The following is a 56,942-nucleotide window of genomic DNA, read 5'->3' on the forward strand; positions in this document are numbered from 1 at the left end:
GTGCAGGTCCACCGCGCTCAGGCCACGCGCGCGGGCCGCGTCCTCGATGGCCCGGACCAGGGCCACGCCTATGCCGAGGCCGCGGGCCTCCTCGGAGACCGCGAGCCGACCCAGGGAGCCGAGGGACAGGTCGCCGCCGGTCTTCTCCAGGGCCGCCTCGCCGTGCAGCAGCCGGCCGGTGCCGAGCGGTACGCCGTCCTCGCGGATCGCCAGCACGTGCAGGGCCACGGGGTCGTACGCGTCGTACTCGATGTCCTCGGGGACGCCCTGTTCGACGACGAAGACCTGCTTGCGCACGGCGAAGCACGCCTCCAGGTCCGCGGGGTCCTCGGCGACCCGTACGTCGTACGCGCGCGTGCTCATCCGTACGTCTCCTCGCGGACCTGGTCCAGCGCCTTGCTCAGGTCTTCCGGGTAGTCGCTCTCGAACTCGGCCCAGTCGCCGGTGCCGGGGTGCTCGAAGCCGAGCCGGACCGCGTGCAGCCACTGCCGGCTCAGGTGCAGCCGCTTGGCGAGCGTGGGGTCGGCGCCGTAGGTGAGGTCGCCGACGCAGGGGTGGCGGTGGGCCGCCATGTGGACGCGGATCTGGTGGGTGCGGCCGGTCTCCAGCTTCACGTCCAGCAGGGAGGCCGCGCGGAACGCCTCGATGAGGTCGTAGTGGGTCACGGAGGGCTTGCCGTCGGCCGTGACCGCCCACTTGTAGTCGTGCTGGGGGTGGCGGCCGATGGGGGCGTCGATGGTGCCGCTGGTCGGGTCCGGGTGGCCCTGCACGAGCGTGTGGTAGCGCTTGTCGACCGTGCGCTCCTTGAACTGGCGCTTGAGCGAGGTGTACGCGCGCTCCGACTTGGCCACCGCCATCAGGCCGGAGGTGCCGACGTCGAGGCGGTGCACGATGCCCTGGCGCTCGGCGGCGCCGGAGGTGGAGATCCGGTAGCCGGCCGCCGCCAGACCGCCGATGACGGTCGGGCCGGTCCAGCCGGGGCTGGGGTGCGCGGCCACGCCGACCGGCTTGACGACGACGACCACGTCATCGTCGTCGTACACGATCTCCATGCCCTCGACGGGCTCCGCGACGATCTGCACGGGCGCGGGCGCCCCCGGCATCTCGACCTCCAGCCAGGACCCGCCGCTGACCCGCTCCGACTTGCCGACCACCGCGCCGTCGACCTGGACCTTGCCCGCCGCGGCCAGCTCGGCCGCCTTGGTGCGGGAGAAGCCGAACATGCGGGAGATGGCGGCGTCGACGCGCTCGCCCTCCAGGCCGTCGGGCACGGGCAGGGTTCGGATCTCGGGAAGGGTACTCACCCGTCGAGTATGCCGGACCGCGCCGACAGCGCCGTACGCGAGCCCGTCCGGCCCGCGCTCCGGCCCCGGCACCCGGCCCGGGCCGTCCCGGCGCCGGTCAGTCCTTGTGGACGGTGCCGTCCGGGTCCAGGCCGCGGAAGGAGAGCAGGACGATCAGGATGCCGCCGCAGACGATCGCCGAGTCGGCCAGGTTGAACACCGCGAACCCCTTGGGCGCGATGAAGTCGACGACCTGGCCCTCGAAGACGCCCGGCGAGCGGAAGATCCGGTCGGTGAGATTGCCGAGCGCACCGCCCAGCAGCAGGCCCAGGGCGACCGCCCAGGGGAAGCTGTAGAGCTTGCGGGCCAGCCGGAAGATCACGACGATCACGGCCGCCGCGATCACCGTGAAGATGATCGTGAAGGCGCCGCCGAACCCGAAGGCGGCGCCCGGGTTGCGGATCGCGTGGAACTCCAGCCAGTCGCCGATGACCTCGATCGGCGCGTGGTGCTCCAGCTTCGCGACCACGATCATCTTGCTGACCAGGTCGAGGGCGTACGCGAAGGCGGCCACCGCGAACAGCAGGGCGATCCGGCGTCCGCGCCCGGGCCGCCGTTCGTCCACGGCTCCCTGCTGCTCCGCGCCGGACACGCCGGGTGCCGCCGTCTCCTCACCGCCGTCGTCCGGAGTTTCCGGCGTACCGATGATGCGCTCCGCCTCTGCCACGTGAGTCCCTCAACCTAGGTGCCTGCCTCGGGACGAGACTACGGCACGCCCCACGCGACCCCGATGCTCAGTAGCGGCGTTCCTGCTTCTGCTTGCACTCGACGCACAGGGTCGCCCTCGGGAAGGCCTGCATCCGGGCCTTTCCGATGGGGTTCCCGCAGTTCTCGCAGAGTCCGTAGGTGCCCGCGTCGAGCTTCTCCAGGGCCCGCTCGGTCTGCTCGAGCATCTCGCGCGCGTTGGCGGCCAGCGACAGCTCGTGCTCGCGGGTGATGTTCTTGGTGCCGGTGTCGGCCTCGTCGTCACCGGCGCCGTCCCCGGAGTCCCGCATCAGACCGGCCAGGGCGCTGTCGGAGGCGTCCAGCTCGGCACGCAGCCGCAGTGCCTCGGTCATCAGCTCGGTGCGCGCCTCCTCGACCTCCTCAGGCGCCCACGGGTCCTCGCCGGGACGCACCGCGAGCTCGCCCGGAGCCGCCGTGGCGACCCGCGCCTTGGGGACGGCGGTGTCCGCCGCCGCAGCGGCCCTGCCAGGGGTCTTCTTCGCAACCACCGTCGTGGCTCCCGTCTGCTTCGCGGCCCGCGCCGCGCCCGCCTTCTTGGCCGTGCTCTTCTTGGCCGTGCCCTTCACCGCCGCGGTCCTCGTCGCCGCGGACCCGGAGGCGCTCTTCTCCGGCTTCCCCGTGACGCCCTTGGCAGCCCCGGCCGCTCTCTTTCCCGCCGGCTTCGTCCCGGCGGCCTTCCTCGCGTCCGCTCTCTTTTCGTCCAGCTTCTTGCCGTCCGCCTTCTCCACCGGCGTCCCCGGCCCGCCCGCCTTCCCGGCAAAGCCCTTCTCACCAGCCATTTCGTCCGTCCCGGCGGACGCTCCCGCGCGCGTGCCCCGTTTCCTGGCGCCCCCCTCGGTGTCGCCGTCGGAGGCAGCCGCGCCCCTGGATCGGCCGGACGCCGACTGCTGTACGGCGGTCTTCTTCGCCACCATGGCCGCGGCCCCTTCACATATTGTGATCTTGCACGCGAATCGTGCTGGGACGATAAATCGACCTGAGTCCCTCGGCAACGGGGCACGCCGCCCGATCCGCCCGCCCCGCACCCCCCACGCAGCCGGTATGCATGCGTTGTGCCCAGCTCCCCGCGCGGTAATCCGCCGAGCCGGACATCCCTGGATGCGAACACGCGTACCGCGCCATTCGGGTCATCTCGACAGCCGGACGGCCGGGCGGCGCCGGTGCCCGGAAAACGGGTCGGCCGCTGTCCGTGCGGCGCCGTACACTGGTCGGAGCGAGAAGCGTGGATGGGGACGAGTAGCGGCGTACGCAGCCCAGAGCGACCCGGGGACGGTGGGAGCCCGGGGGCGAGCGCGACGTGAAGATCACCCCGGAGCCGCCGGAAGAAAGCCGCAGCCGAAGGGCGGGGGCGAGTAGAACCGGTTTCGCGACCCCAATGAGGGGGCTCCGCGGCACGTACGGCGGCCGGGGAGCCAAGGAGGGTGGTACCGCGGGAGCGCGCCGCACACGGCGTCCGCAAGACAAGGCTCTCGTCCCTCCGACGGAAGGCAGCAAGTCCGTTGGAGGAAGCTCGCAGATGACAGCGCCGACGTACCGCCAGGTGCCCGCACAGGTCGACCTGCCCGCCCTCGAGCACGCCGTGCTCGACTTCTGGCGCGAGCAGAAGATCTTCGCCAAGACCCTGGAGCAGTCCGAGGGCCGCCCCGAGTGGGTGTTCTACGAGGGGCCGCCCACCGCCAACGGCATGCCCGGCGCCCACCACATCGAGGCGCGCGTCTTCAAGGACGTCTTCCCGCGCTTCCGCACCATGCGCGGCTACCACGTGGCCCGCAAGGCCGGCTGGGACTGCCACGGCCTGCCCGTGGAGCTGGCGGTCGAGAAGGAGCTGGGCTTCAGCGGCAAGCCCGACATCGAGGCGTACGGCGTCGCCGAGTTCAACGCGAAGTGCCGGGAGTCCGTCCTCCGGCACACCGACGCGTTCTCCGAACTGACGACCCGCATGGGCTACTGGGTCGACCTCGACGACGCGTACGTGACCATGGACCCCGAGTACATCGAGTCGGTCTGGTGGTCGCTCAAGGAGATCTTCGGCAAGGGCCTGCTGGTCCAGGACCACCGCGTCGCCCCCTGGTGCCCGCGGTGCGGCACCGGCCTGTCCGACCACGAGCTGGCGCAGGGCTACGAGACGGTCGTCGACCCCTCCGTGTACGTCCGTTTCCCGCTCACCTCCGGTCCGCTCGCCGGCCAGGCCGCGCTCCTGGTGTGGACGACCACCCCGTGGACCCTGGTGTCCAACACGGCGGTCGCCGCGCACCCGGAGGTCACCTACGTCGTCGCCACCAACGGCGAGGAGCGGCTCGTCGTCGCCGGGCAGCTGGTCGCCAAGGCGCTCGGCGAGGGCTGGGAGACCACGGGTGAGACCTTCACCGGCGCCGAGATGGAGCGCTGGACCTATCAACGTCCGTTCGAGCTCGTGGAGTTCCCGGAACCGGCGCACTACGTCGTGAACGCGGAGTACGTCACGACCGAGGACGGTACGGGTCTGGTCCACCAGTCCCCCGCCTTCGGTGAGGAGGACCTCAAGGTCTGCCGCGCCTACGGCCTGCCGGTGGTGAACCCGGTCCGCCCGGACGGCACCTTCGAGGAGGACGTCCCGCTGGTCGGCGGCGTCTTCTTCAAGAAGGCCGACGAACGCCTCACCGAGGACCTGGCGCAGCGCGGCCTCCTCTTCAAGCACCTGCCGTACGAGCACAGCTACCCGCACTGCTGGCGCTGTCACACCGCGCTGCTCTACTACGCGCAGCCGTCCTGGTACATCCGCACCACGGAGATCAAGGACCGGCTCCTCCAGGAGAACGAGAAGACGAACTGGTTCCCGGAGACCGTCAAGCACGGCCGCTACGGGGACTGGCTGAACAACAACATCGACTGGGCGCTGTCCCGCAACCGCTACTGGGGCACCCCGCTGCCGATCTGGCGCTGCGAGGACGACCACCTCACCGTGGTCGGTTCCCGCGCGGAGCTCACCGAGCTGACCGGCACCGACCAGTCGGGCCTGGACCCGCACCGCCCGTTCATCGACGAGGTCACCTTCGCCTGCCCGCAGTGCGCGAAGACGGCCACGCGCGTGCCGGAGGTCATCGACGCCTGGTACGACTCGGGCTCGATGCCGTTCGCGCAGTGGGGCTACCCGTACAAGAACAAGGAGCTGTTCGAGAGCCGCTACCCCGCCCAGTTCATCTCCGAGGCGATCGACCAGACGCGAGGGTGGTTCTACACCCTCATGGCGGTCGGCACGCTGGTCTTCGACAAGTCGTCGTACGAGAACGTGGTGTGCCTCGGCCACATCCTCGCCGAGGACGGCCGCAAGATGTCCAAGCACCTGGGCAACATCCTGCAGCCGATCCCGCTCATGGACCGGCACGGCGCGGACGCGGTGCGCTGGTTCATGGCCGCCGGCGGATCCCCGTGGGCGGCCCGCCGGGTCGGCCACGGCACCATCCAGGAGGTCGTGCGCAAGACCCTCCTGACGTACTGGAACACGGTCGCCTTCCAGGCGCTGTACGCCCGCACGTCGAACTGGGCGCCGAGCGCGGCGGACCCGGCTCCGGCCGACCGCCCGCTGCTCGACCGCTGGCTGCTGTCCGAGCTGCACGCGCTCACCGACCAGGTGACCCAGGCGCTGGAGGCGTACGACACCCAGCGCGCCGGCAAGCTGCTGTCCGCGTTCGTCGACGACCTGTCCAACTGGTACGTCCGCCGCTCGCGCCGCCGCTTCTGGCAGGGCGACAAGGCCGCGCTGCGCACGCTGCACGAGGTGGTGGAGACCGTCACCAGGCTGATGGCCCCGCTGACCCCGTTCATCACCGAGCGGGTCTGGCAGGACCTGGTGGTGCCGGTCACCCCAGGCGCACCGGAGTCGGTACACCTGACCTCCTGGCCGGAGGCGGACCTGTCCGCGATCGACCCGGAGCTGTCCCGGCAGATGCTTCTGGTACGACGGCTCGTGGAGCTCGGCCGGGCCACGCGCGCGGAGTCGGGCGTCAAGACCCGTCAGCCGCTGTCCCGGGCGCTGGTCGCCGCGGTCGGCTTCGACGCGCTCGCCCCGGAGCTGCACACGCAGATCACCGACGAACTGAACGTCTCCTCGCTGGCGTCGCTGTCCGAGGTGGGCGGCTCCCTGGTGGACACCACCGCCAAGGCCAATTTCCGGGCGCTGGGCAAGCGGTTCGGCAAGCGGGTGCAGGACGTGGCGAAGGCGGTCGCCGCGGCGGACGCGGCCGCGCTGTCGCTGGCGCTGCGCGAGGGCACGGCGTCGGTGGAGGTCGGCGGCGAGACCGTGACGCTGGCACCGGACGAGGTGATCATCACGGAGACGCCTCGTGAGGGCTGGTCGGTGGCGTCGGACTCCGGTGCGACCGTCGCGCTCGACCTGGAGATCACGGAGGAGCTGCGCCAGGCGGGGCTCGCCCGGGACGCTATCCGGCTGATCCAGGAGGCGCGCAAGAACAGCGGGCTCGACGTGGCCGACCGGATCGCGCTGCGGTGGGTGTCGACCGACCCGGCGGTGATCGCGGCGCTGGCGGAGCATGCCGAGCTGATCGCGGACGAGGTGCTGGCGACGGACTTCGCGCAGGGCGAAGGTGAGGACGGCTACGGGGCGCCCTTCACCGACGAGGGGTTGTCGCTGACGTTCCGCCTGCGGAAGGCGTAGGCGCCGGTCTCGGCCAGGAGGGGCCCGTTCTTCCCACCAGGGGGAGGACGGGCCCCTCCTCATGGCCACGGCCCGCCACACCACCGTGCGCGGTTCCCCGCGCCCCTCGACGCCGGCCCCGTGCCGGGACGTGCAACGCGCATAAACAGGGCGGGCCCCGGATCGAGATCCGGGGCCCGCCCTGTCATGCTCTGCCGACGACTGCGACGCGCTACGCGCCCGCCGTCAGTTGTCGTCCTCGTCGATGAGGAAGCCGCGCATCGGGGACGGCGCCTGGCCCATCGGAGAGGGGCCCTGCGGGCGTACCGGTGCCATCGGCTGGGTCATCGCCGGCGTCATCTGCTGCTGGCCGCCGTAGGACGGCGGAGCGGCAGACGGGCCGCCCATGGGCTGGCCGCCGTAGGACGGGGCGCTCGCGCCGGCCGGGGCCATGGAGGGCGCCGGGGACGGCGGCAGGGAAGCCGTGGCGGGGGTACGCGGCGGCGCCAGCGAGTCGTCGGCCTGGGTCTCCAGCTGACGCAGCTGCGACTCCAGGTACGACTTCAGACGCGTGCGGTACTCACGCTCGAAGCCTCGCAGGTCCTCGACCTTGCGCTCCAGCGTGGCGCGCGCGGACTCCAGGGAGCCCATGGCGACGCGGTGCTTCTCCTGCGCGTCCCGCTCCAGCGCGTCCGCCTTGGCACGGGCGTCACGCTCCAGACCCTCGGCGCGGCTGCGGGCCTCGCCGACGATCTTGTTGGCCTCGGAGCGGGCCTCGGCGATCGCCTGGTCGGCGGTCTGCTGGGCCAGCGAGAGGACGCGGGCGGCGCTGTCGCCACCAGGGCCCTGACCGGGGCCGCCCATCGGACCGCCCATGGGGCCGCCCATCGGGCCGCCCATCTGCTGCTGCATGGGGGGCTGGCCGCCCATCGGGCCCTGGCCCATGCCCTGGCCCATCGGACCCTGGCCCATCGGACCACCCTGGCCCATCGGACCACCCTGGCCCATGGGGCCCTGACCCATCGGACCCTGACCCATCGGGCCGCCCTGGCCCATGGGGCCCTGACCCATCGGACCCTGACCCATCGGACCAGGACCCTGCGGACCGCCCTGGCCACTGGGACCGGCCGGCAGCTGCGGGGCGCCGCTCGGCAGCTGCGGGGGACCGCCCATGGGGCCACCCATCTGCTGCTGCGGCGGGCCCGATATGCCGGCGGGCACCGGAGCGCCGGGACCTCGCATGCCCTGCTGGGGCATGCCACCCTGCTGCGGCATGCCGCCCTGCTGGGGCATACCGCCCTGGGGCATGCCGCCCTGCTGGTCCTGCGGCTCCGGAGGCTTGCGCATGTTCTGCTGGTTCTGGGCAGCCGCGCGCGTGGCCGCGGCCAGTTTGGCGCGCAGGTCCTCGTTCTCGCGGAGCAGGCGCGTCAGTTCGGCTTCGACCTCATCGAGGAAGGCATCGACCTCGTCCTCGTCATAGCCTTCTCGGAGGCGGACGGTCGTGAACTGCTTGTTCCGCACGTCCTCGGGGGTCAACGGCATCTCTTCACCTCAACGTAGTCGTCGGCATCGGCAAGACGGTAGGTCACATCGCTCATCACAGCCGACCAACGATCGCGATCAGGATGTAGACGATGATCATCAGTACGAAGAAGGACAGGTCGAGCGCCACGCCCCCGAGACGCAGCGGCGGGATGAACCGCCGCAGAAGCTTGAGCGGTGGATCGGTGACAGTGTAAGTGGCCTCAAGTACGACCACCATCGCCTTGCCTGGTTGCCATGAGCGGGCGAACTGGAACACGTAGTCCATGACCAACCGGAAGATCAGCACGATGAGGAAGCACATCAGCGCGATGTAGATCACATCAAGGAACACGCTCATGATCCGTGCTTCCCTCTCCCCTGTTCCATCTTCCTACCGGTGTGGTGTCTCAGCTCTGGTTGAAGAACCCGCCCTCTGCGATGCGGGCCTTGTCCTCCGCCGTGACATCGACGTTAGCAGGCGACAACAGGAACACCTTCTGCGTCACCCGCTCGATGCTGCCGTGAAGACCAAACACCAAACCGGCCGCAAAGTCGACAAGTCGCTTCGCGTCTGTGTCATCCATCTCAGTCAGATTCATGATCACCGGGGTGCCCTCACGGAAGTGTTCCCCGATGGTACGGGCCTCGTTGTAGGTCCGGGGGTGGAGTGTGGTGATCCGGTACGGCTCTCGTTCCGACACGACCTTGGGCATGATCACCGGTGCGTTCTTCTCCAGGCTCGCGCGTTCTTGTGTGATGGACGCCACGGGGGCGATACGCGCCGGGCGACCCGATTCCACGGGCAGCGACGCGGAATGCGACACCGGCTCACGCGGCGCCGGCGGTTGCACCACTCGCACCGAATCGTCCCTTTGGGACTGGTGTGCTCCGTGGGACTGGTGTGACGGCTCATGCCGTCGATGGTCCCGTTCGGGCTCCGGGTCCAGTTCGGGCTCGAAGTCGTCGTCAGGGTCGAATCCGCGGCCGTCGTACCCATCGTCCTCCACGAGGCCGAGGTAGACCGCCATCTTGCGCATCGCGCCGGCCATGCTCTGAGTCCTCCGCTCTGTGGTGGATCGGTGACGACTGCCAAGTCCCGCGATCCACGTGGCCGTTGTGCCCATATTGGGCCACATTGACCATATTTTCTGCTGTGGTCCGACTTCTTGGCGACGTTACCCGAGCCCGGGGCGGACGCCGAGTACCGCAGTGCCGACGCGCACATGTGTCGCCCCGGCGGCCACGGCTTCCTCCAGGTCCGCACTCATCCCTGCGGAGACCATGTTCGCAGCCGGATGGGCTCGGCGCAGGTCGGTCGACAAATCCATCAACCGCTCGAACGCCGCCCGTTGACGCCCCGCGTACTCCCCGGAGAGCGGAGCGACGGTCATCAGGCCGCCGAGCCGCAGACCCGGCGATCCGGCGACCTGGTCGGCCAACTCTTCGATTCCGCCCGGTGCCACGCCGCCGCGCTCCCCCCTTCCGCTCGCGCCCGCGTCCAGCGCGACCTGAAGGAGGCACCCCACCTCGCGCCCGGCCCGCACCGCCTCCCTCGACAGCGCCTCGACGAGCCTGGAACGGTCGACGGACTGCACGAGATCCGCGTAACCCACCACGGACCGCACTTTATTGGTCTGCAATTGACCGACAAAGTGCCAGGCGAGGGGCAGATCCGCGCATTCGGCGGCCTTGGGGGCGGCGTCCTGGTCCCGGTTCTCGGCGACATGGCGCACGCCGAGCCCCGACAGGATCCGCACATCGCTCGCCGGGTAGGTCTTGGTGACCACGATCAGGGTCACCTCGGCCCGCTTGCGCCCGGCCGCCGCACAGGCGGCGCCGATGCGCTCCTCCACTTTCGCCAGGTTCGCGGCGAGTTCGGTCCTACGGTCCGTCATGCCCCATCAGTCCAGCCATACATAGCCCGCGAGCCGCCCGGTGGTACGGTCCCGACGGTACGAGAAGTGATCATCCGACTCCCGCGTGCACACCGGCGACTGCGCCCGGTCGAGCACCCCGGCGCGCGCGAGCTGCGCGTGCACGCCGGCGCTCACGTCGACCGCGGGGGTGCCCCAGCTGGTCTCGGCGTGCGCCGCCGGCTCGACGGCGGCCACTTCGGCCCGCATCGCCTCCGGCACCTCGTAGCACCGTCCGCAGACGGCGGGTCCGGTGCGGGCGACGATCCGGGCCGGTTCGGCGCCGAGCGAGACCATGGCGCCGATCGCGGCCGGCACGATCCCCTTCACCATGCCCGGCCGTCCGGCGTGGGCGGCGGCGACCACTTTGGCCACCGGGTCGGCCAGCAGGACCGGCACGCAGTCTGCGGTCAGCACGGCGAGGGCGAGCCCCCGCGTCGCGGTCACCAGTCCGTCCACCTCGGGGGTGGGCCCGGTGGTCCACGGCCCTTCGACCTCGGCCACGTCGTTGCCGTGCACCTGGTTCATCCAGACCACCCGGCCGGGGTCCAGGCCCAGCGACCTGGCGGCCAGCTCACGGTTGGTCCGTACCACGGCGGGGTCGTCACCGACCGCCCCGCCCAGGTTGAGCTGCTCGTACGGAACGGCGCTCACCCCGCCCCACCTGTCGGTGAAGCCGAAGTGCGCGCCGTTCACGGTTTCGCGCTGTCCTATCACGTCAGAAGGATCACTTGAGGAAGTCCGGTACGTCCAGTTCCTCGGCCGCGCTGTCCGTGTAGGAACGCGACGGCGGGACCGGCGGGGCGACCGGGATGTCGGCCACCGGCTCGGGCGCCGGCTCCGGCTCCTCCTTCGGGGTCACGCTGCCGAGCGAGCCGAAGGACGGGCGGGACTCGGGCTGCCGGACCGGAGCGGGCTCCTCGCGGCGGGCCGAGGCCGAGGCCGAGGACGAGCCCAGCACGTTGTCCCGGCGGGCCGGGGGCTGGCCCCCGTCGAAGCCGGCCGCGATGACCGTCACCCGGACCTCGTCGCCGAGGGCGTCGTCGATGACCGCGCCGAAGATGATGTTGGCCTCGGGGTGGGCGGCCTCGCTGACCAGCTGGGCGGCCTCGTTGATCTCGAACAGGCCGAGGTCGGAACCGCCGGAGATGGAGAGCAGCACGCCCCGGGCGCCGTCGATGGAGGCCTCCAGGAGCGGCGAGGAGATCGCCATCTCGGCGGCGGCCACCGCACGGTCGTCGCCGCGGGCCGAACCGATGCCCATGAGCGCCGAGCCGGCCTCGGACATGACGGACTTGACGTCGGCGAAGTCGAGGTTGATCAGGCCGGGCGTGGTGATGAGGTCGGTGATGCCCTGGACGCCGGAGAGCAGGACCTGGTCGGCCGACTTGAACGCGTCGAGGACCGAGACCTGGCGGTCCGAGATGGAGAGCAGCCGGTCGTTCGGGATGACGATGAGGGTGTCGACCTCCTCGCGGAGTTCCGCGATGCCGTCCTCGGCCTGGTTGGCGCGGCGCCGGCCCTCGAAGGTGAAGGGGCGGGTGACCACGCCGATGGTGAGCGCGCCCAGCGAGCGGGCGATGTTGGCCACGACGGGGGCGCCGCCGGTGCCGGTGCCGCCGCCTTCGCCGGCCGTCACGAAGACCATGTCGGCCCCCTTGAGGACCTCCTCGATCTCCTCGCGGTGGTCCTCGGCGGCCTTGCGGCCGACGGCCGGGTTGGCGCCGGCGCCGAGTCCACGGGTGAGTTCACGGCCGACGTCGAGCTTGACGTCGGCGTCGCTCATCAACAGCGCCTGAGCGTCGGTGTTGATGGCGATGAACTCGACGCCCTTGAGACCGACCTCGATCATCCGGTTGATGGCATTGACACCACCGCCGCCGACACCGATGACCTTGATGACTGCGAGGTAGTTCTGCGGTGCTGCCACGTCGAAGGCCTCTCGCCTCGAATTACGTTGCCGTCGCCATGCGATGCCCGCGCGGGACGGCAGATGCCGATTGGGACGGTCCGTAGCGCCGACCCGAACCCTAACGTTGAAGTTTAGGGTTACCAGTGTGTCCGTTCCTTGAAGTCTTCTGAACAGGACACTAAGTCGACAAGTGGCGCCCGTTCAACGAACACGCCGAACCTCCCGTTTTTCTTTTCACCCTATGTGATCAGCCGTAGCAGTGCCCAACCAGGGTGCTGGCCTGCGCTGATGTGCGTCAACTCGCCGCTGACGCAGGGGCGGTGGGAACACTTACGTCGAAGTACCGCGCGCCGGAGGCGGCTTTCATGAGGGCGGTGAGCGTGCGCGCCTTGGCGGCGCCGTTCTCGGCGCTGCCCCACTCGACCGTGCGGCCGCCGCTCAACTCCAGCGTGATGTCGTCGTAGGAACGGACCTTGAGGGTCCGGGTGTCCCGGCGGACGGCGGCCGGAATGTCACCCGCGACCTCCACCGCTTCCCGCACCAGCCGGCCGGTGCCGAAGCGGCGCAGGCTCGCGGTGGCCGAACCGGACCGGGACAGACTCAATTCCAGCGCCGGAGCACCTTTCGGTGCCTGCGAAACCGTCGCGAACCGTACGCCTTTCTTGTCCACTTCGGTGAACTTTCCGCCCTTTTCGATGAGCAGGACGGGCGTACGCTCGGTCACTTTCAGCCCGATTCCACGGGGCCAGGAACGGACGACGTCGATCTCGTCAATGCGGGGCAGTTTCCGGCGCAGTCGGGCCTCGACGGCGTCCGTGTCGACCGAGACGAGCGGCGCCCCGACCGGAACGCCGGCCGCCTCCCGCACCTCCTCGGGCGTGAGAACGGCCGTCCCGGAGACGGAGACGTGCCGCACGCGCAGCCACGGGGAGCCGTACAGCAGCCAGACGGAGCCGGAGCCCAGGAGCACAACCCCCAGGGCCAGAATGACGATCATACGAAAGCGGCGGTTTCCCCACCGCCGGGCGGGCCGCGGGCCGGACGACTCCTGCTGGCGTTGACCGCGCTCGGCGGTGGTCGGTCCGGCCACGCTGCTCACTTGCCTTTCGTCGTACCGCCTAACGGCCGGCGGCGATCGCCTCGTACACCATCCCGACGAGCAGGTCGTCGGCGTCCCGGCGGCCGAACTCGCTTGCCGCGCGGGACATTTCGTACAGCCGGTGCGGATCGGCGAGCACGGGCAGGACGTTCTGCTGCACCCACTCCGGGGTGAGTTCCGCGTCGTCGACCAGCAGGCCGCCGCCGGCCTTGACCACCGGCTGGGCGTTCAGCCGCTGTTCGCCGTTGCCGATGGGCAGCGGGACGTAGGCGGCCGGGAGTCCGACGGCGGAGAGTTCGGCGACGGTCATCGCACCCGCGCGGCAGAGCATCATGTCGGCCGCCGCGTACGCGAGGTCCATCCGGTCCAGGTAACTTACCGGGACATACGGCGGCATCCCCGGCATCTGGTGTACCTGCGGCAGTTCGTTCTTCGGGCCGACCGCGTGCAGGATCTGGATGCCCGCCTGCTGGAGCCAGGGCGCCACCTGCTGGGTGACCTCATTGAGGCGGCGGGCACCCTGGGAGCCGCCGGAGACCAGCAGGGTGGGCAGGTTGGGGTCGAGGCCGAAGCGGTGACGGCCCTCCGGGCGGGCGGCCGCGCGGTCCAGCACGGAGATCGAGCGGCGCAGCGGGATGCCGATGTAGCGGGCGTCGCGCAGCTTGCTGTCCGGGGTGGAGACCGCGACCCGGGCGGCGTACCGGGAGCCGATCTTGTTGGCGAGGCCGGGACGGGCGTTGGCCTCGTGGATCACGATCGGCACACCGAGCCGCTTGGCGGCGAGGTAGGCGGGCAGGGCGACATAGCCGCCGAAGCCGACGACGCAGTCCGCCTTGGTGCGCTCCAGGATCTGCTCGGCCGCCTTGATGGTGCCGCGCAGCCGGCCCGGCACGGTGATCAGTTCAGGGGTGGGCTTGCGGGGCAGCGGCACCGCCGGGATCAGGGCGAGCTCGTAGCCGCGCTCGGGCACCAGCCTGGTCTCCAGACCGCGCTCCGTGCCCAGGGCCGTGATCCCCACGGTGGGGTCCTGCCTGCGCAGGGCGTCCGCGAGGGCGAGCGCGGGCTCGATGTGGCCGGCGGTCCCCCCACCAGCGAGTACGACATGCACCGAAATTCACCGCTCTCCGGACGGGCGCGCCACCGAGGCGCGCCGTCGCATCGTGTTCCATCTCCGAGGCCCCGCAGGACTCCCGGCCCCCCGCTTTCTACCAAAGCGAGGCTGCCGCCGCGCAAGCGCCGCCCGCGCAGCGGGCTCGTCGCGCGCGAAGGCGATCAGCAGCCCGATGGCGAACATGGTCGGCAGCAGGGCGGAGCCTCCGTAGGAGAACAGCGGAAGGGGGACGCCGGCGATCGGCAGCAGACCGAGCACCGCACCGATGTTGATCACCGCCTGTGCGGTGATCCAGGTGGTCACACCTCCCGCGGCATACCTCACGAAGGGGTCCTCCGTGCGTCCGGCCACGCGGATACCCGCATAGCCTAGAGCCGCGAAGAGGGCCAGTACCGACAGCGTCCCCGCCAGGCCCAGTTCCTCACCGGTGACGGCGAAGATGAAGTCGGTGTGGGCTTCGGGTAGTTGGCCCCATTTCTCCACGCTGGCACCGAGCCCGGATCCGAAGAGGCCGCCGGAGGCCAGGGCGTAGATGCCATGAACCGCCTGCCAGCAGTCGGCGACGCCGGTCTTGGGCTCGGTGGCACCGATGCAGGCGAGCCGGGCCATCCGGTTGGGGCTGGTCTTGATGAGGATCACACCGAGCACGCCGGCGATCGACAGCACCCCGGCGAACAACCGGGTCGGCGCCCCCGCCAGCCACAGCAGGCCGAACAGGATCGCGGTCAGGATGATCGCCGTACCCATGTCGCCGCCGAGCATGATCAGACCGAGCAGCAGGAAGCTGACCGGGACCAGCGGCACCAGCATGTGCTTCCACTGGGTCAGCAGCCGCTTCTCCTGTTTGCGCGCCATCAGGTCGGCGCCCCACAGCACCAGGGCGAGCTTGCCGAACTCACTGGGCTGGATCTGGAAGGAGCCGCCCAGGGAGATCCAGTTCTGGTTGCCGTTGACCGACATCCCTATCCCGGGGACCTGCACCAGAGCCATCAGGAAGACGGCGCCGGCGAGGATCGGGTAGGCGAGCGCACGGTGCAGTTTCACCGGCATGCGGGACGCCAGGAACAGCAGCACGCCCCCGATGCAGGCGGCCAGGAACTGTTTGCGGAAGAAGAACGAACCCGGCAGCGACATCTGCAGCGCGGTGATCTGGGAGGCCGAGTAGACCATCACCAGACCCAGCACGATGATCAGCAGGCTGCCGCCGAGGATCAGGTAGTACGCCGTCAGCGGCCGGTCCCAGGCCCGGTGCAGACGCGTGTGGAGCCGCCGCAGCGGATTGTCGCGCGCCGTGCGGGGAGCGGCGGGCCTGCGGACCGCTCGCTGTACGGGCGGGCGGCCGGTGCGGCTACCGGGCATCAACGCCTCCGCTGAACGTCGACCGTCCCACGCGTCCCTCCCAAGGTCGCCCGGCTGGCGGCCGGGTCAGGCGCCGAGTTCGCGAACAGCCTGAGCGAACGCGTCACCGCGCTTGTTGTAGTTGGCGAACATGTCCATGGAGGCACAGGCGGGAGCGAGGAGCACGGTGTCGCCCTCGACCGCCAGTCGCCGCGCCTCCTGGACCGCCGCGAGCATCGCCCCAGTGTCGGTCCGGTCGAGGTCGACGACGGGTACTTCCGGCGCGTGTCGCGCGAGGGCCTCCCGGATGAGGGCGCGATCGGCGCCGATCAGCACCACCCCGCGGAGCCGCTTCGCAGACCTGGCGACCAGTTCGTCGAAGGTCGCGCCCTTCGCCAGACCGCCCGCAATCCATACGATCGACTCATATGACGCCAACGAGGCTTCCGCCGCGTGCGTGTTGGTCGCCTTGGAGTCGTCGATGTAGGCGACCCCGTCCACGTCGGCCACGTACGCGATGCGGTGGGCGTCCGGGGTGAAGTTGCGCAGCCCGTCCCGTACGGCCGTGGCGGGCACCCCGAAGGCGCGCGCGAGGGCCGCCGCGGCAAGGGCGTTGGCGATGTTGTGCGGGACCGGCGGGTTGACGTCGGAGACCTCGGCGAGCTCCTGGGCGTTCTTCTGCCGGTTCTCGACGAAGGCGCGGTCCACCAGGATGCCGTCCACGACGCCGAGTTGGGACGGCCCGGGGGTGCCGAGGGTGAAGCCCACGGCCCGGCAGCCCTCCTCGACGTCGGCCCCCCGTACCAGTTCCTCGGTGAGCTTGTCGGCGACGTTGTAGACGCACGCGACCCGGTTGCCCTCGTAGATACGGCCCTTGTCGGCGGCGTACGCCTCCATGGAGCCGTGCCAGTCGAGGTGGTCGGGGGCGAGGTTGAGCACGGCCGCCGAGTGGGCGCGCAGCGAAGGCGCCCAGTGCAGCTGGTAGCTGGACAGCTCGACCGCCAGGACGTCGTACTCCTCGTCGCCGAGGACCGCGTCGAGCAGCGAGACGCCGATGTTGCCGACAGCGGCCGTGCGCAGGCCGGCGGCCTTCAGGACGGACGCCAGCATCTGCACGGTGGAGGTCTTGCCGTTGGTCCCGGTGACGGCCAGCCAGGGGGCGGCCCCGGGGCCCCGGAGCCGCCAGGCGAGTTCGACGTCGCCCCAGATCTCGATGCCGGCCGCGCGGGCCGCCGTGAACAGCGGCTTGTCCGGCTTCCAGCCGGGCGCGGTGACGATCAGCTCGGTGCCCTCGGGCAGGGTGGCGCCGTCACCGAGCCGTACCGTGACGCCCAGGGCCTCCAGTTCGGCGGCCTGTTCACGCGCGCGTGCGTCGTCGCCGTCGTTGACGACCGTGACGATCGCCCCGCGCGCGTGCAGCACCCGGGCCGCCGGGACACCTGAGACGCCGAGCCCGGCGACGGTGACGTGCTTGCCCTGCCAGTCGGTCACTTGTCCGCTGCCCATCCTGCATAGAAGAGCCCGAGTCCGACAATCACACAGATGCCCTGGATGATCCAGAAGCGGACCACCACGAGGACTTCGGACCAGCCCTTGAGTTCGAAGTGGTGCTGGAGGGGCGCCATCCGGAAGACGCGCCTGCCGGTGAGCCGGAAGGAGCCGACCTGGATGACGACCGACATGGTGATGAGGACGAACAGACCGCCCATGATGGCCACGAGCAGCTCGGTCCGGGAGAGGATCGCCAGACCCGTGAGGACACCGCCGAGCGCGAGCGAACCGGTGTCGCCCATGAAGATCTTGGCCGGCGAGGTGTTCCACCACAGGAAGCCGAGGCAGGAACCCATCAGCGCGGAGGCGATGACCGCGAGGTCGAGCGGATCGCGGACCTCGTAGCAGGCCGCCGGGTTGGTGAGCGTCTGCGCGTTGGCGCAGGACTCCTGGAACTGCCAGACGCCGATAAAGGTGTAGGCGCCGAAGACGAGCACGGAGGCGCCGGTGGCCAGACCGTCCAGACCGTCGGTCAGGTTCACGCCGTTCGACATCGCCAGGATCATGAACAGCGCCCAGACCACGAACAGCACCGGGCCGATGGACCAGCCGAAGTCCGTGATGAACGACAGCTTGGTGGAGGCCGGAGTGTTGCCGCGGGCGTCGGCGAACTGCAGTGACAGTACCGCGAATCCGATGCCGACGATCAGCTGGCCGGCCATCTTCGCCTTGGCCCGAAGGCCCAGCGAACGCCGCTTGACGATCTTGATGTAGTCGTCCAGGAAGCCGACCAGGCCCATCCCGCACATCAGGCCGAGCACCAGCAGACCCGAGTAGGTCGGGGTGTAGCCGGTGATCACCTTGGACAGGAAGTAGGCGGCGACCGTCGACAGGATGAAGGCGATACCGCCCATCGTCGGCGTACCGCGCTTGCTGGCGTGCTCGCGCGGGCCGTCGTCACGGATGTACTGGCCGTAGCCCTTGCGCGCGAGGAGCTTGATCAGCAGCGGAGTGCCGATCAGCGTCAGGAAGAGACCGATGACACCCGAGAACAGGATCTGCTTCATCATCGGGCATCAACACCCTCGGTACCGCTCTGGAGGAGCGCCTGGGCAACGCTCTCCAGGCCCACCGACCGTGACGCCTTCACGAGGACGACGTCCCCCGGGCGCAACTCGCTGCGCAACAGGTCGACCGCCGCCTGTGCGTCGGACACGTGCACCGACTCCTCACCCCACGAACCCTCGTTATATGCGCCCAGTTGCAGCCAGGAGGCTTCTACTCCCCCGACCGCGACGAGCTTGCCGACATTGAGCCGGACGGCGAGCCGTCCGACCGCGTCGTGCTCGGCGAGCGCCTCGTCCCCGAGCTCGGCCATCTTGCCGAGCACCGCCCACGTGCGTCCCCCCTTTGCCTGTGAGGCTGTGCCCATGGCCGCGAGCGCGCGCAGCGCGGCTCGCATGGACTCGGGGTTGGCGTTGTAGGCGTCGTTGACGATGGTCACGCCGTCCGGGCGCTCGGTGACCTCCATACGCCAGCGGGAGAGGGAGCCAGCCTCGGAGAGCGCGGTGGCGATCTCTTCCGCGGACATGCCCAGCTCATGGGCGACGGCGGCCGCGGCGAGCGCGTTCGACACGTGGTGCTCACCGTACAGGCGCATGGTCACATCGCTTGCACCGGAGGGTGTGTGAAGGCTGAACGCGGGCTGTCCCGTGTCCGTGAGTCGTACGTTCTCGGCGCGTACGTCCGCTTCGGCCGACTCTCCGAAAAGGACCACCTTCGCCTTGGTACGGGATGCCATGGCCCGCACCAGGGGGTCGTCCGCGTTGAGGATCGCGGTGCCGCCCTCCTCGGCCGGCGGCAGGGCCTCCACCAACTCGCCCTTCGCCTGGGCGATCTGCTCACGGCCGCCGAACTCGCCGATGTGGGCGGTGCCGACGTTCAGGACGAGCCCGATCCTCGGGGGCGTCAGGTCCGCGAGGTAGCGGATGTGGCCGATGCCTCTGGCGCCCATCTCCAGCACCAGGAACTTCGTCTCCTCGGTGGCGGACAGGGCGGTCAGCGGCAGCCCGATCTCGTTGTTGAGCGAGCCCGGCGTGAACACGGTCGGTGCCTTGGTGCGCAGCACCTGGGCGATGAGGTCCTTGGTGCTGGTCTTGCCGGCCGAGCCGGTGAGAGCCACCAGGGTCGCGCCGAGCCGCCGTACGACATGGCGGGCGAGGGCGCCGAGGGCGGTCTGGACGTCGTCCACGACGATCGCGGGCACGCCGACGGGGCGCGACGCCAGTACGGCGACCGCGCCCTGTGCGACGACCTGGGCGGCGAAGTCGTGGCCGTCCACACGCTCGCCCACGAAGGCGGCGAACAGGCTGCCGGGGCCCGCCTCGCGGGAGTCCCGGACGACCTCCCCGGTGACCTGGACGGACGGATCCGGTATGTCGTGCGTCTGCCCGCCGACGACTGCAGCGATCTCGGCGAGGGAGAGGGCGATCACAAGTTCATCCCTGGGTCTTCTGGATAGCTTCGCGAAGCACCTGGCGGTCGTCGAAGGGACGGATCACGCCGGCGATGTCCTGGCCCTGCTCGTGGCCCTTGCCGGCGACCAGCACGGTGTCGCCGGGGTGGGCGCGGGCCACGGCCGCGGCGATCGCGGCGGCCCGTTCCTCGAAGAGGAGCACCTCACCGCGCTCGTGGGCGGGCACGGTGGCGGCCCCCTCCAGCATGGTCGCGAGGATGGCGAGCGGGTCCTCGGAGCGGGGGTTGTCCGACGTCAGTACGGCCGTGTCGGCGAGCCGGGCCGCCGCGGCGCCCATCGGGGCCCGCTTGGTCGTGTCGCGGTCGCCGCCGCAGCCGAGGACGATGTGCAGCCTGCCCTTGGTGACCTTGCGCAGCGCCTTGAGGACCGATTCGACGGCGTCCGTCTTGTGCGCGTAGTCGACGACGGCGAGATAGGCCTGTCCGGCGTCCACCCGCTCCAGGCGGCCCGGGACGCCCGGGACGGCGGCGATGCCGTCGGCGGCGGTCTGCGGGTCGAGGCCCGCGGCGGCCAGGGCGACGATCGCGGCGAGCGTGTTGGCCACGTTGAAGGGGCCCGGCAGCGGCGACTTGGCGGTGACCTCGACGCCGTCGGGTCCAAGGACGGTGAACGTCGAGTCCATCGGGCCGATGTGGACGTCCGCGGCCCGCCAGTCGGCGTCGGGGTGGCCCTCGGCGGAGTAGGTGACGACCGGGACGCCGGCCTCGCGGGCGAGTCTGCGGCCGTACTCGTCGTCGACGTTGACCACGCCCCGTTTGCTGCGCCTCGGGGTGAAGAGCTGCGCCTTGGCCCGGTAGTAGTCCTCCATGTCGGAGTGGAACTCCATGTGTTCCGGGCTGAGGTTGGTGAAGACGGCGATGTCGAAGACACAGCCGTCGACCCGGCCGAGGACCAGGGCGTGGCTGGAGACCTCCATGGCGACCGCCTCGACGCCGCGTTCGCGCATGACGGCGAACAGGGCCTGCAGGTCGGTGGCCTCGGGGGTGGTGCGCTCCGACTTGATGCGCTCGTCGCCGATGCGCATCTCGACGGTACCGATGAGTCCGGTGCTGCGGGTGCTCCTCAGACCGCCCTCGACCAGGTAGGCCGTGGTGGTCTTGCCGGAGGTGCCGGTGATGCCGATCTGGAGCAGGTCGCGGCCGGGGTGCCCGTAGATGGTGGCGGCGAGTTCGCCCATCCGCGCGCGCGGGTCGTCGGCGACCAGGACCGGCAGGCCGGTCGCGGCGGCGCGTTCGGCGCCCGTCGGGTCGGTCAGCACGGCGACCGCGCCGAGACCGGCGGCCTGGGCGACGAAGTCGGCGCCGTGCAGCCGGGCGCCGGGCAGGGCGGCGTACACGTCGCCGGGGCGGACGGCGCGCGAGTCATGGGTGATGCCCGTGACCTCCACTGTGTCCGCGGTGTCCGGGACGGCGGCGCCCAGCTGATCGGCGAGCTCCGCGAGGGGTTTTGCGGAGACCTGAACCGGCCTGGGCGGCCCCGGATATGTCACGGAAGCGCCCTTCTGGGTGGTTTGGGACTGATCAGCGTGTGGCACGGCGGTGAGCGTACCGGGCGCACCCGCTCCGGAGCGAAGTGAGGGCTCTGGGGCCCGGTGGTTCCCGGGATCGGGGGTGATCGTTGTCACGGGCTCGTTCCTGGTGGTCTTTCCGAAAAGCTGAGGCGCTGATTCAGGGCTTGTAGTCGACGGGCAGCTTCGCCGCCTTGGCGCCGGTCGGCGGGATCTGCAGGGTCTTGAGGGCGAACTCCATCACCTGCTTGTAGATCGGGCCGCAGATCTGGCCGCCGAAGTAGCTGCCGGCGGTGGCGTTCTGGATGGCGCAGTAGACGGTGATGCGGGGCTTGTCCGCGGGCGCGAAGCCGGCGAACGAGGAGGTGTAGCCGTGGTATCTGCCGGTGGCCGGATCCACTCGGTTGGCGGTCCCGGTCTTACCCGCGACGTTGTAGCCGGGGATGGCCGCCTTGGCGCCGGTGCCCTGTTCGTCGTCCACGACGGACTCCAGCATCTGGGCGAGCGTGCCGGCCGTCTTCGCACTGACCACGCGGGTCTTCTTGGGCTGCGCGGCCGGCGCGAAGCGGCCGTCGGCGCCCTTGGAGCCGCGCACCAGGGTCGGCTCCACCCGGACTCCGCCGTTGGCGATGGTCGAATAGACGGAGGCCGCCTGCATGGCGTTGATGGAGAAGCCCTGGCCGAAAGGGATCGTGTACTGCTGCGAGGTGGACCACTTGGCCGGGGCGGCCAGGATGCCCCGGGTCTCGCCGGGGAAGCCGAGCCCGGTGTAGCCGCCGATGCCGAACTTCCGCAGATACGAGTAGAGGACCTGGTTGGCCTGCTTCTGGGTCCTGCCGAGCTGGCCGGTGGCGAGGATGGTGCCGATGTTGCTGGACTTGGCGAGCACGCCGTTGAGCGTGAGGTACCAGGTGTCGTGGTCGACGTCGTCCTTGAAGAGGCGGTCGCCGCGGTGCAGCCGGTTGGGCACCACCACGTGGGTGAGCGGGGTGGCCGCGTTCTCCTCCAGGACGGCCGCCATCGACATCACCTTGGCGGTGGAGCCGGGCTCGTAGGCGTCCTGGAGGGCCGCGTTGCCCATGGCGGCGGCGTCGGCCGTCGACAGGTCGTTCGGGTCGAAGCCGGGCGAGTTCGCCATCGCCAGGATCTGCCCGGTCCTGGTGTCCTGGACGACCACGTAGCCGCGGTCCGCCCGGGACTTCTTGACCTGCTCGGTGATGGCGTTCTGCGCCGCCCACTGGATGTCCCGGTCGATGGTCAGCTCCACGTCCGAGCCGGGCACGGCCGGGGTCTCCGTGGAGCCCGCGGTGGGCACCTCACGCCCACCGGACTGGGCATAGCGGATCTTGCCGTCCTTGCCGGTCAGCGCCTTGTCGAGCTGCTGCTCGACACCGCCGCCGCCCTTGCCGTCCGCGTTGACCCAGCCCAGTATCCCGGCGGCCAGGTCGCCGTTCGGGTACACCCGCTGGCTGCTGGGGTCGGCGAAGACACCGGCGAGCACGTTGGCCGAGCCGCCGCCGGTCTCGGCCTTGTTGGTGAGCGCGGTCTTCAGGTCCTTGATCTGCTTCCAGACCTGCGGGGTCTGCCGGGCGGCGAGCCGGACGTAGCGCAGTTCCCGGTTCCCGGGCCGCAGCAGCTTGACGAGGTCGGCCTGGTCCCTGCCGAGGATCGGGGCGAGCAGCGCGGCGGCCTGCTCGGGGCCGTCGTTCACCTTGAGCTGCTTGCTGGTGAACATCGTGGGGTCGGCGGTGATGTCGTAGGCGTCCTCGCTGATCGCCAGCGCCACGCCGTTGCGGTCGGTGATCCCGCCGCGCTCGGCGGCCAGGGTGTGCACGACGTACCGGTTCTGCTCGGCCTTCGCGGCGTACGCGCTGGCGTCGACGGCCTGTACCTGGAGCAGCCGCCCGACGAAGATCAGCAGCACCAGGGTCAGGGCGAAGCCGACCATGCGCAGCCGGGGCCGGGGGCTGCCGAGCCGCAGCGGGCGCTGGGCCGCGGTGCGGGGCGCGCCCGGGCGGCGGACCGGGCGGGCGCCGGGGCCGGGCCCGCGCCGGACCGCGCCCCGGGGCTCCCGGGGGCGGGGCGGCCCGGCGGGGCCGGGCACGCGGCGGCGCGGCGCCTGCCTCTCTCCAGAAGTGTCTGGCACGTCCGTCACCTGCCGGGGGTCGTGGTCGGGGTCGTCACGGGCGTGAGGCCCGGCGCCGGGGTCGTCACCGGCGGGGAGGCCTGTGCGGTCACCGGAGCGGAGGCGGCGGGCGTCGGCCCGGCGGCGGACGGCGTACCGATGGCCTCGGGGGCGGGCGGCTGGCTGGTCGCGCGGAGCGCGGCGGTGCTGGGGACGCCCTTGACGGTGCCGTCGGAACCGAGGAAGGCCGGGTCGCCGCCGGGGACCATGCCGAGTTCGCGGGCCCGGCGCTGGAGGGCGTCGGGGGCGGAGTAGGCGTCGATGTCCCGCTGCAGGGCCTGTTCCTCGTCGGTGAGGCTCTTGGTCTGCTTCTGCAGGTCGTCGAGTTTGAACGAGCCCTCGCTGAGCGCCGAGTTCAGCACCAGCAGGCCGATCAGGCCGCTGCCCAGCAGCAGGACGACCAGCAGGACGAAAGGGGTGCGGGCGGCCTGGTTGGCCCGGCCGACCGGGAAGAGCCGGGCGAGCCGGGCGGCCCGCCCCTTCAGCTCGGGCTTCCTACTCACGTGTCCTCCGGTGGGTCCGGAAACCCAGCGTGCTCACGCCGCTCATTCAATGGACTCCCTGATGCGCTGGGCTCCTCGAAGACGCGCGGGCGCGGCCCGGCGGTTCTCGGCGACCTCTTCCTCGGTGGGAAGTTCGGCACCGCGGGTGAGCAGCTTGAGCCGGGGCTGGTACTGCTCGGGCACGACCGGCAGCCCGGGCGGCGCGGTGGTGGCGGCACCGGCCGCGAACACCTGCTTGACGAGGCGGTCCTCGAGCGAGTGGTACGACAGTACGGCGATCCGGCCGCCGACCGCGAGAGCCTGCACCGCGGCCGGGATCGCCCTTTCCAGCACGGCCAGTTCGCCGTTGACCTCGATGCGCAGCGCCTGGAAGGTGCGCTTGGCGGGGTTGCCGCCGGTGCGCTTGGCGGCCTGCGGCAGGGAGTCACGGATCAGTTCGACGAGCCGGGCACTGTTGCTGAACGGCTCCTTCTCGCGCTCCCGGACGACGGCCGAGACGATCCGCTTGGCCTGCTTCTCCTCGCCGTACGCGAACAGGATGCGCACCAGGTCACCGGCCGGGTAGGTGTTGAGGACCTCGGCGGCGCTGATGCCGGTCGTCTGGTCCATGCGCATGTCGAGGGGCGCGTCCTGGGCGTAGGCGAAGCCGCGGTCGGCCTCGTCGAGTTGCATGGAGGAGACGCCGAGGTCGAACAGGACGCCCTGCACGCGCGCGATGCCGAGGCGCTCGAGTACACCGGGCAGCTCGTCGTAGACGGCGTGCACCAGGGTGGCGCGGTCACCGAAGGGGGCCAGACGCTCCCCCGACAGGCGCAGGGCCTCCTTGTCACGGTCCAGGGCGACCAGACGGACCTCGGGGAAGCGGGTCAGCAGCGCCTCGCTGTGGCCGCCGAGGCCGAGAGTGCAGTCGACGACCACGCTGCCCGGCGCGTCCAGGGCGGGTGCCAGCAGATCCAGGCACCGCTGGAGCATCACCGGGACGTGTCGGCTGCCACCCTCCTGCCGCCCGCCACCGCCGTTGTTCGGAAGCGCTTCGCGCCCTTGCATTCTGGGGGCCTCTCAGGTCCGCGCGGGAGATACGCACCGCCGGGTCCCCGCCCGCTCGGTACGCGCGCCGCGCACGTGGGGAGACGGTCCGGGCGCCGTGCCGGGGTCTCCAGGGGATTTCACCAGCGGGGAGGGCCTCGCCTCCCGCTTCGCGTCACTTTAGTCCACCGTGTCGCCCGGTCAATCAACCGGCCTGTACGGCGCGTACGGCAGGGTGGCGGGCGCCGGGATCGGACCTGAATCACCCGTCCGGCCCTGGTTTGCCCTCCGTGTGGGTTAGCTCACAACAAGCCACGATGACGTTCTTTGTGCCCTCTCACAGCAGGCTCTGAACGGCCGTGACCAGTAACGTCGTGTCTATGACGACTTCCGCAGCAGCTCCCACTGGATCCGAAGGCGCCATAACGGACCGAGGCACCGTGACGGACCGCCTGATCGACGCCAACCGGACCTATGCATCCGCCTTCACCGACCCCGGCATGGACGCGCGGCCCGTGCTGCACGTGGCCGTGGTGTCCTGTATGGACGCCCGTATCGACCTGCACAAGGCACTCGGCCTGCAGCTCGGCGACTGCCACACCATCCGCAACGCCGGCGGTGTGGTCACCGACGACGTGATCCGTTCCCTGACCATCAGCCAGCGCAAGCTCGGCACCCGCAGCGTGGTCCTCATCCACCACACCGGCTGCGGCCTGGAGGCCCTCACCGAGGACTTCCGCTCCGAGCTGGAGATGGAGGTGGGCCAGCGCCCGGCGTGGGCGGTGGAGTCCTTCCGTGACGTCGACCAGGACGTACGGCAGTCCATGCAGCGGGTGCGCACCTCGCCGTTCATGCTGCACACCGACGACGTACGCGGCTTCGTCTTCGACGTCCGCACCGGCCTGCTCCGCGAGGTCGACCCCGCCTGAGCCCAGCGGCTCCGACGGACCGCCCGCCCCGAAAGCCGCCGCCGTACCCTGTCCGGACGCTGTCGAATACACGACCGAAAGGTCGTAGGACCGACATAGTGCGGGCAGTTGTCCACAGGCGAGTGACACGAATCGGTAACGGCAGCAAGAATGCGGTGTGAGACGTCACGCGGAACCATTCACGCGTGGTGTCCGTGTTTCGGGGTGGGCCGGTTCCGCTGACAGAGCGCCGGCCCGGGCAATAAGGGGCCGAGGAGGGCCGGGTGACGACCTATGACGATCGAGCGAGCCTTACTGATCTGACCGCCACTGTGGAGCGGGTCCGCAGTTCGGTGGAGAGCGTGATCGAGGGCAAGCCGGAGGTCGTACGGCTTTCGCTGACCGTCCTGCTGGCCGAGGGACACCTTCTGATCGAGGACGTCCCGGGTGTCGGCAAGACGATGCTGGCGAAGGCCCTGGCGCGGTCCATCGACTGTTCGGTGCGACGCATCCAGTTCACGCCCGACCTGCTGCCGTCGGACATCACCGGCGTGTCCATCTGGGACCAGCAGCGCCGGGACTTCGAGTTCAAACCGGGCGCCATCTTCGCCCAGATCGTGATCGGCGACGAGATCAACCGCGCCTCGCCGAAGACCCAGTCCGCGCTGCTGGAGTCGATGGAGGAGCGGCAGGTCACCATCGACGGGCAGACCTACGAACTGCCCAGCCCGTTCATGGTGGTGGCCACCCAGAACCCGGTCGAGATGGAGGGCACCTATCCGCTGCCTGAGGCCCAGCGCGACCGTTTCATGGCCCGTGTCTCGGTCGGCTACCCGAGCGCGGAGGCCGAGTTGCGGATGCTCGACATCCACGGCGGGGCGAACCCGCTGGAGGACCTCCAGCCGGTGGCGCACGCGCACGACGTCGTGAAACTCGTCGAGACCGTGCGGGGCGTCCACGTCGCCGAGACGGTCCGGCGGTACGCGGTGGACCTGGTCTCCGCCACCCGCACCCACCCCGACCTCAGACTCGGCGCCTCACCGCGCGCGACGCTGCACCTGCTGCGCGCGGCGAAGGCGTCCGCGGCCCTGAGCGGCCGGGAGTACGCGCTGCCCGACGACGTACAGGCACTCGCCGTGGCGGTCCTCGCCCACCGGCTGCTGCCCACCGCGCAGGCCCAGCTCAACCGGCGCACCGCGGAGCAGGTCGTCCAGGAGATCCTGCAGCAGACGCCGGTGCCCTCGGCCCCCCGGCAGCAGAGCGGCTTCGGCGGTCTGGGCCGGGGCGTGCCCGCCTATCCCCAGCAGCCCCCGCGGAGTCTGTGATGAGCGCCCCGGCGGAGGCCGACCGCGAGGAGTCCGGCGGCGTCCGCACGGCCCTGTCCGGGCTGACCACCCGCGGCCGCTCCTTCCTGGCGGCCGGCGTCGCGGCGGTGATCTGCGCGTACATCCTCGGCCAGAGCGATCTGCGCCGGGTCGGGCTGCTGCTCGCCGTGCTGCCGCTGATCTGCGCGGCCGTCCTCTACCGCACCCGCTACCGGGTGGCCGGCAGCCGCCGGCTCTCCCCCTCGCGGGTACCGGCCGGCAGCGAGGCCCGCGTCCACCTGCGGATGGACAACGTCTCGCGGCTGCCCACGGGTCTGCTGATGCTCCAGGACCGGGTGCCCTACGTCCTCGGCCCGCGCCCGCGTTTCGTCCTGGACCGGGTCGAGCCGGGCGGCCGCCGGGAGGTCTCCTACCGGGTCCGCTCGGACCTGCGCGGCCGCTATCCGCTGGGCCCGCTCCAGCTGCGCCTGACCGACCCGTTCGGGATGTGCGAGCTGACCCGTTCCTTCTCCACGTTCGACACCCTGACCGTCATCCCCAAGGTGGAGCCGCTCTCGCCGATCCGGCTCAGCGGCGAGGCGAAGGGGTACGGCGACGGGCGGCAGCGCTCGCTGGCCCTGGCCGGCGAGGACGACGTGATCCCCCGCGGCTACCGGTACGGCGACGACCTGCGCCGGGTGCACTGGCGCTCCACCGCCCGCTACGGCGAGCTGATGGTGCGCCGCGAGGAACAGCCTCAGCGCGCCCGCTGCACGGTGCTGCTGGACACCCGGGGCATCGCCTACGAGGGCGCGGGCCCCGACTCGGCGTTCGAATGGGCGGTCTCCGGCGCCGCCTCGGTCCTGGTCCACATGCTCGAACGCGGCTTCTCGGTCCGGCTGTTGACGGACACCGGCAGCGCGGTACCCGGCGAGGGCGCCGACGGCTTCGCGGGCACCGGGCAGGACTCGGCGGACGCGGCAGGCCAGATGATGGACACCCTGGCCGTGGTCGACCACTCCGACGGCACCGGCCTGTCCCGGGCCTACGACGTCCTGCGCGGCGGGAACGAGGGGCTCCTCGTCGCCTTCCTGGGCGATCTCGACGAGGAACAGGCGGCGGTGGCGGCCAAGATGCGCCGGCGCAGCGGCGGTGCGGTCGCCTTCGTCCTGGACCCGGACACCTGGGTGCGGGAGCCCACCGACGTGCCCGCGCCGGGCAACGCGCACGAGGAGCGGCTGCGGATGCTGCGCGAGGCCGGCTGGACGGCAATCGGCGTGGCGCGCGGTGCGCCACTGGCCGAGCTGTGGCGGCAGGCCGACCGGGAGCGCCTTTCGGTGGCCGCGGCGGCCGGGGAGGACCGGTGATGAGCGGACGGGCCCGGCTGGCCCTCACCGCGGCGGCGGCGACGCTGATGGCCTCCTGTGCCCTGCTGCCCCTGGTCTCCCCGATGACCTGGCTGTTCCAGGCCGCGTTCCTGGTGGCCGTCCAGACCGGCGTGGGCGCGGCCGCGCGGCGGGTCCCGCTGGCCCGGCCGCTGACCGTGGCCGCGCAGGCCCTGGTCACCCTGTTGATGCTGACCCTGGTCTTCGCCCGGGGCCACGCGATCGCCGGGCTGGTCCCCGGCCCGGACACCTTCCGCTACTTCGCAGACCTGCTCCAGCAGGGCTCCGACGACATCAGCCGGTACGCGATACCCGCTCCGCTGTCGGACGGCATCCGGCTGATGGTGATCGGCGGGGTGCTGATCGTCGGGCTGATCGTGGACACCCTCGCGGTGACCTACCGCAGCGCGGCCCCGGCGGGGCTGCCGCTGCTCGCGCTGTACTCGGTGGCGGCGGGCCTGTCCGACGGGCCGACCGACTGGCTCTGGTTCCTGGTGGCGGCGGCCGGCTACCTGCTGTTGCTGCTCGCCGAGGGCCGGAACCGGCTCTCCCAGTGGGGCCGGGTGTTCGGCGGTGTCTCGCGCACCCCGGGCGGCCAGGACAGCGGTGCGGTGGCCCCGGTGCGGAGCGGACGCCGGATCGGCTTCGCGGTGCTGAGCGTCGCCCTCTTCGTGCCGTTCGTGATGCCCTCGATCCAGGGCGGCCTGCTGGACGGCACCGGGAACGGCGTGGGCGTGGGCAACGGGAACGGCGGCACGATCTCCGCGGTCAACCCCCTGGTGTCGCTGCGCGACAGCCTCAACGTGGACGAGGACCGCCAGGTGCTGTCCGTACGGACCGGCACCGCCGACGTCTCCGACCTGTATCTGCGGATCGTCTCCCTGGACGACTTCGACGGCACCACCTGGAAGCCGGCCCAGCGACACATCACCGGCGTTCCGGACACCTTCCCGACCCCGGCCGGCCTGGGCGGCGACGTCAAGCGGGCGACGGTGCGGACCACCATCTCGGCCGCCGACTGGTACGCCCAGGACTGGCTACCGATGCCGTACCCGCCCAGCGCAGTGAAGATCGCCGGCTCCTGGCGCTACGAGCCCGTCGGGATGACCCTGGTCGGCGACCACGGGCAGAACACCCGCGGTGAGACCTACCAGGTCACCAGCCTCGACGTGCAGCCGACGGCGGGTCAGCTGGCCGCGGCGCCGGAGCCCCCGGCGGCCATGAAGAAGGACTACACCAAGGTGCCGTCCTCGCTGCCGTCGGTGGTGGCGCAGACGGCGCGGGAGGTCACCGCGGGCTCGGCGAACCACTACGAGGAGGCGGTCAAGCTCCAGGACTACTTCGCGGTCAACGGCGGCTTCCAGTACGACACCCAGGTGCAGGTCGGCCGGGGCGAGGGCGCGATCGCGAACTTCCTGAAGCAGAAGCGCGGTTTCTGCGTGCACTTCTCCTTCGCGATGGCGGCGATGGCCCGCACGCTGGGTATCCCGGCCCGGGTCGCGGTGGGCTTCGCGCCCGGCACCCCGCAGGCCGACGGCACGGTCTCGGTGGGGCTGAAGGACGCGCACGCCTGGCCGGAACTGTACTTCGAGGGCGTGGGCTGGACCCGGTTCGAGCCGACCCCGACGCGGGGCACCACGCCGTCCTACACCCTTTCGGACACGCCCGGTTCCTCGGTGCCGGACGAGGCGCTGCCCTCCAAGAACGCCTCGGCGGCGCAGTCGGCCTCGGCCTCGGCGAGCGAGAGCTGCTCGGCCCAGCTGCGCAAGCAGGACGTGTGCGCGAGCCCGTCGGCGGCGGGCGCGGTGCAGCGGGGCGACGGCGGGCCGCCGTGGTGGCAGCTGGCGCTGTGGGCGCTCGCCGGACTCGCCGTGCTGGCGGTGCCGCTGTCGCCGATGCTCTACCGGCAGCGGATGCGTGCCCACCGGCTCGGGGGCTACGACCGTACCCCCGACGGTGTGGCGGCGCACACGCTGGCGGTCTGGCAGGAACTGATCGACATGGCCTGGGACTTCGGCGTCCCGCCGGACGACTCGCAGAGCCCCCGCGGCACGGCCGCCCGGATCGTCCGGCTGGGCGGGCTCGACCCGGTCGCGGCCGCCTCGGTGCACCGGGTCGCGGACGCGGTCGAACAGGTGCTGTACGCGCCGCGGCCGCGGCCGACGGCGGGCCTCTCGGACGACGTCCGCCGGGTGACGGTCGCGCTCAACGGCACGGTCGGCGTGCCCACCCGGCTGCGGGCGCTGTTCGTGCCGCGGTCGGCGGTGCGGGTGCTGTGGGCGGCGTCGGCCGGGTGGGCACGGCTGCGGGATCGGGTCGCGACGGCCCGCCCGGCCCCGGGCAAGCCGTCGGAACAGCGAGGCTGACCGGCGGCAGGCCCCCGGACACGGTCGTGGGGGGGGGCCCCGGGGGGGGCCCCCCCCGCACCCGCGCCCCCGCCCCCGACACCCCCCCCACCCCCAGGGAACACACCCGGGTAGTGAAACCGAAAAAAACCCAACCCCGCGCCGCCCCGCCCCCCCCCGCCCCCGCGGTGCCACCGGGGCGCCGCCCCGGCGCCCGCCCCCGCGCCCGGGCGGCCCCCCCCCACCGGGCCGCCCACGACGTGCGGACATGGCTGAGGGGTGATCACCCGGCGGGCGGTCACCCCTCAGTCACGCTCTGCTCTGCTGTTCCGCCTGTTCGGCGAAGTCCTACTGGCCCTGCTCGTCGCGGCGGCGCTGCCAGCGCTCCTCGATGCGGTCCATCATGGACCGCTTCGGGCGGACCTGGCGGCGGGCCTGCTGGCCTCCCGCGGGCTGCTCGCCGGGCTTGGGAGCCTTGCGCCAGCCGGTGACGGCGAGGACCGCGCAGCCCAGCATGACGAGGAAGCCCACCACGCTGACCCAGATCTGCTTTGCGACCATTCCGGCCATGAGGAGCGCGATACCCACGAGGAAGCCGGCGGCCGCCTGGTAGACCCGTCGCCGGGTGTACGACCGCAGGCCGCTTCCCTCAAGCGCTGTCGCGAACTTGGGGTCTTCGGCGTACAGCGCTCGCTCCATCTGCTCAAGCATTCGCTGCTCGTGCTCCGAGAGCGGCACGGCGTCCTCCTCATCGTGCAGTCGCCGGGGCGACCCGGGGGGTCCCTTCAGGATAGGCAGGGAATCGCCCCCGTGAAACCCGCCCCTCTAGGCCAATTGGCCAACCGGAACCCGCCATGGCCGGTCCGGCTCGCTGAGGCTTCCATTCCCCGGCGGCCGACCCGTCATGCCGAGCGGTCTCCCTCGATCATACGGCGCAAACCCCTCGATCGGGGGGCCTGTGGCGTACTCCATCCGCTGCCGAGTCCCTGATCAGCGGGGTCGTCTCAGGAGAATCTCAGGCCCCGGCCGCACCCGGAGTCTCGCCGAGCACATGGAGCTGGGTGGCGACGGCGTGGAATGCCGGAAGCTCGGCCGCCGCGGCCTCCAGCTTGAGCAGCGCGTCGAGCGCGCCGGGCTCCGTGTCCACCAGGACGCCGGGCACCAGGTCGGCGAAGACCCGCACGCCGTGCACGGCGGCGACGGCCAGGCCCGCGCCCTGGACCAGGGCGGTGAGCTGCTCGGCGGTGAAACGGCGCGGCATGGGGTCGCCGCTGCCCCAGCGGCCGTCCGGGTCGTCGAGAGCCTGCCGGGCCTCCTTGAAGTGCCCGGCCAGGGCCCGCGCGAGCACGGCGCCGCCGAGCCCGGCGGCGAGCAGGCTGAGGACGCCCTCGGAGCGCAGCGCGGCCACCGTGTTGCGCACGCCCTCGGCCGGGTCGTCGACGTACTCCAGGACGCCGTGGCAGAGCACCACGTCGTGGCCGCCGCGCCCGACCACGTCGAACAGGCCGAGGACATCGCCCTGGACGCCCTTGACCCGGTCCGCGACGCCGGCCTCGGCGGCGCGGCGCTCCAGCGCGAACAGCGCGTTCGGGCTGGGGTCGACAACGGTGACCCGGTGGCCGAGGCGGGCGAGGGGCACGGCGAAGTTGCCACTGCCGCCGCCGGTGTCGAGGACGTCCAGCGCCTCCCGGCCGGTGGCCTTGACCCGGCGGTCGAGGGCGTCCTGGAGGACCTCCCAGACCACGGCGGTACGGAGAGAAGCGCGGGGTCGTGTGGGGTCCGGCACGGCAGTTGACTCCTCGGCGCGGCACCGCCTGTTGCCCGGCGGCGCGAACTCGGTGCCTTCCCGGCCCGGAGCGCGGGAGGAAGGAAGGCTTCAGGCGCTCTCCACCCTATTGCCTCCGCCGCCTCCCCACGGCCCCCGGCTTCCCGCCCCGGCCCTCCCGCGCCGGACGCCTGCCTTGCTGGTCACCCCGCGTCGGGCAGCCCTCTGTCCGGGGTGCCGTCCGGCCGCTCGCCGTCCTGCCGGCGGGGCTGCGGCAGCACCGGCTGGAGGATCAGCATCCGCTCGACGATGCGGAGGAACATCTCGACGTCCCGTATCAGGTCGTCGGCGTCGCGGCGGCCCGCCGCGCCCTGGATGCCGGCCTCGGCGCGGGCACGGCGGCCGGCGCCGGAGGCGAACAGGGCGCTCCACTCGGTGAGCTCGGGCGCCACCTCGGGCAGCACCTCCCAGGCGCTGCGGATACGGGCCCGGCGCCGGGGCGAGGTCTCGGGTCGGGCGCGGGCGGCGAGCACGGCGGCGGCCGTGCGCAGGGCGGCCAGATGCGCGGTCGCGTAGCGCTCGTTGGGGGTGTCCAGGAGCGCGGCCTCGTCGAGGGCGGCGCGGGCCTGGGTGAGCAGGTCGAGGGCGGCAGGCGGGGCCGTGGCCCGGCGGAGCACGGGGTGCACGTCGCTCGCCGGGCCGGTCAGTGAGGGGGCAGGGCCGGTGGCGCGGCGCCGGTGGGCGGCGGCCGCTGAGGAGTTGGCCATGACGAACCTCCTGTCGTCTGGGTGACGGCTCCCTTACTCGGGGTGCCGTATGTGCCCATCGTGCGGTATGGCACTGACAATCCGTTCTGACCTGCGGTTTTGCTTCGAGCGTAGGTTCGGGTCTATTTTTGCACTGACCAGTCAGTTCAAAAATCGGTGGGCGACACCACTTCGCAAGGCAGGGGGAACCTGTGCACGGCGTACCTGTCACGGCCGAGCGGCTCGGGCTCGAGGGCCCGCGCGGCTGGGCGTTCCAGGGGATCTCCCTGGACGCCGGGCCCGGCGCACTGATCGCGGTGGAGGGACCGTCCGGCTCCGGCCGCACCTGTCTGCTGCTCGCGCTCACCGGACGGATGAGGGCCACCGAGGGCACCGCGACGGTCGGCGAGGCCCGGCTGCCCAGGCATCCGGCGGCCGTCCGCCGGATCAGCGCGGTGGCCAACGTCGCCGGGGTCACCGACCTCGAACCGGCCCTCACCGTCGGCGAGCACCTGCGGGAACGGGCCCTGCTGCAGCGCCGGTTCGGCGACTCGCTGCGTGATCTGGTGCGGCCGCGGGGCGAGCGGACCGCGCGGGCGGAGCAGCTGATCGACGACGCCGTGGCCGCCGCCGGGCTCGACCTGGATTCGCTGCCCAAGGGCGCCCGGACCGTCGTACGGGATCTGGAGCGGATCGAGGCGCTGCGCCTGTCGGTGGCGCTGGCGCTGGTCGGCCGGCCGCGACTGCTGGCCGTGGACGACGCGGACCTGAAGCTGCCTGCGGCCGAACGGACGGCGGTGGGGGCCCTGTTGGCCTCGATCGCCGAGGCCGGCACCACCGTGGTCGCGGTGTGCGGGGAGGGGCTGGAGGGCGCCGTCGTGGTGCGCACCGGGACCGCCCGGGAAGACGAGACCGCAACGCCGGAAGGCTCCGGTACCGGGGAGGAGGCCGGCGATGCGCTCGCCACGACTGGCCGCGCTTGAGCTCAGGCGCTTCGCACGGGGGAGGCTGCCCCGCGCGGCCCTGGTGGCCCTGCTGGTGCTGCCGCTGCTGTACGGCGCGCTCTATCTGTGGTCGTTCTGGGATCCGTACGGGCGGCTGGACCGCATCCCGGTGGCGCTCGTCAACGACGACAGGGGGGCCGACGCCGACGGCAGGAAGATCACCGCGGGCGACGACATCGTCGACGGGCTGAAGGACAGCCGGACGTTCGAGTGGCACCGGGTGAGCGCGGCCGAGGCGCGCCAGGGCGTCGAGAACGGCACCTACTACCTGTCGCTGACCATGCCCGCCGACCTCAGCTCGCGCATCGCCTCCAGCGCCGGCGACTCCCCGCAGACCGGTGCGCTCCAGGTGCGTACGAACGACGCGAACAACTACATCGTCGGCCAGATCTCCCGAACGGTCTTCAACGAGGTGCGCTCGGCCGCGTCCGCCAAGACGTCCCGGTCCTTCCTGGACCGCATCTTCATCTCGTTCGCCGACATCCACGGGCAGACCGTGAAGGCCGCCGAGGGCGCCGACACGCTCACCGGTGGCATCGGGAAGGCCGAGAAGGGGTCCAGGGACCTCGCCGACGGGCTGAAGGACGCCAAGACCGGCAGCGGGGAGCTGGCCAAGGGGATCGGGAAGCTGGACACGGGCGCGGGGACGCTCACGGACGGCTCCCGTCAGGTCGCGGACGGCACCCAGACCCTCGCGGACCAGGTCAACGGGGTCTACGGCAAGGTGGGCCCGTATCTCGAGAAGAACGAGAAGACCATCGGCGACACGGCGCGACTGGTCGCCGACTCGGCGCGGACCGTCCGCGACAACCTGGGCGTCCTGGTGAGGGCCGCCCCCGTGGCCGCGAAGGGCGCGCACACGGCCGCCGACACGCTGGACGAGGTCTACCGGGCGCGCTGCCCGGCCGGGTTGCTCGACGATCCCGTCTGCCCCGACCTGAAGAAGGCCAGGGACGCGGCCGTCGACGTGGCCGCCGTCGCCGACGACCTCGACACCCTGATCGCGGACCAGCACGGCGACCTCAAGACGCTCGACACCCGGCTCGGCACCCTGCAGCGGCAGGCCGAGGTCCTCGCCGACCGGGCCCCGCACCTCTCCGAGGACGTCGCCGACGCCGTCAAGAAGATCAACAAGCTGAACGACGGCGCGGCCCGGGTCGCCGCCGGCGCCGCGCGGCTGCACACCGGTCTCGGCACGGCACTGACCGGCGCGACCGGCCTGGACACGGGCGTGGGCAGGCTGGAGACCGGCGCCCAGGACCTCAACGGCGGGATGTACAAGCTCGCCGACGGCTCCGGCAGGCTCGCCGGCGGGCTGCACGACGGCGCGTCACAGATCCCCGACTACGGCAAGCAGGACCGCGACCGGCGCACCCAGGTGATGGCCGACCCGGTCCAGCTCGCCTCCAAGGACCTGCACAAGGCGCCCAACTACGGCACCGGGTTCGCCCCGTACTTCATCCCGCTGTCCCTGTGGGTCGGCGCGATGGTGGCCTACATGCTGATCCAGCCGCTCAACCGGCGCGCCCTGGCGGCGGGTTCGGCGCCCTGGCGGATCGCGCTGGCGGGCTGGCTGCCGGTGGTCGCGGTCGGGGTGCTGCAGACGGCCGCCCTGATGGCCGTACTGCACTGGGCGATCGGTCTGCAGATGGTCCGCGCGGCCGGGACGGTCGGGTTCCTGTTCCTGGTGACGGCCTGCTTCGCCGCGATCGTGCAGTGGCTGAACGCGCGCTTCGGGGCGGCGGGCCGGATCCTGGTGCTGGCCCTGCTGATGCTCCAGCTGACCTCGGCGGGCGGCACCTATCCCGTGCAGACCAGCCCGGGCTTCTTCAACGCGATCCATCCGTTCCTGCCGATGAGCTACGTCGTGGCGGGCCTGCGGCGGCTGATCACCGGCGGCGGGCTGGGCCCGGTGTGGCAGGCCTGTGCCGTCCTGACGGCGTTCACGGCGGGCGCCCTCGCGCTCACCGCCCTGTCCGCACGGCGCCGCCAGGTGTGGACGCTGGACCGGCTGCACCCTGAGCTGACCCTGTGAGGAGATCCGTGTCCGCGTCTTCGGTGTCCGCCGGGGCCCCCGTTCCTGTGAGAATCGGGACCATGGAAAGCAGCAGCACCACGGGCGGCAGCACGCGCCGTGAAGCCACCCGGCAGAAGCTCTACGAGGCGGCCGTCACCCTCATCGCCGAGCAGGGCTTCTCGGCCACCACCGTGGACGAGATCGCCGAGCGTGCCGGGGTCGCGAAGGGCACGGTCTACTACAACTTCGCGAGCAAGTCGGTCCTCTTCGAGGAACTGCTGCGGCACGGTGTGGGCCTGCTCACCGCCTCCTTGAAGGAGGCCGCCGAGCGGACCGCGCGGGAGGGCGGCAGCCGGGTCGACGCCCTGGACGCCATGGTCCGCGCGGGTCTGGTCTTCATAGACCGCTACCCGGCCTTCACCCAGCTCTACGTGGCCGAGCTGTGGCGCACCAACCGGGCCTGGCAGTCGACGCTGATGGTGGTCCGGCAGCAGGCGGTCGCGGTCGTCGAGGGCGTGCTGCGCGAAGGCGTCGACAACGGCGAGTTCAGCGACGAGATCGACGTCCAGCTGACGGCGGCCGCGCTGGTCGGCATGGTGCTGGTGGCCGCGCTGGACTGGAAGTCCTTCCAGCCGGAGCGCTCCCTGGACGACGTCCACTCGGCCCTGTCCCGGCTGCTGCAGGGACGGGTGAGCGGGAAGGGCTGAGCCCTTCCGGGACCGGCACGCGAAGGCGCCGGCCCGCCGTGGCCGCGTCCCCCGCGGGCCACCGGTGGACCGGCGCCTTGCGTACACCCCCGTGTTTCCCCGGATTCCCGTTGTCTCCCCCGGGTCCCCTCTCCCCCGTGTCTCGCTTCCGCCGACGGATCGGCGGAAGGAGCGGTCGAGGGCGCCGGCGCCGTTCCGCCGCCCCGTGCCGGCGGTACCGGACCTGGCGCCCCTTTCCGTGCCTCCACTCTCTCGTCCACGCAGGTCGCAACCCATCCGCGCGCCTACTCAAATCACTCCCTGGGTACGCGTACTCAGCTCCGCGTGCTCAGCCCCAGGACCCGCGGGCGCCGACTGGTTACGATCGCGTCCGTGTCGGTACTCCCCTTGGTCTTCACCAGCGGCTGGGCCAGCGGAATCAACGCGTACGCGGTGGTGCTGCTGCTCGGCCTCTTCGGCGCTACGGGCCTGAGCGACGACGTCCCCGAGACGCTGCAACGCCCCGAGGTGCTGATCGTCGCGGGCGTGCTGTTCCTGTGCGAGGCGGTCGCCGACAAGATCCCGTACGTCGACTCGGTGTGGGACTCCGTGCACACGGTGGTCCGCCCGGTGGCCGGCGCCTGGGTCGGGGCGCTGCTCGCCGGGCAGAGCGGCTCGCTCAACGACGTGGTGGCCGCGCTGGTCGGCGGCTCGACGGCGCTGGCCAGCCACACCGTCAAGGCCGGGACCCGGATGGCGGTCAACACCTCGCCGGAGCCGTTCAGCAACATCGTGCTGAGCTTCGCCGAGGACCTCGGCGTCGGCGCGATCGTGTCGTTCGCGATGTTCCACCCGCTGGCGGCGGCGGTCGTCGCGGCGGTGCTGCTGGCCACCGGCCTGACCGTGCTGGTGTTCCTGATCTCCCGGATCCGCCGCTTCTGGCGCCGCCGCGCCCAGCGCCGGGAGGAACGCCGGCTCGCGACCCGTACGGGCGGACCACCGGAGTGACGGGCCGCCGGGCCCGGGTGCCGGCGGCGGTCGATAAAGTCGCGGTCATGGGACGGATTGCGGTGATCGGCGCCGGGATGGGCGCCATGGCGGCGGCCGCCCGGCTGGCCGTCGCGGGCCACCGGGTGACGGTGTACGAGCGGACGCGGACGTACGGCGGCGGCGTGCGCCGGTTCGAGCGCGACGGGTTCGCCTTCGACACCGGCCCGGGGCTGCTGCCGCTGCCCGCCGTCTACCGCGACCTGTTCGTCAAGACCGGCAGGGAGCCGCTGGAGGACCGGGTCGAGCTGGTCCAGGTCGACCCATCGGCCCGGCATGTCTTCGCGGACGGCACCGAGGCCGTGCTGCCGAACGCGTCCCGCGCGGGTGTCGTCTCCGCCCTGGACGAGGCCCTCGGGGCGGGCGCCGGACAGCGCTGGGGCGACTTCCTGGTGCGGGCCCGGGAGGCCTGGGACCGCACCCGGCGCCCGCTGCTGGAGGAACCGCTGTGGCCGAACTGGCAGGTACTGGCCGAGCGCGAACCCTACCCGTCCGTGCCGCACAGGAAGCTGCTGCGCGCCCGCCGGGCCGGCACGCTCGCCGAGATCGGCGCCTGGGAGCTGCGCGACGAGCGCCTGGCCGCCCTCCTGAACAGCCATGCCCTCGCGTACGGCCTCGACCCCCGGGACACTCCGGCGAGCGCGGCCGTGCTGCCGTACCTGGAGCACGCCTTCGGCACCTGGTACGTGCGCGGTGGCATCCGGGAGTTGGCGCGGGCGGTGTACGAGCGGTGCGTGCAGCGGCGGGTCGAGTTCGTGTTCGGCGCAGAGGCCACCGGGGTCCTGGAGAAGGACGGCCGGGCGGCCGGGGTGGAGTTCTCCGACGGAGCCACGGCCGACGCCGACTTCGTGGTGGCGGGCGTGCCACCGCAGGCGCTGGGCCGGGTCCCGGCGCGGGCCGACGCGGGCCCCGTGCCCCGGCGGGGGCTGCCGAGCCGGCTCACCGTGCTGCTGGCGCTGCGCGGCGGGCGGCCTGCCGGGACCGCTCACCGGACCGTTGTGCACGCGGCGGACGGTACCGCGGAGCTGGACGGCCTGTTCGGGTCGGCGCCGGCCGTGCCCGGGACGGTGACGGTGCTGCGGCCCGACGACCCGGCCCTGGTCCCGGACGCCGGGCACGAGGCGGTCGCGCTGGTCTCGACGGTGCCCGCCGGGAGCGACGGTCCCGGTCTGGCGGAGCGGATGGTCACGGTCGCCGAGCGTGCCGTGCCCGGCCTGCGCGACCGCCTCCTGTGGCAGGAGGTGCGCACCCCGGCGGACATCGCGGCGGAGACCGGCGCGACGGGCGGGGCGGTCCCGCCGCCCGCGCTGGCGGCCGGCGCCGGTGGGCTGCTCTGGCCGGCCAACACCACCGGCCTGTCAGGTCTGTTCACCGTGGGCGGCTGGTCGCACCCCGGCGGCGGACTTCCGCACGCCGGGATGTCGGGAGCGCTGGTGGCCGGACTGATCGTCGAGGGACCGGAGTTCCGCGGCTCGCAGTGAGGTGCGGCCCGGACAGAACCGGGCCGGACCCTCAGAAACGGTACTGCTCGTCGTACCCGGTGCCGGGCCGGCTCTGCTGCGGGTCCTGCCCGTCGCCCTGGTAGGGGTACTGCTGCTCCTGCGGGAGTTCGCCGCCGTAGGTCTCGTCGGCACGCTGCTGCGGGACCCAGACACCGCCCGCGGGGGTCTCGCCGTAGCCGCCGTTGCCGTACTGGTCCTGGACGTAGCCCTGCTGGTCGTACTGCTGGGTGCCGTACGACTGGTCGTACCCGGTGCCGCCGTAGGTCTGGTTGCCGATGTACGGGTCGGAGTAGTTGGCGTACTGCTGCTGGGCGCCGGTGTCATAGCCGTACTGCTGCTGCCCGTAGCCGGAGTAGTCGTAGGCGTAGTTCTGGTCGGTGCCCTGGGCGGCGTACGTCTGGTCCTGGCCGGCGCTCGCGTAGGCGGGGTCGCCGGCGGTGGCGTAGCCGGGCTCGTTGTATATGCCGTAGGAGCCGGTGTCGTCGGGCACCGGCTGCGGCTCGTACACCGCCGTGGACTCGGCCGCGGTGGGCTCGGCGGGGCGGGCCGAGGAGAACACGTCGTCGCGGTCGTAGTCGTCGCCGCCGTAGGACGGGGTGCCGCCGGTGACGTAGGCGGCCCGCTCGTCGGGGTAGGCGCCGTCGGCCGCGTCCGGGTCGGTGGCCTCCGGGCCCGGGTCCTCGTCCGGCCCACCGCGGCGGCGCTTGGTCAGCAGGCCGCCCTCGTGGTCCGCGCCGGGGCGCTTGACCGCCCAGCCGGCCTCGAAGCCGCGGCGGAACGACAGCGTGACGTAGGTCTGGCCGAGCGCGAAGGCGATCGCGCCCACCCCGATGACGATCACCGACGGAATCAGGACACCGAAGACGACGCCGAGGAAGCCGGCGAAGGCGAGCAGCCGCCAGCGCAGCCGCGCCTTGTACTGCAGCAGCACCTCGCCCAGCAACCACAACGCGACGATGCCGAACGCTACGTAGAGGACCGTCCAGCCCATGTACGCCCCTCTCCCAGTGTCCGCTACGCAGTGTGTCCTACTCCGGTGCGGCCGGTCTAGGCCCGCGGGGGATGGTGCAGGCCAAGGTTCTCGTAGATCTCCAGCGTCGCCGTGGAGCTGTTGAGCGTGATGAAGTGCAGTCCGGGGACGCCCTCGGCCAGCAGCCGCGCACAGAACTCCGTGGCGAACTCGATACCGATGGAGCGTACCGCCGCCGGATCGTCTTTGGCTGCGAGGATCCGCTCTTTCAGGGCGTCCGGGAAGGAAGCGTTGCTGAGTTTGGGCAGTCGTTCCAGCATCTTCACACTGGTGACGGGCAGGATTTCCGGAATCACCGGAGTCTCACAGCCGGCCGCGCCGACCCGGTCGCGAAGGCGAAGGTAGGACTCGGGCCGGAAGAACATCTGGGTGATGGCGTAGTCGGCGCCCGCACGGCACTTGTCGACGAAGTGCCGGACGTCGGTGTCCCAGTCGCCCGAGCGCGGGTGCATCTCCGGGAAGGCGGCGACGCCCACGCAGAAGTCGCCCGACTCCTTGATGAGCCGGACCAGTTCGGCCGCGTAGGTCAGGCCCTGCGGATGCGCCACCCACTCCCCCATGGGGTCGCCGGGCGGGTCGCCGCGCACGGCGAGCATGTTGCGGATCCCGGCGTCCGCGTACTGGCCGATGATGTTGCGCAGTTCGGCCAGGGAGTGGTCGACCGCGGTGAGGTGGGCGACCGGGGTGAGCGTGGTGTCGGCGACGATCTGCTGGGTCTCCTTGACCGTGCCCGCGCGGGTGGAGCCGCCGGCGCCGTAGGTCACGGAGACGAAGTCGGGGGCAACCGCCTCGACCCTCCGGAGCGCGCTCCACAGGTTCCGCTCGCCCTTGGGGGTTTTCGGCGCCGAGAACTCGAACGAGTACGTGGTCTTGCCGGAGGCGAGCATGTCACGCACGGTGCGTGCGCGGTCAGTCCTGGTGGATGCGGTTCCGAGGGCCATACCCGCAGGTTAGTCAGGGGCGGACGGTCACCCAACCGGACTCCGGAGATTTACCCCGGATTGTCGGCCCCGTGTCCGGATACTGGACAAGTTTCCGGACGCCCGTGTCGGACGGCTAGCCGACCGACCGCAGTCGCTTCGCGAATTCGGCGGCCGCGGCGCCCGGGTCGTCGGCCGCGGTGAGCGCGCGGACCACGACCACCCGGCGGGCGCCGGCGTCCAGCACCTGGTCGAGGTTGTCCAGGTCGATGCCGCCGATCGCGAACCAGGGACGGTCGGTGCCCAGCGCGGCGGTGTACCGCACCAGGCCGAGGCCTGGTGCGGGGCGGCCGGGCTTGGTGGGAGTGGGCCAGCAGGGGCCGGTGCAGAAGTAGTCCACGCCGTCCTGGACGGCGGCCGCGGCGGCCTCGGACTCGGCGTGCGTGGAGCGGCCGACCAGGACGTCCGGGCCGAGGATCGCCCGGGCGGCCGGGACCGGCAGGTCCCCCTGGCCGAGGTGGAGCACATCGGCGCCGGCCGCGTGGGCCACGTCCGCGCGGTCGTTGACCGCGAGCAGTTTGCCGTGCCGGGCGCAGGCGTCGGCGAACACGGCGAGGTGCTCCAGCTCCTCGGCGGCCTCCATGCCCTTGTCGCGCAGCTGCACGATGTCGACACCGCCCGCCAGGACCGCGTCCAGGAAACCGGCGAGGTCACCCTGCTCCTTACGGGCGTCCGTGCACAGGTAGAGACGGGCGTCGGCCAGCTGGGCGCGGGCGGTGTCGGTCATTCGGTGTCCCCCGTTGTGTCGGTACCGGCTCGGCTCAGACGGCGAGCGCCTGGGCGCGGCGCTTCACCTCCGTGCCGCGATTCTCGCTGAGCGCCTGCGCGGGGGTGCCGGGCAGGGTCTCGTCGGGCGTGAAGAGCCACTCCAGAATCTCTTCGTCCGTGAAGCCGTCGTCCCGCAGGAGCGTCAGGGTTCCGGACAGGCCCTTGACGACCTTGTCCCCGTCGATGAAGGCGGCGGGGACGTGCAGTGCCCTGTTCTCACCACGGCGGACGGCGATGAGCTGGCCCTCCTTGACCAGCTGCCGCACGCGCGTCACCTCGACGTCCAGCATCTCTGCGATGTCGGGGACGGTGAGCCAGGCGGGGACGAGAGCATCGGTCTTTGCGTCAATCTCGGTCACAGGGTCAAGGGTAGGCGTTTCGGCGGGTGGGGTGCGATCGGTGGCCGTTCGGCCGCGGCCTGTCGCGCCGTCCCCCCCAGCGCCTCTAGAGGGGCTCCGCAGTCGCGTTCTTCAGAGGGCGGGCCGGGTCTGACAACGCCTCGGCGTCCATCCGGCGCCCCGCCTCGATCAGGCGGCGGCCCTGCGCCAGGTCGCGCGGGCGGCCCACCGCCAGCAGAGCGACCAGGCGGTTCTCGCGGAGCCAGCACACGCTCCAGGACGGGCCGGACGGGTCGCCGCGCCAGATCATGCGGTCGGCGACGGCGTGGTGGCCGGCGTACTGCACGAAGCGGCCGAACTGCTCCGACCAGAAGTACGGCACCGGGTCGTAGACCGCGTCCGACTCGCCGAGGATGCCCGCGGCCACCGTGCGCGGGCCCTGGAGGGCGTTGTCCCAGTGGTGGACCAGCAGGCGTTCGCCGTAGCGGCCGGAGGGGAAGGAGGCGCAGTCGCCGACCGCGTAGACGTCCGGGACGCCGGTGCGCAGCCGGTCGTCGGCGAGCACCTCGCCGTGCCGGCCCAGGCCGATGCCGGAGCCGGCCAGCCAGGCGGTGGCGGGGCGGGCTCCGATGCCGACCACGACGGCACCCGCGGGCACCCGCGAGCCGTCGTCGAGCACCACCGCGCCGGGCTCGACCCGCGCCACGCGCGCGTGCGTGCGCAGCTCGGCGCCGCTGTCGGCGTACCAGCCGGTCATCGGCGCGGCCACCTCGGCCGGGAGCGCTCCCGCGAGCGGGCGGTCGGCGGCCTCCACGACGGTCACCGCGCAGCCCGCCTCCCGCGCGGCGGTGGCGAACTCGGCGCCGATCCAGCCCGCGCCGACCACCACGATGTCGTGCTGCCGGGCGAGCACGGGCCGCAGCCGCTCGGCGTCGTCCAGGGTGCGCAGCAGATGGACGCCGGGCACGCCCTCGGTGCCGGGCAGCGTGATCGGCTCGGCGCCGGTGGCGAGCACCAGGACGTCGTACGGCACCGGTCCGGCCTCGGTGTCCAGCTCGCGGTCGGCGGGGCGCACGCCGAGGGCGTCGCGGCCCAGCGCCAGCTCGATGCCGAGCGCCTCGAAGTCGACCTCGAAGGCAGAGCCCTCCGCCTTGCCGAGCAGCACCGCCTTGGAGAGCGGCGGCCGGTCGTAGGGCTGGTGCGGCTCGGCCCCGATCAGGGTGACGCTGCCGGTGAAGCCCTGTTCGCGCAGGGCCACGGCGGTCTGCACCCCGGCCATGCCGGCGCCGACGACGACCACGCGCCGCGTCGGTGACGTGCCTCGTCGCTGCGTCTGCTCGCTCACCTGATCACCATAGACAAGAACGATAGACAACTGACAAAGAGTCAGTCAGGGGGCGTGCTGGGTGACCTGTTCCACACCACCCGGGCAGGCCGTCCTACCGGGGCGGAGCCGCGCGGGCTAGGGTGGCCGGGAAGCACACGCGGGAGCCCGGACGCACCGGGCTGAGAGGGAGGCTGGCGGCCTCCGACCGTACGAACCTGATCCGGGTCATGCCGGCGAAGGGAGGGGCTGGACGCCCATGTCCGCACATACGTCCGACGTCCTCGTCATCGGGGGCGGAATCATCGGCCTGGTCACGGCCTGGCGGTCCGCGCAGCGCGGGCTCGTCACCGCCGTGGCCGACCCCGAGCCCGGCGGCGGGGCCGCGCAGGTCGCGGCGGGGATGCTGGCCGCGGTCACCGAACTGCACTACGGCGAGCAGACCCTGCTGGGGCTGAACCTCACCTCCGCCCGCCGCTACCCCGACTTCGCCGCCGAGCTCACCGAGCTCACCGGCCACGACCTCGGCTACCGGCGCTGCGGCACACTCGCGGTCGCGCTGGACGCCGACGACCGGGCGCACCTGCGCGAGCTGCACGCCCTCCAGCAGCGGTCGGGGCTGGACTCCGAGTGGCTGTCCGGGCGGGAGTGCCGGCGTCTGGAGCCGATGCTCGCGCCGGGTGTGCGCGGCGGGCTGCGGGTCGACGGCGACCACCAGATCGACCCGCGCCGGCTGGCGGCCGCGCTGGTGGCCGCGTGCGAGCGGGCCGGGGTGGTCTTCCACCGCGACTGGGCCGAGCGCCTGGAGGTGGTGCGGGAGCGGGCCACCGGCGCCGTCACGCGCGCGGGCGACCTGCTGGCCGCGGACCGGGTGGTGCTCGCCGCCGGCAGCCTGAGCGGGCGGCTGGCGGGGGTCCCGGAGGACGTGCTGCCGCCGGTGCGGCCCGTGAAGGGGCAGGTGCTGCGGCTGACCGTGCCCGCGGCGTACGCGCCGTTCCTCAGCAGGACCGTACGGGCCGTGGTGCGCGGTGGCCATCTCTACCTGGTGCCCCGGGAGAACGGCGAGCTGGTCGTGGGGGCGACCAGCGAGGAGCTGGGCTGGGACACCACGGTCACCGCGGGGGGCGTGTACGAGCTGCTGCGCGACGCGCACGAGCTGGTGCCCGGCATCACCGAGCTGCCGCTGACCGAGACCCGGGCCGGGCTGCGCCCCGGCTCCCCCGACAACGCGCCGCTGCTCGGGCCGACCCGCCTGGACGGGCTGCTGCTGGCCACCGGTCACCACCGCAACGGGGTGCTGCTCACACCGGTCACGGGGGACGTGATGGCGGAGCTGCTGACCGGCGGTGAGCTGCCCGAAGCCGTCCGTCCCTTCACGCCGAAGCGTTTCGGCCCCGTCCCCGGCGCACTCCTGGAGCAGACCGCATGAACATCTCCGTCAACGGGGAGCGCCGGGAGGTCACCCCGGGCACCGCTCTCGACACGCTCGTGAAGTCCCTGACGGCCGCGCCGTCGGGGGTGGCCGCGGCGGTCAACGAGACCGTCGTACCGCGCGGGGAGTGGCCGGGTACGGCGCTCGCCGAGGGTGACCGGGTGGAAGTCCTGACCGCCGTACAGGGAGGCTGAGCCATGGCCGACGATCCGTTCCTGCTCGGGGGTACCGCCTTCTCGTCCCGGCTGATCATGGGGACCGGGGGTGCGCCCAGCCTGGAGGTGCTGGAGCGGGCGCTGGTCGCGTCCGGTACCGAGCTGACGACGGTCGCGATGCGCCGGGTGGATCCGGGGGTACGGGGGTCCGTGCTGTCGGTCCTGGAGCGGCTCGGGATCCGGGTGCTGCCCAACACTGCCGGCTGCTTCACCGCCGGGGAGGCCGTGCTGACCGCCCGGCTGGCCCGGGAGGCGCTGGGGACCTCGATGGTCAAGCTGGAGGTCATCGCCGACGAGCGGACCTTGCTGCCCGACCCGATCGAGCTCCTCGACGCGGCCGAGACCCTGGTCGACGACGGGTTCACGGTGCTGCCGTACACCAACGACGATCCGGTGCTGGCCCGGAAGCTGGAGGACGTCGGGTGCGCCGCGGTGATGCCGCTGGGGTCGCCGATCGGGTCGGGGCTCGGGATCCGCAACCCGCACAACTTCCGGCTGATCGTCGAGCACGCGCGCGTGCCGGTGATTCTGGACGCGGGAGCCGGTACGGCCTCCGACGTGGCGCTGGCGATGGAGCTGGGCTGCGCGGGAGTGATGCTGGCGTCCGCGGTGACCCGGGCACAGGATCCGGAACGGATGGCGTCCGCCATGCGGGCCGGGGTGGAGGCGGGACGGCTGGCCCGGCTGGCCGGCCGGATCCCGTTCCGTCACTTCGCGCAGGCGTCCTCCCCCGCGGAGGGCCTGGCCGTCCTGGACCCCGAACGCCCCGCCTTCTGAGCCACCGGCCCGTGCCCGGCGCGTCACAGGTGTGTCGTAGTCCGTGGGGAAATCTGTCTCACCTGTGGGGGTTTCGGCTGGGGCTCGTACACTCGCGGGGTGGATACGACGCTTCAGGACCCCCTTGTCGGGCGTGTGCTCGACGGCCGTTATCGCGTCGACGCGCGGATCGCCGTCGGCGGGATGGCCACGGTCTACCGGGCCCTGGACGTGCGGCTGGACCGGGTGCTCGCGCTGAAGGTGATGCATCCGGCGCTCGCCGCCGACGGTTCCTTCGTCGAGAGATTCATCCGGGAGGCCAAGTCGGTCGCCCGGCTGGCCCATCCCAATGTCGTCCAGGTCTTCGACCAGGGGACCGACGGGCCGTACGTGTATCTCGCGATGGAGTACATCGCCGGCTGCACCCTCCGTGACGTGCTGCGCGAGCGCGGCGCGCTGCAGCCGCGGGCCGCGCTGGACATTCTGGAGCCGGTGCTGGCGGCGCTGGGCGCCGCGCACCGCGCCGGTTTCGTGCACCGCGACATGAAGCCCGAGAACGTGCTGATAGGGGACGACGGGCGGGTCAAGGTCGCCGACTTCGGCCTGGTGCGGTCCGTGAACAGCGTCACGAACACCACTGGCGCCGTGCTCGGGACCGTGGCGTACCTGGCGCCCGAGCAGGTCGAGAACGGGGTCGCCGATCCCCGCGTCGACGTCTACGCGTGCGGCGTGGTGCTCTACGAGATGCTCACCGGGGAGAAGCCGCACGACTCGGACTCGCCCGCGGTGATCCTCTACAAGCATCTCCACGAGGACGTGCCGGCGCCGTCCGCCGTCGTGCCGGGGCTGGCCCACGAACTGGACGTGCTGGTCGCCCACGGCACCGCCCGTGATCCCGGGGCCCGGCCGTACGACGCCGTCGCGCTGCTGGCCCTGGTCCGTCAGGCGCGGGCCGCCCTTGGCGACGAGCAGCTGGACGCCGTGCCGCCGCAGGCGCTCACCGAGGGACACGACATAGCCGAGGACCGGACGAGCGTCATCCCACGGTCGCTGACCGTGCCCCGGCCGCTGCCCGTCAACGAACCGGACGGCCAGGTCCTGACGACCAGCCGGTTCGAGACGCCGCCGGTGCCGGAGCGCCGGCACGGTGCCCGCCGCGGGTCCCGGCGCGGCCTGGTGACGCTCCTTGTCGCCGTCCTGGTCCTCTTCGGCGCCGGCACCGGGATCTGGTACATCAACTCCGGGCAGTTCACCAAGGTCCCGCCGCTGCTGTCGAAGACCGAGGCACAGGCCACCACGCGGCTGAAGGAGGCCGGGCTCGACGTCAAGAACGTCGAGCACGCCTACAGCGACACCGTGAAGCGGGGCACGGTGATCAGCACCGACCCGGCGGCCGGCCGGCGCATCCGCGGCAACGACGCGGTGACCCTGACCATCTCGGACGGCCCGGAGACGGTGAAGGTGCCCGAGACACAGGGCCGCACGCAGGCCCGGGCCAAGGCGCTGCTGAAGGCCGAAGGACTCGAACCGGGCATGGTGACGCGGGAGTTCAGCGACGACGTGCCCAGGGGGTCGGTCATCTCCACCGATCCGGGCGCCGGCAGCGAGCGGCACGCGGGGACGGCGATCGCGCTCGTCGTCAGCAAGGGTTCGCCGGTCGACGTCCCCGATGTCACCGGTGACGACCTGGACGAGGCCCGGCAGGAGCTGCAGGAGGCCGGGCTGAAGGTGACCGTGTCGGCCACCGAGGTCACCTCCGAGTACGACCAGGGGCAGGTGGCCCGGCAGACCCCGGCGGGCGACGCGCGGGCCGCCGAGGGCGACACGGTGACGCTGACGCTGTCCAAGGGGCCGGAGATGGTCGAGGTGCCGGACGTGGTCGGGGCCACGGTCGACGACGCGACGAAGCTGCTGAAGCAGTCCGGCTTCCAGGTCAAGGAGGACCGCGGGCTGCTGGGACTGTTCGGCGACACCGTCAAGCGGCAGTCGGTGGACGCCGGGGAACAGGCGCCCAAGGGGTCGACGATCACCATCACCATCCGGTGACCGCGGCCGGCCCGCGGCGTGACACCCTTGACGGGTGAAGACCCACCCGCCCGCCCCCTCCGGCCCGTCCCGCAACCCCGTCGGCGGTCACGTCCCGGTGGCCGGCGGCCTGCACTCCGTGGGGTTGTCCTACGCCCGCGAGCTGAAGGCCGAGGCCGTGCAGGTCTTCGTCGCCAACCCGCGCGGCTGGGCCACCCCGGCGGGCAGCCCGCGGCAGGACGAGGCGTTCCGCGCGGCCTGCGGGCAGGAGTCGGTCCCGGCGTACGTGCACGCCCCGTACCTGATCAACTTCGGCTCGCACACCGAGGCGACGGCGGAGAAGTCGGTGGAGTCGCTGCGGCACTCGCTGCGGCGCGGGCGGGAGATCGGGGCGCTCGGCGTGGTGGTGCACACCGGGAGCGCGACCGGCGGACGGTCCCGGGAGGTGGCGCTGAAGCAGGTACGGGCGTATCTGCTGCCGCTCCTGGACGAGCTGACCCGTGACGACGACCCGTTCCTGCTGCTGGAGTCCACCGCCGGACAGGGCGCCTCGCTCTGCTCGCGGACCTGGGACTTCGGGCCGTACTTCGAGGCGCTCGACGCCCATCCCAAGCTCGGCGTGTGCCTGGACACCTGTCACGTGTTCGCCGCCGGGCACGACCTGACCGGGCCGAGCGGGATGCACCAGACCCTGGACCTGCTGGTGGAGACGGTCGGCGAGGGGCGGCTGAAGCTGATCCACGCCAACGACTCCAAGGACGTCGTCGGGGCGCACAAGGACCGGCACGAGAACATCGGCGCCGGGCACATCGGCGCGGATCCGTTCCGTGCGCTGATGACCCACCCGGCGACCGAAGGCGTACCGCTGATCATCGAGACGCCCGGCGGCAAGGAGGGGCACGCGGCGGACGTCGAGCGCCTCAAGCGGCTGCGCGACGGCTGACCGCCTCCGGTCAGCCGACCGCCAGCGGCGCCCCCGCCAGCAGCAGCCCCGCCCCGAGCAGTGCCATCGACCGGCGCAGCCAGCGGTACTTCGCCGAGAGGATGACACTGACGTCCTGGAACTGGGTGAGCAGCCAGCCCACCCGGTCCGCCCCGGCCTCAGCGGCGGCGCGGCGCAGCGCCTCCCGGTCGGTGACGGCGAGCCCGTCGGCGTAGAAGGTCGGGCCCGGTGCCGAACGGACCGTACGGGTACGGGGCACGATCACCGCGAGCAGCAGCAGGGTGCCCGCCGCCCACAGTGCCGCGCCCGCCGCGACGAACACCGCGGCGGGCCCGGAGACGCCGGCGGGCATCCCGCGCCCGAGGACCAGGGCGGGTACCGCCACGGCTCCGGACAGCAGGACGGACGCCTTCACGTCCGCCCTGCCCAGGTCCTCGCGCACGGTCAGCAGCAGCCGTTCGGCGACGTAGTGCGCGGCCGCGTCGGCGCCGGGACCGCCCGCTGTCATCGGCGCGCCTCGGGGCTGGAGTCGTCCTCCACCCCCGTGCCCTCTCCGGGGATGATGTCCATCGGCGGCACCGGCGGGACGGGCGGGATCGGCGGGGGCGCGTCGGCCGGGAGCAGCGGCGGGGCGGGCGGGACCGGCGGCATCGGCAGCGAGGTCGGGGCCTGGGGCAGGCCGTTGGGGAAGGCGCCGGTGGAGACCGTACGGCTGAAGTCGATGAGTGCCTGGACCTGGTCGTCGATCTGGTGGCGCTGCACCACGCCCTGGTTGATCAGGTTGGTCAGGTAGTCCAGGGCGCCCTGGCGCTGTTCGCGGGCCTGCTGCTGGAGCACGCCGAGGATCTCGTGCGCCCGGCTCGGGTCCGAGGCGAGCATGTGGGCGTACTGGACGGTCTCACCGGCCGTGATCAGCTTCTGCGCGTCGTCCATGTTGGCGGCGATCCGCGCCTTGTTGACGTTGTCGATGGCCTCCTGGACCACGCCGCCCTTCTCCACCGCTACCATCTGGGCCTGGTGGTCGGCGGCCGCCTGGCCGAGGTCGATCCGTACGAACACCTGGGTGGCGAGGCCGAGATCGGCCCCGAAGTCGCTCCACCGGCCGCTGGCCAGCTCGTCCTGGATCGCCTCGTCGACCTGCTGGGCGGAGTCCAGGCTGTGCCGGCGGCTGAGGCCGCGCAGCCGGGCCTCCAACGAGGGACGCAGCATCCGCTCCACGTCGACCACCCGCTTCTCGGCGGCCAGGTAGAAGTCGTGCACCTCCCAGTTGACGTCCGCGCCCGCCCGGAACCGGGAGCGGTCGCCGTAGGTGGGCAGCTCCAGCTGGAAGGAGACCTGGTGCTGGCCGCGGGCGATCCAGCACACCGAGGTGGGCTTGCCCATCAGCGGCTTGTTGTAGTGCTCGGCGCCGCGGACGGTGATGACGCTGTGCCCGCCGTTCTTGTAGTAGAGCACCGAGGCGACCTGGCTGTTGCGGTGCCGGTAGGTGGTCTGCGGGGCGAACTCGCGGACGAAGGGCCCTCTGAGGTCGTGCGGAAGGACGAACTCCTCGTCCTGGGGCGGCCACGGCTGCCCCCACTGGTTGTGGCTCATGGTGTACTCGCTCCCTGGACCGCGCCCCACAGGCGGCGGACCTGCTGGTCGTTCAGTGGTTGGTCGGGGTCTTCGGTCAGTTCCTTGATCAGGCCGAGCAGCCGGTTGCGGTCGTCGTGGGTGTGCACGAGAAGCGGCAGGAACCGCTCCATGCGGTCTGCCCAGGGCTGGTCGGAGGAGTCGCGCAGCCAGTCGGAGACGGTCTCGATCGCCGCCTCGTACGACCGTGGGGTCTGCAGCGCGGTCCACAGGAGTCCGGCGAGTTCGGCGGCGAAGGCGGGCCGGACGTCGGCCAGGGCCAGCATCAGCGGCCAGTCGCCGTAACCCTCCAGGTCCTCGTGCTGGTTCCAGAGGTCGACGACGCGGATGCCAGCGAGGTAGACCGTGCTCTGCAGGCCGAGGTCCTGCTGGGGCCGGCGTTCGTCGGAGAGCCAGACGCGGATCCGGCGCAGGGTCGGGGCCTCGGGGTGGGCGCCGGCGAAGTGGGCGACCTGGACGGCCGCGGCGGCCCGCAGGGTGCCCTCGTCCCACACGCCGATCCCGCCGAGCAGGTCTAGCGACTCGCGGACGGTGTCCGTGGCCCGGCCCCGGCCGAGCACGGCCCCGGCGGTCCAGCGCAGTTGCTCGTCGCCGTACCGGGCCCAGGAGGCGGCCAGCGCGCGGACGGCGGTGCCGACCTCCGGCGAGCGCGCGGCGACGTCGAGCACGGTCGCGGCGAACAGCCGGCGGCCGGCCCGCTCGGACCGGGCCATGGGCTGGACCAGTTCGTGCACGGTGTGCGAGAGGTCCAGGCGGCACAGCTGTCCGGCGGCGACGGCGGCCCGTACCCAGACCTGCGGCCGGGTGTCCTCGCAGAGTCCGGCCAGCCAGCGCAGCACGGGTCCGCGCGCGTTGTGCCGGTGCTGCCAGAGATGGCCGAGGACGGCCGGGGCGAGGGCCTCGCCGCCGAACCGCACGGTGCGGACCGGCACTTCCTCGGTGCCGACCTCCTCGGTGCCGAGTGCGGCCACCGCACGGGCGGAGACCAGCCGGGCGTCGACGCCGTCGCTGAACAGGGGCCGGCCGGGGGTGGCCTCGGGGTCGACGGTGACGGAAAGTTCCCAGGCGAGCACCTCGGCGGCCTCGGCGACGGCGCTCAGGGAGGCTCCCTCCAGTACGGCCACGGCGATCCGGTAGGCCGCGTCCCGCAGCCGCTCGGGGGTCTCGGAGCGGATCCCGCCGGCGAACCATTCGGCGGCCTGGCTCTCGGCGAACCTCCGGCACTCGGCGAGGAGCCCGTCGTGGGTGAGTTCGTCCCTGGTGTGCCGGGCGAGGAGCCGCGCGAAGCGGGCCGCCTCCGCCGGCCGCAACTCGTCGAGTCCGCGCGCCTCCAGGACGTCCGGGTCGAGGGCGGTCGCCCGGGCCCGCTCGTACAACTCGGGTCCCGAAGCCTCCAGTTCGAGGCCGAGATGCCCTTCGAGTACGGCGGTCTGGGCGGCCGGGGCGTGCGCACGGTAGTAACGGCCGCCGTGGGACTGGACGTCACCGGGTTCGGGGGTGGCCAGCAGGACCGCGTACGCCTGCTTCCTGCCGAGCAGTTCGCAGAGCCGGTCGAGGCCGGTCTCGTCCGGCAGTCCGCCGGTGCTGGGTTCCAGGGCGTAGCCGTGGCCGCCGTGGATCTGGTCGTCGTCCAGCCGGTCCAGGTCGGTGCGCGGGTCGAGGCGGGAGACCTGGCCCCGGGTGAGGTCGTCGAGCAGGGACAGGGCGGTGTAGGCGCGGCCGGTGCCGGGCTGGCCGTACAGCACCAGGAGGCGGCCGCCGCGCAGTTGCTCGCGGTAGTCGCCGTAGTCCTCCGGTTCCTGGAAGACCCGGCGCAGTCGGCGCAGTTCGTCCTCCGGGAGCGGACCGGCGAGCAGGCGTTCGGCGGTCTGCGTCTGCCGAGCGTAGAAGTTCATGGTGCCGACGGAACCTGAGCTGATCAGGGTGCCGGATCCGTGCTGGTTCACGGCGGAGCGGTAGATCCGGGAGGCGGCGGCCGCGGCGCCGGGCAGCGCCTCATCGCCGAGCGGATTGGCGCCGGAGCCGCCGATGACGTCGGACTTCTCCGCCTCGGAAGCGCCGCCGGAGTCGGCGCCTGACGGCCTGTCCGGCTCGGCCTTCGGCTGCGGCTGCGGCTGCTGCGGTTTCGGGCCGGCCTGGGGCGGCGGGGGGTTCTGTGCGTTCACCGGTCACCGCCGTCGGAGAAGTTGATGGTGTCGATGGTGCCGCCGACGACGATCCGGCCGGTGCCGTGCTGGTTGATGTTCTGGACGACGCCGCTTCCGGCGTCCTTGGGTGCCGGGGTCCGGGGCGGGTCGCCCCGCGGCGGCCCCTGCCGGCCGTCCGGCCCGTCGGCCGCGTCCGGTCCCCGCTCCTCGGGCGGCTCAGGCGGCTGGGACCGTCCGGGGACCATGAACCAGGCGGTGGTACGGCCCTCCTTGAGCTCCACGTCGTGCCGCCGGTAGTGCTCGGGATCCACCCAGCGCCCGCCGGGCACGATGAAGTCCTCGTGCACCCGGTCGGAGGCCGCCACCACCAGGGGTGCGCCGTCCGCGGCCTTGAGGATCGCCTTCGCCACACCGCAGTCGGCCAGCCGGCAGGCGAGGTCGACGGCGCGTCCGGAGCGGCCGTGCAGGTCGGCCGTGACCCGGCCGATGTGCAGGCCCACGCGCAGCCGCAGCGGTTTCCTGAGGTGCCGGTTGCTCTCCCGCAGGTTCTGGTGGAGGTGCTCCACCCATTCCCCGAGGACCCGGACGGGCGGTACGTCGGGTGCCAGTACGCCGAGGATGCCGTCGCCGCGGTCCTCCTGGTAGAGGCGCGGCGGGCGGATGCCGGCCTGTTCGAAGGCGGTGCCCGTGACGTCGTAGAGTCTGCGCCGCATGTCGGGTTTCTCGGTGTCGGACAGCAGGCCCGAGCCCTGTGCGTCCACATTGACGATGAAGCCGTAGGCGGCTTCGCCCTCCATCGTTTTCTCCTCCCTGCCGTCCCGCCGGGGCACCGGCGCCTCCGGTGCGATGCTCGCGGAGCCGGCCGGTCACCGCTGTAGCCGTTTACACAGCGCGGGACTCGGTGGTTGTCAGGTCTCCGTGCCGTGTGGTTGTCCGGCGGCGAGCAGGCGGAGCGGGTCCAGGTCGGCGACGGCCAGGGTGCCGGGGCCGGTACGGACCAGGCCCTGTTCGCGTAACAGGCGCAGGGCCTTGGCGACGGCCTCACGGGTGGAACCCACGGAGGCGGCCAGTTCGTGCTGGGCCAGGGGAAGCCGGATGGTCACGGCCTCGTTCTCCAGCCGGCCGGTGCGGTCGGCGAGTTCGACGAGGCGCTCGGCGAGCCGCTGCAGCACGGTCATCGAGGCCAGGGCCCGGCGTTCGTGGTCCGCGCTGCGCAGCCGCTCGGTGAGCTGGATGGTCATCAGCGCGTTGGCCCGCGGCCGGGCGGCCAGGAACCGCCGTAACCGCTCGCCGGGTATGACCAGGCCGGTGACCGGGCCCAGGGTGCTCACCGAGGCGCTGCGCGGACGGCCGTCCAGCGCCGCCATGTCGCCGACGACCTCGCCGGCCCGTCTGAGCGCCAGGATCAGCCGGCCGCCGCGTTCGGTGGGTGTCCACACCGTGCACCAGCCGCTGAGCAGGACCACCGCGAACGTGGTCCGGTCGCCTTCCGCGACGACCGTGTCGTACGGCGGGTACTCGTGCCGGGTGCCGAGTCCGGCCAGTGCCTCCCGGTCCCCCGGACCGAGCCCGCCCATGAAGGTATGCCGCTCTCCGAACAGCCCCACCGTCGTCCCCCGACCGCTCGCCCCCCGAACCGGATCACAAGCGGAACCCCAAGGCCCCCTTGGATCCGTGTTTGCCCGGTGTGTCTCCCGCCAGGCAAGGATCTCAGCGTAGCGCTCTGGGCACGGAATGTGCCGTCCGTTACCGGAACGAGCCCGAACCCTTCACGGGAATACCCCAGGGGGGTATATATGTTCAGGCCTCGAGAGGACTCACGAGGGATCCGCACCTGACACCGGGGATCAGCCATGGACCACGACCGCACCCTTCACGACCACACCCTTCACGAGCACGACGAAGCGCATGGCGCGCACGGCACGCACGGTCCCGCCGGCGCCTCCTGGGCGGCGGCCGTCCAGGCGACCCTGCACTGCCTCACCGGCTGCGCCGTCGGCGAGGTGCTGGGCATGGTGATCGGCACGGCCTTCGGCTGGGGGAATCTGCCGACCACCCTGCTGGCGATCGTGCTGGCGTTCTTCTTCGGCTACTCACTCACCATGCGCGGGGTGCTGAGGGCGGGCGTCGACCTGCGCACCGCGCTGCGGGTGGCGCTGGCCGCGGACACCCTGTCGATCGCCGTGATGGAGCTGATCGACAACGGCACGATCCTGGTCTGGCCGGCCGCGATGGACGCCCAGCTGGCCGACGCGCTGTTCTGGGTCTCGCTGACCGTGTCCCTGGTGATCGCGTTCGTCGTGACGACCCCGGTCAACAAGTGGACGATCGGCCGGGGCAGGGGACACGCGGTGGTGCACCGGTACCACCACTGACATCGCCGCCAGGACCTCAGATCTCCGGACCGTCCCCCGGCCCCTCCTGGTAGGAGTAGCGCTGCTCCTTCCAGGGGTCGCCGAGGTTGTGGTAGCCGCGCTCCTCCCAGAAGCCGCGGCGGTCGGCGGTCATGTACTCGATGCCGCGGACCCACTTGGGGCCCTTCCAGGCGTACAGCTGGGGGACGACCAGGCGCACCGGGAAGCCGTGCTCGGCGGTGAGGAGTTCGCCGTCCTTGTGGGTGGCGAAGACCGTGCGGTCACCGGCGAAGTCCGCGAGGCGCAGGTTGGAGCTGAAGCCGTACTCCGCCCACACCATCACATGGGTGACGTCGGGAGCGGGCGGAGCGAGTTCCAGGACGGTCCGCGCCGGGATCCCGCCCCACTCGGCGCCCAGCATGCTGAACTTCGTCACGCAGTGCAGATCGGCGACCACGGTGGCGTACGGCAGCGCCGTGAACTGCTCGTGGTTCCAGGTGTACGGGCCCGCGTCGGCGGTGGCGCCGAAAACCCTGAACTCCCAGCGCTCGGGACGGAACTTGGGCACCGGCCCGTAGTGGGTGACCGGCCAGCCGCGCTGGAGTCGCTGTCCCGGCGGAAGCCCGGCCCCCGCGGCTTCTCTCGACGCGCGTTCCACCGGATGACCCATGCCTTCCATCCTGACAGACCGGGAGCGGTGCATCCGACCAGGTAGAACCCTCACAGATCATCAAATGGGTCAACTGGCGCAGAACCTGGACTTACTCGCTAAGTCATCACTTACTGGACGATCTTCTGTGCCGGTGCAATCATGCGCCGCAAACACCCAGCGCGTCCCCACGCACCCCACGCGGAAGGAGCCTCTGCGATGCAGGGCGACCCCGAGGTCATCGAATTCCTCAACGAGCAGCTCACGGGTGAGCTCACCGCGATCAACCAGTACTTCCTGCACGCGAAGATGCAGGAGAACTTCGGCTGGTACAAGCTCGCGAAGTACACCCGGCACGAGTCGTTCGACGAGATGAAGCACGCCGAGGTGCTCACCGACCGGATCCTGTTCCTGGAGGGGCTGCCCAACTACCAGCGGCTCTTCCACGTGCGGGTGGGACAGACCGTCAAGGAGATGTTCGAGGCGGACAAGCAGGTCGAGGTGGAGGCGATCGACCGCCTCAAGCGCGGGATCAAGGTGATGCGCGAGAAGGGCGACATCACGTCCGCGAACATCTTCGAGTCCATCCTGGAGGACGAGGAGCACCACATCGACTACCTCGACACCCAGCTGGACCTGGTGGAGAAGCTCGGCGAGGCGCTCTACATCGCGCAGGTCATCAACCAGCCCGAGAGCAGCTGAGCCGGAACTAGGCCGCCTCGTCCAGCGGGTCGACCTCGGCGAGCACCGGGCGGCCCTGGTCGGCCAGCTCGCGGCGGGGGCAGGCGCCCCG

General features: G+C 71.9%; 52 protein-coding genes and 1 riboswitch (2 of these 53 cut by a window edge). Of the genes, 17 read left to right on the forward strand and 35 right to left on the reverse strand.

All coding sequences use genetic code 11. From position 1 onward, the window contains the following. From ACFXI4_RS11530 to ACFXI4_RS11545, 4 genes are all read right to left on the reverse strand, one after another. Nucleotides 1–363, reverse strand: partial view of a GNAT family N-acetyltransferase gene (locus ACFXI4_RS11530; RefSeq protein ID WP_362720019.1) — the 5' portion only. Its footprint begins 108 nt before the window's first position; the window shows 363 of its 471 coding nt (coding positions 1–363); it begins with the start codon at nt 361–363; its stop codon lies beyond the left edge, outside the window. Further along, entirely contained in the window at nt 360–1,304 is a 945-nt protein-coding gene (locus ACFXI4_RS11535) for an RluA family pseudouridine synthase (protein ID WP_384989579.1), read from the reverse strand. The genes ACFXI4_RS11530 and ACFXI4_RS11535 overlap by 4 nt, the downstream gene beginning before the upstream one ends. Before the next feature lie 97 nt (nt 1,305–1,401). Continuing rightward, nucleotides 1,402–2,010, reverse strand: coding sequence for a signal peptidase II (gene lspA / locus ACFXI4_RS11540; RefSeq protein WP_384989580.1), 609 nt, complete (start codon nt 2,008–2,010; stop codon nt 1,402–1,404). A gap of 67 nt (nt 2,011–2,077) precedes the next feature. Next, nucleotides 2,078–2,848 carry a TraR/DksA family transcriptional regulator gene (locus ACFXI4_RS11545; RefSeq protein ID WP_384989581.1) on the reverse strand — a complete coding sequence of 257 codons (771 nt, stop codon included), beginning with the start codon at nt 2,846–2,848 and terminating at the stop codon, nt 2,078–2,080. A 737-nt stretch (nt 2,849–3,585) separates the two neighbouring features. Between ACFXI4_RS11545 and ileS the strand changes: the two genes are divergently transcribed. Continuing rightward, on the forward strand, nt 3,586–6,723 hold the full coding sequence (gene ileS / locus ACFXI4_RS11550) for an isoleucine--tRNA ligase (RefSeq protein ID WP_384989582.1): 3,138 nt from the start codon (nt 3,586–3,588) through the stop codon (nt 6,721–6,723). 225 nt (nt 6,724–6,948) lie between these two features. On the opposite strand, the gene ACFXI4_RS11555 is transcribed toward ileS, so the two are convergent. From ACFXI4_RS11555 to rsmH, 16 genes are all read right to left on the reverse strand, one after another. Beyond that, nucleotides 6,949–8,244, reverse strand: coding sequence for a DivIVA domain-containing protein (locus ACFXI4_RS11555; protein ID WP_384989584.1), 1,296 nt, complete (start codon nt 8,242–8,244; stop codon nt 6,949–6,951). 55 nt (nt 8,245–8,299) lie between these two features. Beyond that, complete coding sequence (locus tag ACFXI4_RS11560) at nt 8,300–8,584, reverse strand: YggT family protein (RefSeq protein WP_046729537.1); 285 nt, start codon at nt 8,582–8,584, stop codon at nt 8,300–8,302. A gap of 49 nt (nt 8,585–8,633) precedes the next feature. Beyond that, nucleotides 8,634–9,275, reverse strand: a complete 642-nt coding sequence (locus ACFXI4_RS11565) for a cell division protein SepF (protein ID WP_362728551.1) — start codon at nt 9,273–9,275, stop codon at nt 8,634–8,636. Between the two features lie 126 nt (nt 9,276–9,401). Next, on the reverse strand, nt 9,402–10,121 hold the full coding sequence (locus tag ACFXI4_RS11570) for a YggS family pyridoxal phosphate-dependent enzyme (protein WP_384989586.1): 720 nt from the start codon (nt 10,119–10,121) through the stop codon (nt 9,402–9,404). Nucleotides 10,122–10,127: 6 nt separating this feature from the next. Next, complete coding sequence (pgeF, locus tag ACFXI4_RS11575; RefSeq protein WP_384989588.1) at nt 10,128–10,856, reverse strand: peptidoglycan editing factor PgeF; 729 nt, start codon at nt 10,854–10,856, stop codon at nt 10,128–10,130. Nucleotides 10,857–10,866: 10 nt separating this feature from the next. Continuing rightward, nucleotides 10,867–12,069, reverse strand: coding sequence for a cell division protein FtsZ (gene ftsZ, locus ACFXI4_RS11580; RefSeq protein WP_384989589.1), 1,203 nt, complete (start codon nt 12,067–12,069; stop codon nt 10,867–10,869). Between the two features lie 277 nt (nt 12,070–12,346). Continuing rightward, entirely contained in the window at nt 12,347–13,141 is a 795-nt protein-coding gene (locus tag ACFXI4_RS11585; protein WP_384989794.1) for a cell division protein FtsQ/DivIB, read from the reverse strand. 28 nt (nt 13,142–13,169) lie between these two features. Beyond that, on the reverse strand, nt 13,170–14,258 hold the full coding sequence (murG, locus tag ACFXI4_RS11590) for an undecaprenyldiphospho-muramoylpentapeptide beta-N-acetylglucosaminyltransferase (RefSeq protein WP_384989590.1): 1,089 nt from the start codon (nt 14,256–14,258) through the stop codon (nt 13,170–13,172). Between the two features lie 6 nt (nt 14,259–14,264). After that, entirely contained in the window at nt 14,265–15,620 is a 1,356-nt protein-coding gene (gene ftsW / locus ACFXI4_RS11595; RefSeq protein WP_362721483.1) for a putative lipid II flippase FtsW, read from the reverse strand. Between the two features lie 66 nt (nt 15,621–15,686). Next, entirely contained in the window at nt 15,687–17,105 is a 1,419-nt protein-coding gene (gene murD / locus ACFXI4_RS11600) for a UDP-N-acetylmuramoyl-L-alanine--D-glutamate ligase (protein ID WP_384989592.1), read from the reverse strand. After that, nucleotides 17,087–18,157 (reverse strand): phospho-N-acetylmuramoyl-pentapeptide-transferase, encoded by a 1,071-nt coding sequence (gene mraY / locus ACFXI4_RS11605; RefSeq protein WP_362728432.1) that lies wholly within the window; start codon nt 18,155–18,157, stop codon nt 17,087–17,089. The genes murD and mraY overlap by 19 nt, the downstream gene beginning before the upstream one ends. Beyond that, entirely contained in the window at nt 18,157–19,584 is a 1,428-nt protein-coding gene (gene murF / locus ACFXI4_RS11610) for a UDP-N-acetylmuramoyl-tripeptide--D-alanyl-D-alanine ligase (protein ID WP_362728428.1), read from the reverse strand. Before murF ends, mraY begins: the two co-directional genes overlap by 1 nt. A 4-nt stretch (nt 19,585–19,588) precedes the next feature. Further along, nucleotides 19,589–21,250, reverse strand: a complete 1,662-nt coding sequence (locus ACFXI4_RS11615) for a UDP-N-acetylmuramoyl-L-alanyl-D-glutamate--2,6-diaminopimelate ligase (protein ID WP_384989594.1) — start codon at nt 21,248–21,250, stop codon at nt 19,589–19,591. Between the two features lie 43 nt (nt 21,251–21,293). After that, a complete protein-coding gene (locus ACFXI4_RS11620; protein WP_384989595.1) occupies nt 21,294–23,279 on the reverse strand; it encodes a peptidoglycan D,D-transpeptidase FtsI family protein in 1,986 nt (661 codons plus the stop codon). 5 nt (nt 23,280–23,284) lie between these two features. Further along, nucleotides 23,285–23,821, reverse strand: a complete 537-nt coding sequence (locus tag ACFXI4_RS11625; protein ID WP_384989597.1) for a septum formation initiator family protein — start codon at nt 23,819–23,821, stop codon at nt 23,285–23,287. A gap of 42 nt (nt 23,822–23,863) precedes the next feature. Further along, nucleotides 23,864–24,868, reverse strand: coding sequence for a 16S rRNA (cytosine(1402)-N(4))-methyltransferase RsmH (rsmH, locus tag ACFXI4_RS11630; RefSeq protein ID WP_384989599.1), 1,005 nt, complete (start codon nt 24,866–24,868; stop codon nt 23,864–23,866). Between the two features lie 359 nt (nt 24,869–25,227). Between rsmH and ACFXI4_RS11635 the strand changes: the two genes are divergently transcribed. From ACFXI4_RS11635 to ACFXI4_RS11650, 4 genes are all read left to right on the forward strand, one after another. Then, nucleotides 25,228–25,776 carry a beta-class carbonic anhydrase gene (locus ACFXI4_RS11635; protein ID WP_384989600.1) on the forward strand — a complete coding sequence of 183 codons (549 nt, stop codon included), beginning with the start codon at nt 25,228–25,230 and terminating at the stop codon, nt 25,774–25,776. Between the two features lie 263 nt (nt 25,777–26,039). Continuing rightward, the gene (locus ACFXI4_RS11640) at nt 26,040–27,080 is read left to right on the forward strand and encodes an AAA family ATPase (RefSeq protein WP_384989602.1); all 1,041 of its coding nucleotides are present in this window, start codon (nt 26,040–26,042) and stop codon (nt 27,078–27,080) included. Beyond that, nucleotides 27,080–28,426, forward strand: a complete 1,347-nt coding sequence (locus ACFXI4_RS11645; protein WP_384989604.1) for a DUF58 domain-containing protein — start codon at nt 27,080–27,082, stop codon at nt 28,424–28,426. Before ACFXI4_RS11640 ends, ACFXI4_RS11645 begins: the two co-directional genes overlap by 1 nt. Then, nucleotides 28,426–30,810, forward strand: a complete 2,385-nt coding sequence (locus tag ACFXI4_RS11650; protein WP_384989605.1) for a DUF3488 and DUF4129 domain-containing transglutaminase family protein — start codon at nt 28,426–28,428, stop codon at nt 30,808–30,810. The genes ACFXI4_RS11645 and ACFXI4_RS11650 overlap by 1 nt, the downstream gene beginning before the upstream one ends. Before the next feature lie 327 nt (nt 30,811–31,137). On the opposite strand, the gene ACFXI4_RS11655 is transcribed toward ACFXI4_RS11650, so the two are convergent. The 3 genes from ACFXI4_RS11655 to ACFXI4_RS11665 all read right to left on the reverse strand — a co-directional run bounded on the left by ACFXI4_RS11655 (nt 31,138) and on the right by ACFXI4_RS11665 (nt 33,321). Further along, nucleotides 31,138–31,527, reverse strand: a complete 390-nt coding sequence (locus tag ACFXI4_RS11655; RefSeq protein WP_384989607.1) for a DUF3040 domain-containing protein — start codon at nt 31,525–31,527, stop codon at nt 31,138–31,140. A gap of 277 nt (nt 31,528–31,804) precedes the next feature. Then, complete coding sequence (locus ACFXI4_RS11660; RefSeq protein WP_384989608.1) at nt 31,805–32,575, reverse strand: methyltransferase; 771 nt, start codon at nt 32,573–32,575, stop codon at nt 31,805–31,807. 182 nt (nt 32,576–32,757) lie between these two features. Beyond that, the gene (locus tag ACFXI4_RS11665; RefSeq protein ID WP_384989609.1) at nt 32,758–33,321 is read right to left on the reverse strand and encodes an SAV_6107 family HEPN domain-containing protein; all 564 of its coding nucleotides are present in this window, start codon (nt 33,319–33,321) and stop codon (nt 32,758–32,760) included. Nucleotides 33,322–33,512: 191 nt separating this feature from the next. On the opposite strand from ACFXI4_RS11665, the gene ACFXI4_RS11670 reads away from it, so the two are divergent. From ACFXI4_RS11670 to ACFXI4_RS11690, 5 genes are all read left to right on the forward strand, one after another. Continuing rightward, nucleotides 33,513–34,283: an ATP-binding cassette domain-containing protein gene (locus ACFXI4_RS11670; RefSeq protein WP_384989611.1), complete on the forward strand. Its 771-nt coding sequence runs from the start codon at nt 33,513–33,515 to the stop codon at nt 34,281–34,283. Further along, nucleotides 34,255–36,339, forward strand: a complete 2,085-nt coding sequence (locus ACFXI4_RS11675; RefSeq protein WP_384989613.1) for a YhgE/Pip family protein — start codon at nt 34,255–34,257, stop codon at nt 36,337–36,339. The genes ACFXI4_RS11670 and ACFXI4_RS11675 overlap by 29 nt, the downstream gene beginning before the upstream one ends. 62 nt (nt 36,340–36,401) lie before the next feature. Then, complete coding sequence (locus tag ACFXI4_RS11680) at nt 36,402–37,028, forward strand: TetR/AcrR family transcriptional regulator (protein ID WP_384989614.1); 627 nt, start codon at nt 36,402–36,404, stop codon at nt 37,026–37,028. A 372-nt stretch (nt 37,029–37,400) separates the two neighbouring features. After that, nucleotides 37,401–38,015, forward strand: coding sequence for a DUF4126 domain-containing protein (locus tag ACFXI4_RS11685; protein ID WP_384989616.1), 615 nt, complete (start codon nt 37,401–37,403; stop codon nt 38,013–38,015). A gap of 47 nt (nt 38,016–38,062) precedes the next feature. Then, nucleotides 38,063–39,535: a phytoene desaturase family protein gene (locus ACFXI4_RS11690; RefSeq protein ID WP_384989617.1), complete on the forward strand. Its 1,473-nt coding sequence runs from the start codon at nt 38,063–38,065 to the stop codon at nt 39,533–39,535. Nucleotides 39,536–39,566: 31 nt separating this feature from the next. On the opposite strand, the gene ACFXI4_RS11695 is transcribed toward ACFXI4_RS11690, so the two are convergent. The 5 genes from ACFXI4_RS11695 to ACFXI4_RS11715 form a co-directional block, all read right to left on the reverse strand. Then, entirely contained in the window at nt 39,567–40,547 is a 981-nt protein-coding gene (locus tag ACFXI4_RS11695; RefSeq protein ID WP_384989619.1) for a hypothetical protein, read from the reverse strand. A gap of 56 nt (nt 40,548–40,603) precedes the next feature. Then, complete coding sequence (gene metF, locus ACFXI4_RS11700) at nt 40,604–41,527, reverse strand: methylenetetrahydrofolate reductase [NAD(P)H] (RefSeq protein ID WP_384989621.1); 924 nt, start codon at nt 41,525–41,527, stop codon at nt 40,604–40,606. 115 nt (nt 41,528–41,642) lie between these two features. Continuing rightward, nucleotides 41,643–42,293, reverse strand: a complete 651-nt coding sequence (thiE, locus tag ACFXI4_RS11705) for a thiamine phosphate synthase (RefSeq protein WP_384989623.1) — start codon at nt 42,291–42,293, stop codon at nt 41,643–41,645. 34 nt (nt 42,294–42,327) lie between these two features. Beyond that, nucleotides 42,328–42,693: an Rv2175c family DNA-binding protein gene (locus ACFXI4_RS11710; RefSeq protein WP_384989624.1), complete on the reverse strand. Its 366-nt coding sequence runs from the start codon at nt 42,691–42,693 to the stop codon at nt 42,328–42,330. A gap of 85 nt (nt 42,694–42,778) precedes the next feature. After that, on the reverse strand, nt 42,779–44,017 hold the full coding sequence (locus tag ACFXI4_RS11715; protein ID WP_384989626.1) for an NAD(P)/FAD-dependent oxidoreductase: 1,239 nt from the start codon (nt 44,015–44,017) through the stop codon (nt 42,779–42,781). Nucleotides 44,018–44,146: 129 nt separating this feature from the next. Further along, nucleotides 44,147–44,258: riboswitch (TPP riboswitch) on the forward strand. Between ACFXI4_RS11715 and thiO the strand changes: the two genes are divergently transcribed. The 5 genes from thiO (at nt 44,256) to ACFXI4_RS11740 (ending at nt 49,367) form a co-directional block, all read left to right on the forward strand. Beyond that, nucleotides 44,256–45,425, forward strand: a complete 1,170-nt coding sequence (gene thiO, locus ACFXI4_RS11720; protein ID WP_384989628.1) for a glycine oxidase ThiO — start codon at nt 44,256–44,258, stop codon at nt 45,423–45,425. Its footprint overlaps the riboswitch before it by 3 nt. Next, entirely contained in the window at nt 45,422–45,622 is a 201-nt protein-coding gene (gene thiS / locus ACFXI4_RS11725; protein WP_384989630.1) for a sulfur carrier protein ThiS, read from the forward strand. The genes thiO and thiS overlap by 4 nt, the downstream gene beginning before the upstream one ends. A 3-nt stretch (nt 45,623–45,625) precedes the next feature. After that, nucleotides 45,626–46,420, forward strand: coding sequence for a thiazole synthase (locus tag ACFXI4_RS11730; protein WP_384989632.1), 795 nt, complete (start codon nt 45,626–45,628; stop codon nt 46,418–46,420). 99 nt (nt 46,421–46,519) lie between these two features. Then, a complete protein-coding gene (gene pknB, locus ACFXI4_RS11735; RefSeq protein WP_384989633.1) occupies nt 46,520–48,445 on the forward strand; it encodes a Stk1 family PASTA domain-containing Ser/Thr kinase in 1,926 nt (641 codons plus the stop codon). Nucleotides 48,446–48,479: 34 nt separating this feature from the next. Then, the gene (locus ACFXI4_RS11740; protein ID WP_384989634.1) at nt 48,480–49,367 is read left to right on the forward strand and encodes a deoxyribonuclease IV; all 888 of its coding nucleotides are present in this window, start codon (nt 48,480–48,482) and stop codon (nt 49,365–49,367) included. A 10-nt stretch (nt 49,368–49,377) separates the two neighbouring features. Here the strand turns inward: ACFXI4_RS11740 and ACFXI4_RS11745 are convergent, their stop codons facing one another. From ACFXI4_RS11745 to ACFXI4_RS11765, 5 genes are all read right to left on the reverse strand, one after another. Beyond that, the gene (locus tag ACFXI4_RS11745; protein ID WP_384989636.1) at nt 49,378–49,875 is read right to left on the reverse strand and encodes a Pycsar system effector family protein; all 498 of its coding nucleotides are present in this window, start codon (nt 49,873–49,875) and stop codon (nt 49,378–49,380) included. After that, nucleotides 49,872–50,960 carry a hypothetical protein gene (locus ACFXI4_RS11750; RefSeq protein ID WP_384989637.1) on the reverse strand — a complete coding sequence of 363 codons (1,089 nt, stop codon included), beginning with the start codon at nt 50,958–50,960 and terminating at the stop codon, nt 49,872–49,874. Before ACFXI4_RS11750 ends, ACFXI4_RS11745 begins: the two co-directional genes overlap by 4 nt. Next, nucleotides 50,957–53,164: a hypothetical protein gene (locus ACFXI4_RS11755; protein WP_384989638.1), complete on the reverse strand. Its 2,208-nt coding sequence runs from the start codon at nt 53,162–53,164 to the stop codon at nt 50,957–50,959. Before ACFXI4_RS11755 ends, ACFXI4_RS11750 begins: the two co-directional genes overlap by 4 nt. Further along, the gene (locus ACFXI4_RS11760) at nt 53,161–53,943 is read right to left on the reverse strand and encodes a hypothetical protein (protein ID WP_384989640.1); all 783 of its coding nucleotides are present in this window, start codon (nt 53,941–53,943) and stop codon (nt 53,161–53,163) included. Before ACFXI4_RS11760 ends, ACFXI4_RS11755 begins: the two co-directional genes overlap by 4 nt. Before the next feature lie 111 nt (nt 53,944–54,054). After that, nucleotides 54,055–54,753, reverse strand: coding sequence for a Crp/Fnr family transcriptional regulator (locus tag ACFXI4_RS11765; RefSeq protein ID WP_384989641.1), 699 nt, complete (start codon nt 54,751–54,753; stop codon nt 54,055–54,057). Between the two features lie 246 nt (nt 54,754–54,999). Here ACFXI4_RS11765 and ACFXI4_RS11770 point away from each other — a divergent pair, with 246 nt between their 5' ends. Next, entirely contained in the window at nt 55,000–55,521 is a 522-nt protein-coding gene (locus ACFXI4_RS11770) for a DUF4396 domain-containing protein (RefSeq protein ID WP_384989642.1), read from the forward strand. A gap of 16 nt (nt 55,522–55,537) precedes the next feature. On the opposite strand, the gene ACFXI4_RS11775 is transcribed toward ACFXI4_RS11770, so the two are convergent. After that, nucleotides 55,538–56,170 carry a sulfite oxidase-like oxidoreductase gene (locus ACFXI4_RS11775; RefSeq protein ID WP_384989644.1) on the reverse strand — a complete coding sequence of 211 codons (633 nt, stop codon included), beginning with the start codon at nt 56,168–56,170 and terminating at the stop codon, nt 55,538–55,540. Between the two features lie 198 nt (nt 56,171–56,368). Between ACFXI4_RS11775 and bfr the strand changes: the two genes are divergently transcribed. After that, nucleotides 56,369–56,851: a bacterioferritin gene (gene bfr / locus ACFXI4_RS11780; protein ID WP_384989646.1), complete on the forward strand. Its 483-nt coding sequence runs from the start codon at nt 56,369–56,371 to the stop codon at nt 56,849–56,851. Nucleotides 56,852–56,858: 7 nt separating this feature from the next. On the opposite strand, the gene ACFXI4_RS11785 is transcribed toward bfr, so the two are convergent. Next, nucleotides 56,859–56,942, reverse strand: the end of a protein-coding gene (locus ACFXI4_RS11785; protein WP_384989647.1) for a bacterioferritin-associated ferredoxin. Its footprint extends 150 nt past the window's final position; 84 of the gene's 234 nt are visible here — the last part of the coding sequence; its start codon lies beyond the right edge, outside the window — the gene reads right to left on this strand; its stop codon occupies nt 56,859–56,861.

Source organism: Streptomyces sp. NPDC059224 (assembly GCF_042754285.1).
In the GTDB taxonomy this organism is placed as follows: Bacteria; Actinomycetota; Actinomycetes; order Streptomycetales; family Streptomycetaceae; genus Streptomyces.

What these genes read in the sequence shown, in the direction of transcription:
- ACFXI4_RS11545 (WP_384989581.1), bottom strand. Translation starts at nt 2,848, where the DNA reads ATGGCTGGTGAGAAGGGCTTTGCCGGGAAGGCGGGCGGGCCGGGGACG.
- ileS (WP_384989582.1), top strand. Translation starts at nt 3,586, where the DNA reads ATGACAGCGCCGACGTACCGCCAGGTGCCCGCACAGGTCGACCTGCCC.
- ACFXI4_RS11555 (WP_384989584.1), bottom strand. Translation starts at nt 8,244, where the DNA reads ATGCCGTTGACCCCCGAGGACGTGCGGAACAAGCAGTTCACGACCGTC.
- ACFXI4_RS11560 (WP_046729537.1), bottom strand. Translation starts at nt 8,584, where the DNA reads ATGAGCGTGTTCCTTGATGTGATCTACATCGCGCTGATGTGCTTCCTC.
- ACFXI4_RS11565 (WP_362728551.1), bottom strand. Translation starts at nt 9,275, where the DNA reads ATGGCCGGCGCGATGCGCAAGATGGCGGTCTACCTCGGCCTCGTGGAG.
- ACFXI4_RS11570 (WP_384989586.1), bottom strand. Translation starts at nt 10,121, where the DNA reads ATGACGGACCGTAGGACCGAACTCGCCGCGAACCTGGCGAAAGTGGAG.
- ftsW (WP_362721483.1), bottom strand. Translation starts at nt 15,620, where the DNA reads ATGCCCGGTAGCCGCACCGGCCGCCCGCCCGTACAGCGAGCGGTCCGC.
- murD (WP_384989592.1), bottom strand. Translation starts at nt 17,105, where the DNA reads ATGGGCAGCGGACAAGTGACCGACTGGCAGGGCAAGCACGTCACCGTC.
- mraY (WP_362728432.1), bottom strand. Translation starts at nt 18,157, where the DNA reads ATGAAGCAGATCCTGTTCTCGGGTGTCATCGGTCTCTTCCTGACGCTG.
- rsmH (WP_384989599.1), bottom strand. Translation starts at nt 24,868, where the DNA reads ATGCAAGGGCGCGAAGCGCTTCCGAACAACGGCGGTGGCGGGCGGCAG.
- ACFXI4_RS11635 (WP_384989600.1), top strand. Translation starts at nt 25,228, where the DNA reads ATGACGACTTCCGCAGCAGCTCCCACTGGATCCGAAGGCGCCATAACG.
- ACFXI4_RS11645 (WP_384989604.1), top strand. Translation starts at nt 27,080, where the DNA reads ATGAGCGCCCCGGCGGAGGCCGACCGCGAGGAGTCCGGCGGCGTCCGC.
- ACFXI4_RS11650 (WP_384989605.1), top strand. Translation starts at nt 28,426, where the DNA reads ATGAGCGGACGGGCCCGGCTGGCCCTCACCGCGGCGGCGGCGACGCTG.
- ACFXI4_RS11665 (WP_384989609.1), bottom strand. Translation starts at nt 33,321, where the DNA reads ATGGCCAACTCCTCAGCGGCCGCCGCCCACCGGCGCCGCGCCACCGGC.
- ACFXI4_RS11675 (WP_384989613.1), top strand. Translation starts at nt 34,255, where the DNA reads ATGCGCTCGCCACGACTGGCCGCGCTTGAGCTCAGGCGCTTCGCACGG.
- ACFXI4_RS11680 (WP_384989614.1), top strand. Translation starts at nt 36,402, where the DNA reads ATGGAAAGCAGCAGCACCACGGGCGGCAGCACGCGCCGTGAAGCCACC.
- ACFXI4_RS11690 (WP_384989617.1), top strand. Translation starts at nt 38,063, where the DNA reads ATGGGACGGATTGCGGTGATCGGCGCCGGGATGGGCGCCATGGCGGCG.
- ACFXI4_RS11695 (WP_384989619.1), bottom strand. Translation starts at nt 40,547, where the DNA reads ATGGGCTGGACGGTCCTCTACGTAGCGTTCGGCATCGTCGCGTTGTGG.
- metF (WP_384989621.1), bottom strand. Translation starts at nt 41,527, where the DNA reads ATGGCCCTCGGAACCGCATCCACCAGGACTGACCGCGCACGCACCGTG.
- thiE (WP_384989623.1), bottom strand. Translation starts at nt 42,293, where the DNA reads ATGACCGACACCGCCCGCGCCCAGCTGGCCGACGCCCGTCTCTACCTG.
- thiO (WP_384989628.1), top strand. Translation starts at nt 44,256, where the DNA reads ATGTCCGCACATACGTCCGACGTCCTCGTCATCGGGGGCGGAATCATC.
- thiS (WP_384989630.1), top strand. Translation starts at nt 45,422, where the DNA reads ATGAACATCTCCGTCAACGGGGAGCGCCGGGAGGTCACCCCGGGCACC.
- ACFXI4_RS11730 (WP_384989632.1), top strand. Translation starts at nt 45,626, where the DNA reads ATGGCCGACGATCCGTTCCTGCTCGGGGGTACCGCCTTCTCGTCCCGG.
- ACFXI4_RS11745 (WP_384989636.1), bottom strand. Translation starts at nt 49,875, where the DNA reads ATGACAGCGGGCGGTCCCGGCGCCGACGCGGCCGCGCACTACGTCGCC.
- ACFXI4_RS11750 (WP_384989637.1), bottom strand. Translation starts at nt 50,960, where the DNA reads ATGAGCCACAACCAGTGGGGGCAGCCGTGGCCGCCCCAGGACGAGGAG.
- ACFXI4_RS11760 (WP_384989640.1), bottom strand. Translation starts at nt 53,943, where the DNA reads ATGGAGGGCGAAGCCGCCTACGGCTTCATCGTCAATGTGGACGCACAG.
- ACFXI4_RS11770 (WP_384989642.1), top strand. Translation starts at nt 55,000, where the DNA reads ATGGACCACGACCGCACCCTTCACGACCACACCCTTCACGAGCACGAC.
- ACFXI4_RS11775 (WP_384989644.1), bottom strand. Translation starts at nt 56,170, where the DNA reads ATGGGTCATCCGGTGGAACGCGCGTCGAGAGAAGCCGCGGGGGCCGGG.
- bfr (WP_384989646.1), top strand. Translation starts at nt 56,369, where the DNA reads ATGCAGGGCGACCCCGAGGTCATCGAATTCCTCAACGAGCAGCTCACG.